Raw genomic sequence first — 57,671 nt, forward strand, 5'->3', positions numbered from 1 at the left:
TTAGGACTCGACATTCCCTCTCCTCCTTCATCATTAAATTCTTATTCTAATTCAACCGTTTAAATTAATCTAGATTTGATGTCTTTTTTTTGCACCTTTTCCACTATTTACACTGTAGAAAAGGTATTAAATGTTTGTGTAGGAAAATAAACTCTCTTGTTGTATATTAAATCACACTTTACACTTTTTTTGTGTACTTTTTTTGAACAAATTGCAATGTTTTATTCAAAAGAAGTGATGAATGCCTTAGTTTAAAAGGATTTCAACATTTCTACCTGATGGTTTCTGTATCCAACCAAGTTCGAGCCATCTACTAGATCTTCACTTAATATATTTATTAACGTATATAGATTATTATCCTCAAGAAATTATCCTTCGCTTTTCATTTCATTTATATTTCTACCAAATTCGTTGGAATGAATCAATTATTTTGCCTAAATATTCAGGCATTTTTTGAGTATTGAATAATAGGAGCATATTGTGTAGTATCGATTAGGGGCCAATACTGCTTTCTGTCTTTTTATGAAAAAATCAGTTATGATAGATTCGAATTACCCACTTTAAGACCCATCATCATTATACTTGTCTAGGAATTATATGACAACTTATCCAACTTTTAAACAAGCAGGTGAACTTTATTGAAACGCTCTTTGAAATGGCTGGCTGTCTTAACTACAATTGGTATGCTTTTTGTTCTCCTCGGCGGGGCGCTTGTCACAAAAACTGAATCTGGGATGGGCTGCGGACGTTCATGGCCACTTTGCAATGGGGAACTTGTTCCAACAGATATCACTCCAGAGTTAGTCATTGAACTTGCCCATCGTCTAGTATCAGGTGCGCTAGGAATTATGGTTCTCATTCTCGCAATTTGGTCTTGGAAAGCGATTGGTCATATTCGCGAAACAAAATTTTTAGCGTTCTTATCTTTCTTTTTTATCTTACTCCAAGGTCTTATCGGTGCGGCTGCTGTAATATGGGGTCAAAATGACTTTGTCTTAGCAATTCATTTCGGAATTTCACTTATATCCTTTGCAGCAGTGTTTCTATTGACCTTACTGATTTTTGAGGTAGATAAAAAATTCAATGCAGAGAAGGTCATTATCGACAAGCGTATGACCACTCACATCATTGGAATTACCGTTTATAGCTTTATTGTTGTTTATACAGGAGCACTTGTTAGACACACCAACGCGAGCCTTGTTTGTCCAGACTGGCCACTATGTGTAAACTCTACCCCGGGTTTACCTGAAAATTTATATCAATGGGTACAGATGGGACATCGGGCAGCAGCAGGTTTAATCTTTATTTGGATTGCCTATGCAACATTTTTAGCAATTCGTAATTATAAACACCAAAGAGTTGTTTATTGGTCGTGGATTATAGCCTTTATTTTAGTATCACTTCAAGTGATTTCTGGGGCATTAGTTATCTTTTCAAGGCTTAATCTTTATATTGCACTTGGACATGCTTTCTTTATTTCCTGCCTGTTTGGCGTCCTCAGTTACCTAATCTTACTGGTGTCTAGGAATAAAAAAAATTCACAATCTCTCTCAAAGCCAAATGCATTTGAGCAAGAAGAACGTAAGACTGTTCCCCCTGCTCAATAAAGATGGTTCCGCGAAAAGCGTGTATTTTGACGACGATAGTCACCCTATTAGTAGATTAAAGAAAAAGAAGCGACAGATTCATCTGCCGCTTCTTTTTTACCTTATTGTACTCACCAGGGCTATTTCGCTCCAATCCCCCTAGTATCACTTTTGGCCCCAGTGTTTTTTTATCAGGATTTTACCCTATAAACAGTATTCCTTGGCTCTCGCGAAGGAACAGGGGTAGGTTTAGGTTCTTTTGTCTTTTTATATTTCTCTTCATAATGAACAAACATAGAAACGTTAACTAATATCCCTACAGCAATCGCCATTTGAAGAAGGGATGAACCCCCATAGCTTACAAATGGAAGGGGAACTCCGGTTAACGGGATAACTCCGGTGGCTCCGCCGAGGTTTACAAAAGACTGGATTCCAATCATGCTCGAAATACCTATTGCTAGTAAACTTCCAAATGGATCTTTACATCTGAGCCCAATATAAATCCCTCTTAAAACAAGATAACCAAGGCACAAGAGGACAAAGCCCACTCCAAAGATACCTAGTTCTTCAGAGATGATTGCAATGATAAAATCTGTGTGAGCCTCGGGTAGATAGCCAAGCTTTTGAACACTTTGGCCTAGCCCTAGACCATTTACCCCACCAGAACCAATGGCATAATATGAATTTGCTAGCTGATAGCCAGACTTTAACTCGTCGGCAAACGGATCACTATAAGAGGTTAGTCGGTTCAGCCTTGTTTCAGAAAAGATTTCATCCTTCATTATGAGGGATGCCGGAGCTATAAGGCACATAATAATCATAACAAGTTTAATGATATTTTTGAGATTCATTCCGGAAGATACAATAATTGATCCTGCAATCAGAAAAATAATACCAGCTGTTCCAAAATCAGGCTGTATGGCTACGAGAAGGAAAACAATTGCTAGATAAAACAGGGGCGGCGCTACTCCTCTGTCGAACTCATTGATATAAGACTGTTTTTTTGAATAAACAGCGGATAGATAAATAATGACACTGAGCTTGGCAAATTCAGCAGGTTGGATACTTCTAGCGCCAAGTTCAATCCAACTTAGTGCATTATTCGCTACCTTACCGACAATAAAAAGTACCGCTAATCCTACAAGTGAAATAACGACCATTGGCAAAAGAAATTTTGTACTTTTCATTGCCTTATATGGTATGAGTGCTGCAATTATGAAAAAGACTAAAGCAATAAGTAGATTAAATTTCTGTTTTTCATAAAAAAAATCACTTGGCACTTCATATCGTGTCACTAGGCTTGCACTGTATACCATCACTAGTCCAAACAAAGACAAGAGGGTAACAACAATGATCAAAGAATAATCATATGACTTAAATATTTTTTTTAACATCGTCTCTTCCCCATCTTCTATGTTGTATTATGTATTCTAATTAAAACCATGAAAGTCCTGCATTTAGGGGAGGAAAGTTTAAAAAAACTCAAACAATTCTCTAGAACTGTTTGAGTTTTTGTAATCTTATTTTCTAGTCGAAGCTTCATGAAGTGCGGACAGTTCTCTTTCTAATTCACCAAGTAAGGATTTCCCTTCCGCTTCTTCTATCAAGCCAAGTCGAACTGCAAAATCTATTTCCCTTGATAAGCCAAACATTTGCGTGTCCAAAACTTCTTCATAGAGAGGGCATTGGGGCATAGTAAGGTTATCCATTTGCACTTTTATTAGCTTTAATATTTTATCAGCGTCAGCCTTTAGTAAGGCCTGGGCTTTCTCTTGATGATTAATAATCATTTCAGACGCCAACATTGATCCCCCCGTTTCCGAGCTTTAACCAATCCTATCTATAAATTTTACTCTTTACTGTGCAAAAATGCAAGAATAATAAGGATTCCGAAAATATGCAAATCTAATTTAAGAAAATGACAATTATAGCAATTAAAGATATACTTGTTTGGAATAACTTTATTGGGGAGGGAACCAATTGGAAACGATTATTCCTATTACAGGCAAAGTCAATTATCAGATAACCCTAGACCCAGGTGTTTGGATATTCGATGATCGAAAAGTAGAGTTGGATACATATTTTCAAAGAACCGAAGAGCAAGATAATGAACTTGAAAAATATACTAAGTCCATCTCCAAACACTGGGACCGGGAAATCATGGAAGGCGCAGTCTTTCCACCTACACTCAAAAGCGAACGAAAATTTGAGAAGCAAAGACTACTTGAAGGTTCATTCGGGATTCCATTTAAATCTTTTCTGCTTAATGCAGAGCCTCATGATAACGCTAAAACACTCCTCATTAAGCATGCGGCTGGTGAGTCGGAAATGCCACTCAGCGAAGCCTTAGAGCTTATCCTAGGGTTTTCTAAAGAAGGGAAGCCATTAAAGGACGATGGGCCTGTCCATGTTTATTATGGTGACGGTTCCAACCAACAGACTCCAATTACAGGAGTTAAACAATTTATAATAAAATAGCGGGCGATAAAAGCCCGCTTATTTCAAGAGGTCTGCTGCAAGTTGTGCCAATGCAGACCTCTCTCCTTTTATTAGTTTAACGTGGCCAGCAATCTGTTGCCCCTTAAATTTCTCGACCACATATGTAAGTCCATTGTTATATGCGTCGAGGTATGGATGATCAATTTGATCAGGGTCGCCCATTAGCACAATCTTACTTCGTTCCCCTACACGTGTTAAGATGGTTTTTACTTCATGTTTTGTTAGGTTCTGAGCCTCGTCAATAATGATAAATTGTTCAGGGATGCTTCTGCCCCTAATATAGGTAAGGGCTTCAACTTCAATTGAACCCATCCCCGCCAAGATGGCATCCAGTTCACCAGGTTTTTTTGTATTAAACAAAAACTCGAGATTATCAAAAATCGGTTGCATCCATGGCCTGAGCTTTTCTTGTTTTTCTCCCGGTAGGAATCCCAGGTCTTTGCCAACAGGAACGATTGGACGGGCAACAAATAACTTTTTATACTCCCCTAAATCTTCGGTTTGAAATAGCCCTGTTGCTAGTGTAAGTAATGTTTTCCCTGTGCCTGCCCTTCCAGTTAAGGTGACTAACGGGATATCGTCTCTTAACAAGAGCTCAAGTGCCATAATCTGCTGAACATTCCTTGCTCTAATCCCCCATATCTGTTTACCCTCATGGTCAAAAACCAATTTCTTCATTTTTGTTTTTTTCTTGTCCACCATCCCAATCGCCGAAGATGAACTACCGAGGCTGTCTTTTAGGATGACGAATTGGTTCGAATATAGCTTGTAACCGGGAATCTCAGATAGTGCCAGCTCCCCATTTACGTAAAATCGGTTTAAAGTTTCCGCATCCACATAAATTTCTTCAAAACCAGTGTAAAGACCATCCATCTCCACCACTCTATCACTGAGGAAATCCTCTGAGGTAAGTCCGATAGCATCCGCCTTAACCCTTACCAATGCATCCTTACTTACAAGGATAACTGGCCGGCCAACCTCTTTTGTTTGTTCCTCTAGTGAAAGATTTTTGGCAACCGCAAGAATTCTGTTATCATTTGTTTTTTCAACAAAGACCTCTTGAAGCTGATGGAACGAGCGGTGATTCAATTCAATTCTTAGTGTACCGCCGTTTTCAAGATGGATTTTTTCATGAAGCTTACCTGTTTCTCTTAGTCCGTCAATAATTCTGGAAACCTGCCTGGCATTCCGACCAATCTCGTCCATATACCGTTTTTTAGAATCGACTTCTTCTAGGACCACAGCCGGAATTACTACTTCGTTATCTTGGAAAGAAAAAATTGCGTATGGATCCTGTAGCAGGACATTCGTATCAAGTACATATATTTTTGTCAAAATCTTGCCTCCCACCTTCTTGTTTTTCTGGCGCCGCTAACATCACCATCAGCAGAGACTTTGGTAAAATATATGTTTTCCTGTATAAAGATAGAATTTATTTTGCACAATACCATGTAAGCAAGTCTTTTTTTCTTCTGTTTCAATTAGTTCTGGTTCTAATTTATCCAATCTTATGGAACAGATTAAGAATTTTTCGGGGGTGTTCTATTCATGAAAAAAGTAGTAAGCTTGTTGTGTTTGGTACTATTCATTTCAGGCTGTGGTGCAGGAAATGATACTTCTCAAGAGGAGCAAGAGCATCGCGTTAATGTGCAAGACTCTACGAATGGACAAATAAACAGAGAAGAAAGTGAAGATAGATCAAGACATCTTGCAAAACTAGCCGAGGGAATTCCCGAAGTAGACAATGCTACTGTCGTAGTAATTGGAGATTTTGCCGTTGTTGGCATTGATGTCAATGAAGATTTAGATCGCTCAGAAGTTGGATCAATCAAGTACTCCGTTTCTGAAAGCATGAAAGATGATCCACATGGCGCAAATGCCATGGTTATCGCTGATCCTGACCTGACCGCACGGCTAAAGGAAGTTGCAGAGGACTTTAGCAATGGTTCCCCTATACAAGGGATTATGAACGAACTTGCCGACATTACCGGTAGAATCATGCCAGAGGTACCAGCTGATAACCTTGAACCTCACCCAAAGAACCCAACAGAGGAACCAGAAGATAAGTTAAATGAGAGCGAAGAGAATAAGTTAGATAAAACCCAGAATCAACAATCAAATTATCATAAAGAAAATTAATCGCAGAACAAAAGAAAGCTTAGTCGCTTGACTAAGCTTTTCTTATGGCGTTCATAACCTGATTATCTAGCCGAGTAGCAGCCGCTGGATCGTAGGTTTTATCGTATACAGGCTCTGTAATGATTTTTGATCCATAAAACATAACATCCCGGACTTCATCAATTTTCAGCTCAACTAGCGCCAGATTCAGTGGAATGTCCGCTATTCTTTCGCTCTGAATATGAGCCTTCCCCTGGATGGAATAGGTTGATTCATTCGCAACAAGTGTAATCGCAACAAAAGGATTCCCGCTAATATTTTTTATAATACGTGAGCGGTTGTCAACAGCAAACAAGATGGTTTGTTCATCCTTGGCTAATAGCCAAGAGATGGCACTGACGTTTGGCCCCCCCGATACGTGATCTACTGTAGCAAGTGTTACAAAACGTTCTTTTTGTAGCTCATCAAACAACTCTTTGATTAAATGTGGTTCGACTTCGTTAGCCATAAAACCAGCCTCCTTAAACTATCATCATCTTACTATGTATACATTTTTGGGGCAAATAGATATACATCCATCTTTGATATAATAAATGATATACTAATTATAACGAAAAGAAAATTTGGGGTGTGAACATGAGAGTTAAATGTGTTATTTGTGACAAAATCGAGTCCATTAATGACGAAACCCTACAGGCAAAACAGCTAAGGAATCGTCCTATCCACACATATATGTGTAACGAATGTCACGGCCGCATTGCTGAAAATACAAAGAAACGCATACAGACTGGACATTTCCGTTTTTACAAAGCACCAATTGAGAATGAAGAATGGTAATAAGAAAAGCGCAAGCGCCCTGTTCAGCGGCGTATGGCCTGGAGCACTCCAACTGAGATAAAGGAAACACGAAGAGCGATAGCGATTCAATGTTGACTTATCGTAGGGCGGAGAGCGAAGGACACTAGCCGCTAGGGCGCTGGAGCTGGACAATTTTCTAAGTTTAAACTTTTATACTTTCTTATTCTATTAAGAAAAGCGCAAGCGCCTGGTCAGCCCCGTGAGTCTAGATGGGCCGACCAGAAGGATGTTCTTTAACCATCTTGACGGATTGTACGAAAAGCGGAGGCGACTGCACAGGGACAACAAGCATAAGACGTGCCCTGTAAGAAGGTGGTTTTTACCTTCTGAAAGGGAGTGGCTTATGTCTTCCGAGTCCCTAGGAGGCGCAGCTAGACAGGCTTATGACCCGAGGGTCTAGGCGCTGGAGCTGGATGCAGAAAACCAACACATTATCCACAACCGGTAACTTTTAATTTCCTAAACAATAACAAAAGCCGCCCAATGGGCGGCTTTTGTTATTTCTCGGGATAGTTTACGTATTTCTCTGGCTCTTCAGTTATTTGGTCGAGCATAACTTCAATCAAATCACGAGGAAACCTATAAGTCTTTGGCTCACCGTTTCGCTCAATATTTATAAAGTACATGATTTCATCCTTTGTTACAACTGGATGACTAATTCCATGCTCCTCTAACAATAAACGCTCAAACATTTCTTTTGTATCATTAGCAGCCGTATCTTCTGGTCTTGCGTCCACTACAACTTTAATGGTAAGCCAATTATATAGTTTATCTTGCAATGACATCATCTGTCTTCACCTCAGCTAAACATCCATTTCTTGGTTTTTATGAGAACGTAGGCGCAGCTTGTAAATGATTAAAATTAATGCCGCTACAACTAGACCCTCGGCTATCGGAAGAAAAATACCAAGAAAGCTTAAAAATGTACAACCTAAACCAAGAAACAAATAGATAAGGATAGACTTACCTAATGGAAGCTTCTTCGCAAAACCCAATTTGTAGACAATAACACTTAATAGCAGAATGGTTAAATACAGCATCCACATACCCAAATTGGGATTTTCATCTACCTTGAAGAGTGCAGCAAAAAAGGTCAAGCGCTGACTAATATCCATCCTATTTCCCCCTATTTATTTTAAAGCTCGGCTAACTTCTTTTTCTTTGTAACCCGCTCACGTTCACTCTTTTCAAGAATCTTTTTACGTAGGCGGATAGATTCAGGAGTTACTTCACAATACTCATCATCGTTTAGATATTCAAGCGATTCTTCCAAAGTCATGATTCTTGGTTTTTTAATGACGTTGGTTTGGTCTTTATTTGCGGAACGGATATTCGTGGCATGTTTTACTTTGGTGATATTGACAGTGATGTCATTTTCACGCGTATGTTCACCAACAATCATACCCTCATAGATTTCCGTTCCTGGTTCAACAAAAATGGTGCCTCGGTCTTCTACTCCCATAATACCATAAGTAGTCGCTTTTCCGGACTCCATAGAGACAAGAACCCCTTGTCTTCTTCCGCCAACCTGACCCGTTGCCATTGGCTGATAGCTATCAAACGTATGGTTGATAATACCGAATCCACGAGTAAGTGTGAGGAATTCAGTCGTATATCCAATCAAACCACGAGCTGGAACGTTGAAAATTAAGCGAACTTGACCCGTTCCACTATTGATCATATCAAGCATTTCACCTTTTCTTGCACCAATCGATTCCATAACAGATCCCGTATTTTCCTCAGGCACATCAATTTGAACACGCTCAACCGGTTCACAGCGGACACCGTCAATCACCTTAACGATAACTTCTGGCTTTGACACTTGAAGCTCATAGCCTTCACGACGCATGTTCTCAATTAGAATAGAAAGGTGCAACTCTCCACGCCCTGAAACAATCCATGCATCAGGTGAATCTGTATTATCAACACGAAGACTTACATCCGTTTGTAACTGTGCACGAAGTCTCTCTTCGATTTTTCTTGAAGTTAAATATTTTCCTTCTCTCCCAGCAAATGGACTATTATTGACAAGGAACGTCATTTGAAGGGTTGGTTCATCAATACGTAAAACAGGAAGTGGGTCTTGATGCTCGACCGGACAGACTGTTTCCCCAACATTAATGGCTTCCATACCAGAAACAGCAATCAAGTCTCCAGCCTTTGCTTCCTGGATTTCTTCACGCTTTAAACCAAAGAAACCAAACATCTTCGTTACCCTGAACTGTTTAACGGAACCGTCAAGTTTCATCAAGGCAACTTGCTGGCCTACTTTCATCGTTCCACGGAACACACGTCCAATCCCGATACGACCAACATAATCATTATAATCGAGTAGGGCAACTTGGAATTGTAACGGCTCTTCACGATTATCTATCGGAGCAGGAATATGTTCAATAATGGATTCATAAAGGACTTCCATGTTTTCATCCTGTTTTTCAGGCGTTAAGCTTGCAGTCCCATTAATGGCAGATGCATAAACAACAGGGAAATCAAGTTGATCTTCATCGGCACCAAGTTCAATAAACAAATCAAGTACTTCATCAACGACTTCTTCCGGACGAGCAAAATCACGGTCGATTTTATTTACGACAACAATTGGTGTGATGTGTTGTTCTAAAGCCTTTTTCAATACAAAACGAGTCTGCGGCATACATCCTTCATAAGCATCTACCACAAGTAGAACACCATCAACCATTTTCATGATCCGTTCTACTTCGCCACCAAAGTCAGCGTGTCCAGGAGTATCTAGAATGTTGATTCGATTGTCTTTATATTTTATCCCTGTATTTTTAGCAAGAATGGTAATTCCACGCTCTCTTTCAAGATCGTTTGAGTCCATTGCTCTTTCCTCGACGTTTTCATTTACGCGAAAAGTTCCTGCTTGTCTTAGTAATTCATCAACTAGTGTTGTTTTTCCGTGGTCAACGTGGGCAATAATTGCTATATTTCTTATATCTTCTCTTAATTTCAAAAAAGTCAACCGCCTTTATCTTAAATATGTTATCATTTTTTTACAACTGAGTTATTATACCACAACTATAATAGAAACCGAATGTTTTCTGTAAATTATTGAAAGGGGAGGTAAATAATCAATGACACAAATTAAATGGCCATTATTATTTTTAGCATTTGCCGCTGCAGCATGTATGATGGGAGTCGGGGTTGCGATTGGAGAAGAAAGTACCATAGGAGCCGTAATTTCACTTATTGTTTTAGTGTTCATCATGGGCTTCGGTTTTAAATTAAAAAAGAAATATCGGGAAAATGGTGAACTGTAAAAGGCCGACTAGATACGGCCTTTTCTTTTTCTTTACCATTTACCATCTTTCAAATAATTCTTTAGAATTTCTCCATGTAAACCAGGTTTAGCAACAAACACGGAACTCTGGTTTAGCAGGTCAAGTCTCTCACCTCTTAAGTTCGTTGCAACTCCACCTAACTCCTCTATCATAATGATCCCTGCCGCAAAATCCCATGGAGCTAGCCTAGGAGTAATATAAGCATCAATCCTTCCTGATGCTAAATAAACCATTTCTAAAGCAGCGGAACCATAAGATCTTGTACCACGGGCCTGTTTGACGAGCGGACTTAGTAATTCGGGAGGTAGCCTCCTATTTTCTGTCACCCAAGTAGCATTTAAACCAATAATTGATTCTGATACAGTCCTTGTTTCAAGTTTCGGTAGTTCCTCCCCATTAAGAAAAACACCTTCACCTTTGAAAGCATGATAAAGCTCATCATGAACGACATCGTAGATTAAGCCAATTTTCCCAATTCCATCCTCATAAATCCCAATCGAAATAGCAAAATTCCGTCGTTGATGGATAAAGTTCATCGTTCCATCGATTGGATCAATGATCCAAACAACCCCATTCAACCTTGTAACATCATCGCCATAGCCTTCTTCTCCAAGAATCTTATGCTCAGGATAGGTCCCTTTTATTTTTTCAATAAAGTATTGTTCTGTTTCCTGGTCAATATTGGTAACTAAATCATTCGGATCGGATTTTGACTGGATATTTAACCTGTTAGGAAAGGATGAACGAATCCGTTCCCCAGCTTCTTTAATCCACTGCTTCGCATATGTATCAATTTCATTCATACTCGCCGTCATCCTCTACTTCCCCCTAGTAAAATACTCTTCTATTGCTTCGTACCTCTATATAGAATAGATTAAGCTTATAGGAAAATTTTCTCAGCTTCAAGCATTTTCCTTAAATAGGCCCAAGGATAAACTCTAGGAAAAAATAATAACGAACTCCTAACGCTTATATAGGAGTCCGTTCTCAGTTTACCCTAATTGTTGTATTATGATTACCAATTTGATTCTCATCGACCTTCATACTAAAGCGCTACGTTGGTTAACTTACAAGGCTTTTAATGCTAATAATTCCTGTCTAATTTTTTTTAACTTCTCTTTACACTCGGTGATCTTTAGTTTGTCTGATTCACTCATTGCATCAAATAGAGTCGCAAGCTCATAATCCAACTCTAACCTCAATACTGCTTTTCTTTGTTTTTCACCTGTTTCTCTCCCCATAAAATTCATAAGTTGTTTCAAATTTATACACTCCTTGGTTATTTTCAAAATATTTTTATTTTTAATATTCTATGAAAAATTGTGGACGATGCAACAAATATGTGCTAACACCTAGAAACAACGCCTTTCGCTTCATTATTCCTTGCAATTTTGCTACAATATTTTACAAAGGTCTAGGAGGTACTATGATGACATTTACGGGTTTTACAGATGAAGATTTTGACGTTTTTAAAATAGATGGTTTGGACGAGCGTATGGATGCCTTAAAACAGCATATTCGACCTAAGCTCGAAGAACTTGGAAAACACTTTACGCCTGAGCTTTCCGCATTAACGGGCGATGAGATGTTTTCACATGTAGCTAAGCATGCTCGTAGAACCAAAAATCCCCCTAAAGATACATGGGTAGCTTTTGCCGCAAACCCACGCGGGTACAAGATGATGCCTCATTTTCAAATTGGTCTTTGGGAGACTCATCTATTCATTTGGTTTGCGCTAATTTATGAAGCACCTAATAAGGAAGAGTTTGGTAAAAAACTAGCGAATCATGCAGATAAGATTTTTAATGAAACACCTGAAGATTTTGTGTGGTCATTGGACCATACAAAACCGGAGGTGATAGAGCAAAACGGCCTATCAACAGAAGAACTAATTGCCATGTTTACTCGTTTGCAGACAGTGAAAAAGGCTGAAATTCTATGTGGTTATCAAATTCCCCGACAGGATGCGGTTCAATTAAGTTCAGAAGAGTTAATCAAGAAAATTGGCTCTGTATTTAAAACCCTAATACCCTTATATAAACTGTAATAAACATCTCGAGTTTAGAACAAAAGCGCAAGCGCCTTGATCAGCCCCGTGAGTCTAGACGAGCCGTCAATAAGGTTGTTTTTTAACTTTCTTGACGGCTTGTACGAAAAGCGTAGGCGGCCGCACAGGGACGACAAGCATAAGACGCGCCCTGTAAGAAGTGCTTTTTACCTTCTTATATCTTCGTGTCTCTAGGAGCCGCAGCTAGTCAGACTTATGACCCGAGGGGCTAGGCGCTGGAGCTGGATACAGAGAACGAACACAGTTATCCACCCCCTTAAACTTTTATTAATTCCTTAACAATAAAAAAAACGGCCATATGGCCGTTTTTTTATTTCATTTTAATCTTCTCTCCGTCACCGGCATCCTTTGCCGCTTTAACCGTCCGGTAGGAGGAGTAACCACTTTCTTCTTCGAATTCCTTGAATAGTTGCTTTTCCTCTGATTTACTCGGAACAATCTCTTTAAAACGACGATAGGCGGCCATTAATCCTTCACGGCTTACCCCTTTTTCATAGGCAAGTTCTACATTTTCAAAAAATCTGATGACATCAACAATCTCATCTGTTTTCCAAGTATAATCGATTGGATATTGGTATTCCATGAACAACACCTGCTTATATTTACTATTATTTTTTGATTGTACACATATAAGGCTAGCAGGTGCAAATCAATTGGCGTTTATTTTTTCCAGCGAGTCCTAATCTCTTCAGCATCGGTGATGATTGTTGACATCAAATCGCTGACGGTTGGAACATCATGAATAAGCCCCATTACTTGCCCAGCCCATGCAAATCCTTGATTCTCCTTTCCTTCATAAATATAACTTTTATTGGCTTCACCACTAATAAAATCTTTAAGAGACTCATACGTTCCATATTTGTCTTCTAAATCAATAATACGCTTTGTCCATTCGTTGTTGATTGCCCTAGCTGGCGCACCAATGGATCGCTTTATTACCACAGTATCATTTTCTGTCCCTTTAACAAGACGTTGCTTATATAAGTCGTTCGCGTGGATACATTCTTGAGTGGCAATAAACCTTGTCCCCATCTCTATGCCTTCCGCTCCTAGGCTAAGAGCGGCCATCAGCCCTCTTCCGTCTCCGATTCCACCGGAAGCAATAACAGGAATGCCTACAGCGTCCACAACACTAGGAATCAAAACCATTGTTCCTGTGTCATTTTTGCCTAAGTGACCTCCCCCCTCTTGACCAACAACCATGACAGCATCCGCACCGAGCTCCTCAGCCTTTTGCGCCTGCCTTTTAGCAGCTACCAATACCAGCTTTTTCACATCTACACCCTCTAGCTGTGAGAAAATAGGTGCAGGATTCCCTCCAGTCATGGTGATGACTGGGACCTCTTCTTCAATTGCAACATCTAGAAACTCAGAAAATGATCGACCGTGTTGCCCTATCGCAAAGTTAACCCCATATGGCTTGTCGGTCATCGTCTTCAGTCTTTGAATTTCTGCTCTCAACGCTTCTGGGCTTTCTAGTGACATTGCGGTTATTTGCCCTAGACCTCCTGCATTGGACACGACAGCAGCCAAATCAGAATAAGCAAGATATGCAAGCCCTCCCTGGATAATCGGGTATTGAATGCCAAGCATTTTCGTAACCTTTGTTTCCCAATTCAAATCTCCCATCTCCCTTCCAGATAAATATTCGGTTTTTATATGAACTTTCCTTTTAATGAATAAAAACAAGGGCATAAATAAGAAGACAATTTCTTATTTAAACATTAATTGCTATGCAAAGGAAATGAATAATGCTATAATTCATTTGTTTTGTAAAAAATACATTAATTAACTTGATATAAAGAGGTGTACCGGCTATTGTTATCGCAAAATGATACCCCACTATTCAGTGGTCTAATTAAACATGCAAAAAAGAATCCGATTCAATTCCATATCCCTGGACATAAAAAAGGCACTGGGATGGATCCTGAATTCAGAGAATTTATTGGTGATAATGCACTCTCAATTGATTTAATCAATATTGGCCCACTTGATGACCTTCATTCCCCTAAAGGAATGATTAAAGAGGCCCAAGATTTGGCGGCAAAAGCCTTCGGAGCTGACCATACTTTCTTCTCCGTACAAGGAACAAGCGGGGCCATTATGACCATGATCATGACGGTTTGTGGACCTGGAGATAAAATAATCGTCCCAAGAAACGTTCATAAATCGGTTATGTCAGCAATTGTGTTTTCTGGAGCAATCCCTATTTTCATTCATCCAGAAATTGATTCAGATTTGGGAATTTCACACGGAATTACAACGGATTCGGTTGAAAAGGCTCTAGAACAGCATCCCGACGCAAAAGGGGTACTCGTCATTAACCCAACTTACTTTGGAGTAGCTGCAGATTTAAAGAAAATCGTCGAAGTTGCCCACTCCTATGACATTCCAGTCTTAGTTGATGAAGCGCATGGTGTTCATATTCACTTTCACGAGGAGCTACCGTTATCAGCGATGCAAGCCGGAGCAGATATGGCCGCTACAAGTGTCCATAAACTGGGGGGATCGATGACTCAGAGTTCCGTCCTAAATGTGAGGGATGGATTAGTATCCTATAAGCGTGTACAGTCTATTATTTCAATGCTAACGACCACATCGACATCTTACCTACTGCTTGCGTCACTTGATGTAGCTAGGAGACGATTAGTAACCGAGGGTAGAGAGTTGATTGACCGCACCATTAAGCTTGCAAATTCGGTTAGAGGACAAATAAATGAGATAGAACATCTCTACTGTGTTGGAGAAGAGATACTAGGACGGAAAGCAACCTTTGACTATGATCCAACCAAGCTAATCATCTCAATAAGAGACCTTGGAATAACCGGGTATGAAGCAGAACAGTGGCTTCGTGAAAGGTATAACATTGAAGTCGAACTTTCTGATTTGTATAATTTGCTCTGTCTAATTACCCCCGGCGATACCCAAGCAGAAGGGGACCTATTAGTAAAAGCATTGAACGAGCTTTCTAGTGAGTTTCATGAACGAGCAGAGAAAGTCCACGTTCAAGTTATGCTCCCTGATATCCCTCTACTCGCATTAACACCAAGGGATGCCTTTTATTCTGAAACGGAAGTGATTGCGTTGGCCGAATCCGAAGGTAGAATCATCGCAGAGTTTGTCATGGTTTATCCCCCAGGGATCCCGATTTTTATTCCTGGTGAAATCATTACTTCAGAAAATCTTCGATACATCAAGATGAACATTGAGGCCGGACTTCCTGTTCAAGGACCTGAGGATGATAAAATGAATTCGATACGGGTGATAAAAGAACATAAAGCAATAAGATAGAACATAAAAAGAAGGGTATGCGATTTAACGCATACCCTTATTATTTATGTTTAATTTTTTTGCTTTCGCTCTTTTTGGTGACAGCTACAGTTGTTTGAGTAAAGAACCGAGACTTTTTCATCTTCGAAATGTTCGATTGTAGAGTTGCAAGTTTGACATACGATTGTTCCCATCAGTACAAACCCCTTTTCCCTCAAATTTAGTTTTGTTGTAAGCGCTTCAAGTATCTAAGACCATAATAATATAACACTATTAAAATTTCAAGCCTAATTTGTATAACACATTAAACTTTTTTTTACTGATTATGTTTATGAGTGAGCATATATATAGAAAATGATACTCATAAAAAATCTGATTCAGGAATTCGGGACTCAATGATAATACTTATAGAGGATGCTTTAGTGTGGGCATTGATGGACGTGCTCAGTGACCATACTTGTGGAGGAAGCTTCAGTTTGGGCATTGATGGAGGCTCTCAGTGACCATACTTGTGGAGAAAGCTTCAGTTTGGGCATCGATGGAGGTGCTCAGTGACCCTACTTGTGGAGGAAGCTTCAGTTTGGGCATTGATGGAGGCTCTCATTGTACCCTGAAAATTTCCTGGTAAACAATAAAAAATGAGTGACCCTTTCATATAAAAGGGACACTCGCTTGAAATTTACATTTTTAATGTTTGTGAGCTAAATCGGAACCCGGTAACCTCATGGCCCTGGTCTTTTGTAATTCATTAATCATATTGTGGTTGGAATGGAATAATTGGTAGCTCTGATTTAAAAAACTCGACCAAATCAGCTGCTTGTTTGGTTTCGTTGATGTGGAAGGCTGTCTGAAGATATTCAATGTTATCAAGATCGGCTGGGTCAAGGAGGGCAGATCTGCCTGTTTGCATACAGACGATAAGTGGTTTTCCAAAAAACATATTCGTGTATACAATCCCGAAATCATAGCGAGTTTCCTCTGTTGTAAAACCAATAAATCTTACTTGTACTTTTTCGTGTTCGTCATAAAGCTTTTCGAACAGCCCCATAAACCATCTCCTCCTTTGTTTGAATCTTATGAAAATTATAACTTATAAAAGCGGAGTATTCAAGGTAGCCAAAGCCAAATTTTGTTACAATATGTTGTCGCTCCTAATGTCAGATGCTATCATAAAAAAGAAAGAATAGGAATCTAGGGGGATGGATTATGTCTGAAACTGCTTATGTTAAACTAGTCCCGTCATCGGAGCAACAAACAATCACGACTGACGAGGTCAAATCATTGTTTTCCTACTATAAAGAAATCACCTCAAAAACGGGAACCCAACTCGATTGGGATTATGAATATTCCGCATTTCCATATGAAATAAAGGAAGCGGATGAGGGAATTTGGTTTTATTTAAAATCCAGCCACGATCGATACAATGCTATTTTGCTCGGCATTGATCAAGAAGTAGTCATTGATGAAGATGGAACCGAAAGAAAACAAATGTACATACAGATTACGCTACCAGATACGGCTACTCATGGTGACAAGGGGAAAGCAAATGAGTTTTGTAAATTCCTTGCTAAGAAACTAAAAGGAGAACTCCATCTTTTTAATGGACGGATCATGTACTTTTATCCGCGAAAATAACCTCACATTCTAAAAGTAATATCATTTTTTAAAAGGTTTTTATAGTAATGGCCCTTGATTCGAGGGCCTTTTTTGATTTTTAAAACCTTCTTGCAGAAATTCTTACTAGCTAGCTCCTCCTAAAGTTTTCCTTGCCTTCTAAATGGCTTTGTCCCACCACCCTATTAGTAATCATGCCCTATTACATCTCAGAAAACAGACAGTGTTACATGGAAGGATAAATACAAACTTAGACTAACCAACGTTGCCAATAGTGTCTTTTTTTTGGATTTGATAATTATGTTTCCAGTATTGAAGCCGATATATAGAAAGATTAAGAACATTATCACATTATAGGTTGGATGATCATGTTTCGATAACCATTCAGTGAAGGTATAAGCACTCCAAATAATCCATTGAAGTAAAATAACTGAATATATTCTCAAGCACCTTGCACCACCATTCCTAAACATATCCAATAATAGACTTGTATTAAGTATATGTGGCGAAATTCTCGTTATTTTTCATTTTTGTAACATTTAAATGACAGACGGAATTTTCGGAAAACCATATGATAGAATGGCTGTATTGAAGATGAATTTACGTGAATACGAACCTCAGTTTATCATGCAAACATAGCAACAAAGAATCCTTTATAAAGCGAGGCAAGAAGATGAAAGGAATGTCTATAATTCTTACAGCTACCTTCCTATTATTTACTTCTTCCTGTAGCAATACATACAGTAACGAGGATCTAGGGCTCAATTATGACGAAAAACAAATCCTCTTTTTTTCTAATGAAGCAGACTATCATTTCGAAGCCCCTTATTATGAGGCCATTATTGAGTTAAAGAAAAAGTACCCAGATGAAATTAACAATATGATGGTTTTATCAGGTGGAAAAGCTAGTAAGTATTATAAAACGTTCGAAATCGACCAATCTCCGGCCCTTCTGGTATATTACCAAGACAAGGTTATTGTAAATATCCATGGCAAGGTTTCAAAGGACGAGATTATCCAACCGATCACAAAGATACTCTCTAACTAATCTCTCTAAAAAACTTCTTTAATCATAAAAAACCTTCTCAAAGAATGAGAAGGTTTTTTTAATTACTTTATTTAATAATATGAATAGGATTACCTAACGCTACCTCTGCGGCTTCCATCGTAATTTCACCAAGTGTTGGATGCGCATGAATGGTCATCGCTAGATCTTCAGCCGTCATACCAGTTTCAATTGCTAAACCAAGCTCAGCAATCATATCGGAAGCCCCTGCTCCAGCAATTTGAGCCCCAATGATAAGACCGTCTTCCTTCCTTGTAATAAGCTTCATGAAGCCATCAGACTCATTTAAGGAAAGTGCACGACCATTAGCCGCAAACGGGAACTTAGCTGCAACGATATCAAGACCCTCTTCTTTTGCACTAGCTTCTGTGTGACCAACTGAAGCCAATTCTGGATCAGAGAATACAACTGCAGGGATTCCAAGGTAGTCGATTTCAGATGCATGACCAGCAATCGCTTCAGCAGCAATTTTCCCCTCATAAGAGGCTTTATGTGCAAGCGGAGGACCTGGTACGACATCCCCAATTGCATAGATATTGCTGATATTTGTTCTACATTGCTTATCAACGTTAATGATGCCACGTTCAGAAAGTTCAACTCCAACCTGCTCAAGTCCCATTTCTTCCGTGTTAGGCTTACGACCAATCATCACAAAAACATAATCTGCATCAATGCTTTGCGCTTCGCCTTTAACCTCGTAGTTGACAGTTACGCCATCTTCTCTTTCTTCTACGCCCTTAGCCAGTGCTTTTGTAATGACTTCTGCACCTTTTTTCTTTAGCTTACGCTTTACAAGGGAGGACATTTGCTTTTCAAATCCATTAAGAATCTCATCTGCACCTTCTAGGATGGTTACCTTTGTACCAAAGCTTGCATATGCGCCACCAAGCTCTGTACCGATATAGCCTCCACCGATAACTACGATGCTTTTTGGAAGTTCTGTTAGGTTTAAAGCTCCAGTAGAATCAAGAATACGCTTAGAGTATTTAAAAGCAGGGATTTCAATTGGTGTCGATCCAGTTGCAATAATTGCATTCTTAAAGGTATAAGTCTGAGCTGAGTTTTCGTCCATTACACGCAATGTGTTCCCATCGACGAAAAATGCTTCACCCTTTACAATGTCAACTTTATTTCCCTTTAACAAGCCTTCTACTCCACCTGTTAGCTTATTAACAACACTCTCTTTAAACTTCTGTACTTTTGAGAAATCTAGAGTAACGTTCTCAGCAATAACACCCATCTCTTCAGAGTGCTTGGCATTTTCAAAGCGGTGACCAGCTGAAATAAGTGCTTTTGAAGGAATACAACCAACATTTAGGCAGACTCCCCCAACTGTCCCTCTTTCAACAATCGTTACTTTTTGACCTAATTGGGCAGCGCGAATTGCTGCCACATAACCACCAGGTCCTGCCCCAATTACTATAGTATCTGTTTCAATCGGAAAATCTCCAACTACCATCTTTTTACGCCTCCATTAACAATAGTTCTGGATCGTTCAATAAGCGCTTAATATGATTCATTGCATTCTGAGCTGTTGCACCGTCAATCATACGGTGGTCGAAGCTTAGTGATAATGCTAATACAGGGGCAGCTACAATTTCCCCATCTTTAACAATTGGCTTTTCAGCAATACGGCCGATACCAAGGATTGCTACTTCTGGATGATTAATGACTGGTGTAAACCATTGGCCTCCAGCAGATCCAATGTTACTGATTGTGCATGAAGCACCTTTCATTTCATCAGGAGCTAATTTACCATCACGTGCTTTTACTGCCAACTCGTTGATTTCATTCGAAATTGTAAATACAGATTTTCTATCCGCATCTTTTACAACAGGTACTAATAGACCCTTATCTGTATCAGCCGCAATTCCAATATTATAGTAATGCTTATGAACAATTTCGCTTGTTGCATCATCTAGTGATGTGTTAAGCGCCGGGTATTCACGTAATGCACTTGTTAAAGCTTTTACCACGTAAGGTAGGAATGTAAGCTTGATTCCTTTTTGTGCAGCTACTTCCTTGAACTTTTTGCGGTGAGCAACAAGTTTTGTAACATCGATTTCATCCATCAAGGTTACATGTGGTGCCGTATGTTTTGAGTTTACCATAGCTTTGGCAATTGCCTTACGGATGCCGCTCATTTTTTCACGAGTTTCTGGATATTGTCCTTGTGGAATCGCAGGTGCTGCTGGTGTTGCAGGTGCCTTTTCTTCTACAGCAGGAGCTTCTGTTTGCTGATCTGTAGGTGTTTGAGCAGTTTGGGCTCCACCATTTAGGAATTGATCCACATCTTCTCTAAGAACACGACCATTTTTACCAGAACCAGCAACAAGGCGGATATCTACACCTTTATCACGAGCATATTTGCGGACAGAAGGCATTGCAATGACACGACGATTTGGGTCAACCTCTGCCTGTTGCGCAACTTGACCTGATCCGGTAGTTGCTTCTGCTGTTGGTACTTTTGGCTGTTCCGCCTCTACCTTAGACTCTGCCTTTGGTGCAGGTGCCTTTTCTTCTTGCTTTGGTGCTTCATCATGTTCGTCGCCCTTGAATTGTAGGTTTTCATAACCAGGTGCATCAAATGTTACAAGAACCTGTCCAACAGTTGCGACAGTTCCCTCTTCTACTAATAGTTCTTGTACAGTACCTTCAACTGGAGAAGGAATTTCAACCACTGCTTTATCATTTTGTATTTCGCAAAGCACATCATCTTCTTGAACTTTATCGCCAGGTTTAACAAACCATTTTACGATTTCACCTTCATGAATACCTTCACCGATGTCAGGCATTTTAAATTGAAATGACACTAAGATTCAGCCTCCTATGCAGAATGTCTGCTACTTTATTATCAAGACACGGGAAAAGAACAAGTCTTTTCCCCTTTTGTTTTAGTATGTTAAAACCTTTTTAGCGGTTTCGATTACATCCTTATAGTTTGGAAGCCATACTGTTTCTGCTTGTGGGAATGGGAATACAGTGTCAGGTGCTGCCACACGCAGTACTGGTGCTTCCAGGCTTAAAATTGCGCGGTCATTGATTTCTGCTACAACGTTAGCAGCAACGCCCGCTTGTTTTTGCGCCTCTTGAACAACAATTGCACGGCCAGTTTTTTCAACAGATGGAATGATTGTTTCCAAATCCAATGGACTTACTGTTCGTAAATCAATAACTTCTACAGAATAACCTTCTTTTTCCAGCTCTTCTGCTGCTTTTAATGATTCATGAACCATTGCGCCGTAAGTAACAATTGTTAAATCTGTACCTTCACGCTTCACGTCTGCTTTGCCTAGAGGAATCGTATACTCTCCTTCAGGCACTTCTTGACGGAATGAACGATATAGTTTCATATGCTCAAGGAAAACGACTGTATCATTATCACGAATAGACGAAATGAGAAGCCCTTTCGCATCGTAAGGAGTTGACGGAATTACAACCTTAACTCCAGGTGTTTGCGCCATAAGTCCTTCTAAACTATCCGCATGCATATCTGGAGTATGTACTCCTCCTCCAAATGGAGAACGAATCGTCACAGGAGAAGTATATCTGCCACCAGAACGGTAGCGCATACGTGCTAATTGACCGGCAATCGAATCAAATACTTCAAATACAAATCCAAAAAATTGAATTTCTGGTACTGGACGGAATCCTTGTAAAGCAAGACCGACTGCTAGACCACCGATTCCAGACTCCGCAAGTGGCGTATCAAATACGCGGTCTTCGCCGAATTCTTTTTGAAGGCCTTCAGTTGCACGGAACACGCCACCATTTACGCCCACATCCTCACCGAAGACTAGTACGTTCGGGTCTTTACCCATTTCTGTGCGCAGTGCATCAGTAATTGCTTGAATCATTGTCATTTGCGCCATGGCTTACTTCGACTCCTTTGCTTTGTACATTTCATATTGTTCTTTAAGATTCTGAGGCATATCCTCATACATAATAGACATTAAATCGGTAACCTTTTGCTTAGGCGCCGCATCAGCTTTTTTAATTGCTTCTTTAATATCTTCTTTCGCCTTTTCAATTACTTCACTTTCTTGTTCCTCATTCCATAGCCCTTTGTTTTCAAGAAACTTGCGGAAACGAACAAGAGGATCTTTTTTCTCCCACTCATTATCAAGGTCTGCCGTACGATATCGAGTCGGATCATCCCCAGCCATAGTGTGCGGACCATAACGGTAAGTTAAGGTTTCAATAAGTGTAGGACCTTCACCGTTGACAGCACGCTCACGGGCATCAAGTGTTGCTGCATAAACAGCTAATGGGTCCATACCGTCTACTACAATTCCAGGGATTCCAGCTGAAACTGCTTTTTGAGCCAATGTTTTAGCTGCTGTTTGTTTTTCAACTGGAGTTGAAATAGCAAATTGATTGTTTTGGATAAAGAAAATTGCTGGAGCTTTATATGCACCTGCAAAGTTAATTCCTTCATAGAAATCACCTTGAGAAGTTCCACCATCACCTGTGTAAGTAACTGCAACTGATTTCGTCCCACGCTTTTTCATACCAAGCGCCACGCCTGCAGTTTGAACATACTGAGCACCAATGATGATTTGAGGATGAAGCACATTCACACCTTCTGGAATGTTCATTCCTTCAAAATGACCTCTTGACCATAAAAAGGCTTGAGATAAAGGTAATCCATGCCAAATGATTTGTGGAACATCACGATAGCCTGGTAGAATAAAATCTTCTTTCTCTAAAGCAAATTGAGAAGCTAATTGTGAAGCCTCTTGACCTGCAGTTGGCGCATAGAAACCAAGGCGCCCTTGACGGTTTAAGGAGATAGAGCGCTGGTCAAGTATTCTTGTATAAACCATTCTCTTCATCAATTCTTGTAGCTGTTCATCAGAGAGATTCGGCATTGCTGCCTCGTTGACCACTTCTCCTTCTTCATTAAGAATTTGCAGTGTTTCAAACTGTTCTTCAATTTTCCCTAGCTTCGATACAGAATCAGCAGGAGTCGTCTTTGTTTTTGATGCCATCTATCGTCACCTCTTCCTTTCTTATACACAAATTAATTATTATCCATAATAGAGTACCCAAAAGCAGGTGAAACTTCCCTTTTCTTGAGTTGAAAATACTTTTCAATCGCGTTTATCTAGAGAATGGCTGTTAAAGTAACTAGAATGATGAAGGATATCTCCTCATTGCATACAGCATTATGTAGTTTTCCCATTGCTTGAGGTTCGAAAACATATCATTTCTCAAAAAGATATTCCGAATCTGTACTAACAGTTTACTTCACCTAACTAATACAATCAACTCTTACAAACAACAGTTTACACTAGAGCAAAAGAATCCGTCAAATACTATGTTTAACATTCTATTGAGTTTTGCACCCTAAAGTTTAAATCGCACCAAAATAAACTGTACTATAAAAATAAATAAACTGTACCATAACATCTGGTTAGAAAATAAATAATCAACCCAATATTGTTTTAGCAATAAAATAAAAAAGCGGGTTATCCGTATTGGATATCACCCGCTTTTAATTTAACCTTAAGTTAATGACATGCTTATTTTGCAATGTTCGTTTCGACCTTTAAACCTGCAGCTTGGTAAAATTGATACTTCTTTTCATTATATTCGTCCGTCAATTGATTGAAATGATCATTTGCACTTAAAACCTCTTCATATGCAGCATTTACCTTTTCAATTTGTTCTCCTAATTGATCAACTGTTACTTCTTCGTTTTTAAACATATTATATAATTCAATGTCATAACCAAGACCAGCCACGTAACTTTCGTATAATTTCCCATGCGTGCTATAGCGTTCTTGCATAAGATCATGAAGCCCTTTTGCCTGATCTTTTAATTGTGGGTCATCAATTTTTGCATAAATTTCAGGTACTTGTTTAAATTCCGCCTGCGACTCCTCGATACTTTGACGCTCTATATCAAGAAGTTCATTTCTTTTCTTCGATATCGAAATGGCCTCGTCCGCTAGTTGAACAACTTTGTCATATTCTTGCAGATTCATTTCAATGATTTGACCATACAATTCCTTTTCTTGTTTTTCAAGTTCCACTAGCGGCTTTTGCTGTTCTTCAAATGTTTTTTCAATTTCCACGACTGTTTCTAGTTTTTCAAACATTTCTTCAGCTGGACTTTGCCGATTCAGGCAACCTGAGAAAAGTAAAGTTCCACCTACAATTAAGAAGATTAGAATAACATTGCGTAATTTTAACAAAGTACTACCTCCTCCAATGCATCATGCGAATATCTCCATTTTACAATTAGATTCCATCTTGCTCTACAGTAAATATAAATATCAAAAAAAGGGAGATATAGGCCAATATCTATACACTTTGTTTATTTAATCATAGGTTATAGTAAACACCCTTTAAAAGAAAGGGAATTTAAAGGAGGTTTCAATATGTTTGGTTGTGGATATGGTTACCCAGCTGCACCTACTACAGGATATGGTTATGGTGGAGGATTTGCGCTAATCGTAGTGCTATTCATCCTTCTAATCATTGTCGGAGCTGCTTACTGGCACTAAGAAACAGGAGGAAGATGCAAAGCATCTTCCTTTCTTTTCTCCTTCATTATTAATCAGAATGTTGTTCATATTAACTTTTCCGCACACATTTGATAAACTATGATTAACCGGTATTAAAACCAAATTACATATCATAGAGGTGACCTAAAGATGTTAACCATGGATAACATCGTTCGGGATGGACACCCTTCCCTACGAAGAGTAGCTGATGAGGTTTCCATTCCTGCTTCGGAAGAAGATAAATTGGTGCTAAACCAAATGTTCGAATTTGTCTTAAACAGCCAAAACCCTGAAATTGCTGAAAAATATGGACTTCGCCCAGGAATTGGTCTGGCTGCACCACAAATTAATATTTCAAAAAGAATGATTGCCATTCATGTTCATGATGAAAAAGGAGAGCTTATTAGCTACGCCCTCTTTAATCCTAAGATTGTTAGCCATTCCGTTGAACGCTCCTACCTTTCTTCCGGAGAAGGCTGTTTGTCAGTAGATGAAGCAATTCCAGGGTTTGTTCCTAGGTATGCACGCATTACTGTTAAAGGCATTAACATTGATGGGGACGAGGTAAAGATCCGACTAAAGGGTCTACCTGCAATAGTGTTCCAACATGAGATCGATCATCTGAATGGAATCATGTTTTATGATCATATCAACAAGAATGACCCATTTGCTGAAATAGAAAATGCAGTTGCAATTAATCGTTAATTCACATACCAAGGCCAGCCTACGACGCAAGAATAGGCTGGCCTAATTAAATAGTACTAACAATCGTTAAGATTATATTTTTACGACTCTCTACTCCTGTATTTTTCCAATCTTATCCATGAGGAAATAGAAGATTATTACATATAATAATAAAAAAGGTGTCCAAATCTTCCTGCCCGCTTTCACTTTGGACAAGGATAGGATAAAATAAAGGTAAGGAGTTGATCCACAATGTTAAAGAAGCTAAGACGTAGGCTTTTAAGACAGTGGAAAGATATGCTACGAAAAAAAACAATCGCTTAATAAATTTGGGCCCTTCAAAACTTGCGAAGGGCTCCTTGCTTATTGTACATTGGTAAAAGCGAAATGAACGGTAATTAGTATTCCCCTTAAAAACGTATGAAAAAATGCTAATTTTTTATATAATAGAAAAAGTCATGTTGAATAAGGAGAGAGAGTTATATGATTTTTAAAGTTTATTACCAGGAAAAAATTACGGAAACGCCTGTTAGAGAAAACACGAAGACGTTATATGTTGAGGCTGATTCCGAAAGAGATGTTAGAAAAAAACTTTCTGATCGCCCCTATAATATTGAATTTGTACAGGCAGTAGAGGGGCAGCACCTTGAGTACGAGCGCCAGAAAGAATATTTTGAAGTATTGGAGATTGAGTAATTTATGAAATTTGTTAAAAATGACCAAACAGCCGTTTTTGCCCTTGGCGGACTGGGCGAAATCGGCAAGAACACCTATGGCGTCCAATTCCAGGACGAAATAATCCTTATTGATGCAGGGATTAAATTTCCAGAGGATGAATTGCTAGGAATTGATTATGTTATTCCCGACTATTCATATCTTGTAAAAAATGAAGATAAGATTAAGGGGTTATTTATTACACATGGTCACGAGGACCATATTGGCGGAATCCCTTATCTTCTTAAGCAAATCAATATTCCAATATACGGCGGAAAGCTCGCTCTTGGTCTTTTACGGAATAAACTTGAGGAACACGGCTTACTTAGACAGACAAAACTGATTGAAATCAAGGAAGATGACATTATCAAATTCAGAAAAACATCTGTTACTTTCTTCCGAACTACTCACAGTATTCCTGATTCCTATGGAATTGTTGTTAAAACACCTCCTGGACAAATTGTTCATACTGGGGATTTTAAGTTTGACTTTACTCCGGTTGGAGAGCCAGCAAACTTAACAAAAATGGCTGAAATAGGTAAAGATGGAGTCCTATGTCTTCTTTCCGATAGTACAAACGCGGAAGTCCCTGATTTCACAATGTCAGAAAGACGCGTTGGTGAAAGTATTGATGATATCTTCCGTAAAGTTGACGGACGTGTGATTTTTGCTACCTTTGCTTCGAATATACACCGACTACAACAAGTGACAGAAGCAGCTGTTGCTAACGGTAGAAAGGTAGCAGTGTTCGGCCGAAGTATGGAAGCGGCCATTTCCATCGGATTAGATTTAGGCTATATTCGTGCTCCTAAGGATACATTCATTGAGACACAGCAAATTAATCGCCTTCCAGCTAATCAGGTAACCATCCTATGTACTGGTAGCCAAGGAGAACCAATGGCCGCCTTGTCAAGAATTGCAAACGGTACTCACCGACAGATTCAAATTATCCCTGGAGATACAGTGGTATTCTCTTCTTCGCCTATCCCAGGTAATACTCTTAGCGTAAACAGAACAATCAATATGCTTTCTCGTGCAGGGGCAGAAGTGATTCACGGAAAATTAAGCGATATTCATACCTCTGGACATGGTGGACAGGAAGAGCAGAAACTTATGCTTCGCCTTATTAAGCCAAAATTCTTTATGCCAATTCATGGTGAATTCAGGATGCAAAAAGTTCACGCCAAACTTGCTGTTGACTGTGGCGTGCCTAATGAACATTGCTTCATTATGGACAATGGTGAAGTCTTAGCTCTTAGTGAAAATGAAGCGCAAGTTGCAGGAAAGATTCCATCTGGTTCGGTTTACATTGATGGAAGTGGAATCGGCGACATTGGGAACATCGTCCTTCGAGACCGCAGAATCCTTTCAGAAGAGGGCCTTGTCGTTGTAGTTGTCAGCATTAATATGAAGGATTTCAAAATCTCTGCTGGACCTGACTTGATTTCTCGAGGCTTTGTATATATGAGAGAATCTGGAGATTTAATCAACGATGCTCAAAGCCTTATCTCTAAGCATCTAAACAAGGTTATGGAACGGAGAACAACGCAGTGGTCAGAGATAAAAAATGAAATCACTGATACACTTGCACCTTTCCTATATGAAAAGACTAAACGCCGTCCGATGATTTTGCCAATCATCATGGAAGTGTAATAAGAAAAGCGCAAGCGCCCTGTTCAGCGGCGTATGGCCTGGAGCGCTCCAACTGAGATAAGATTTTTCTTAGGGCTTTAGCCCTTAGAAAAATCAATCGGGTTCTTACGGGCAGTTGAGAAGCTACTGCCCGTTAGAACGCGGCAAAGGAAACACGAAGAGCGTTAGCGATTCGATGTTGACTTATCGTAGGGCGGAGAGCGAAGGACACTAGCCGCTAGGGCGCTGGAGCTGGACATTTATATAGGTCAAAACTTTTATACTTTTTTATCTTTGCACAAAGAGCCTACTGTCAATAAATGACAGTAGGCTCTTTTTATAGATTGCTTCTTAGAACTTAAGCCTAATTACGCAAGACAAGTTTTTATAATGCTTTCCTTTCAAAGCGGCTAATATCTGAATCAGCGCCTATGATGATAAGGATATCACCTGAATGAATAATCTCATTTGCTTGTGGTGAAACCAGAATATCATTCCCTCTTTTTATCGCTACGATATTAATTCCATATTTAGCCCGAATATTTAAATCAATGATTGAATGTCCACTAAGTTTATTACTCGCAACAATCTCAGCTATACTATGTTCATCGGATAATTCTAAGTAATCTAGCACATTATTTGAAACGATATTATGAGCAATACGTCTGCCCATATCCCGTTCTGGATGAACAATAATATCAGCACCTATTTTACGTAATACTTTTTCATGGTAATCATTTTGAGCCTTTACGGTAATTTTACTAACTCCAAGTTCCTTAAGGATAAGTGTGGTTAGAATGCTCGCCTGGATATCATCCCCGATAGCAACAATGACATGATCAAAATTACGGATTCCGATTTCTTTAAGTACTTTTTCTTCCGTTGTATCCGCACATACTGCGTGCGAAGCAATTGCTGCATATTTATTTATACGTTCTTCCTTATGATCAATGGCTAACACTTGCATTCCCAACTCCGCAAGTTCCCGGCAAATACTTCCGCCAAATCGCCCAAGACCAATAACGGCAAATTCTTTTTTCATTGTAAGTGCTCCCCCTAAAATCAATCCTTCTCAAACATTGTAGCATAATTATTACATCAATTATTGATTGAATTTTACTCCTTATATTTTCGTTTCCTTTTCTTTAAAAACCATAGGAATGTTCCAAACACCATACCGATGATTAGCAGGATAGGTAAATTTCCCGCAATGACAACAATCAAGCCTGAAAAGAAGGAAAGAAGGAAATTAAGATTGGCTACAAGCTGTTTTTTTACCTTTTGCCATGTGTTTAGATTTTCATTATCAATGCCAGGAACAAGAATATCCGTTTCTTCCATTGAAACCGTTACCGTTGAGAAGGAAGTTTGATTTTCTAAGTACTTCATTCTCCCTGTAAGTTGCTCGATCTCAACTTGGACTTTAGCTAACTCAGATGAGATCTTCAAGAGATCCTCTGTTTTCTCAGCATCCTCCATAAAACTAAGCAATCTTGCTTCAACCGCTTTTTTTGATCGATGCCTAGACTCTAGGTCAACATACTCCTCCGTCACATCCTGCCCACTGACATGTCTATTTGTCACATCAGCTGCTACATTCTCCGCATCATGCAAGAAAGTCGAGAACTGTTTTTGAGGAATTCTAAAGGTCATCATTCCACTTAGTTGTTCGTTTTCATATCTATTTGTACTCGATTCAACAAGATAGCCTCCATATTCTATCGCTCTCTTTTCTAGCTCTTTTTGTGCATTTGAAAAATTTTTTACCCTTAGGTGTAACTCAGCATTGTAAATAACCATGCGCTCGGTTGAATTGGTCATCGTTTCTCCGGCCTGGTCTTGAGGTTGTTCCCCCACGTCCTGTTGCTCTGTACCATTCTCTAATTGGCTATCTGTTAAGCTCAACGACCTATCTTCGCTAACTTTCTCCTCAGTTCCCCCGATTTCTTCTGATTGGCTATACTCAGCGTCCTGCTGTCCGCTACAACCATATAGAAATAAACCTACAATAATTATAGATAAACAGAGCCATCTCCTAGTTCTCATCATACCCCTCCACTCTCTTTATTCTATTTGACGAGAACGAATGTAAATGGTTACGAGTTCCTGTAATTCCACTTCCTAGGCTTTCTTATAACACGCTAACTCAGAAGTCCTGATGAGACAATTCAGCATCGTTTTCTAATAAAAGGAGAAATTCCTCTTATTTAGAAAAAAGCACTGAAAATAGTTAAAATAGAAGGAAATACTACCGCTATTGACTCAAAAAAACGAGAATATCGGTTATTTTGCATTGCTTAACGGGAAATTCTCCCCTTAACCCCCCTGGACCAAGTTCTATCTGCAGTTTAACGGGAAAATTTCCGCTAATTAAAATTTTTCTTGCAAGAAAAATTGTATATCAAATTTTATTTTCTCTATATTGATCCAACCAAATGGCTTTACACCAATAAAAAAATGAGTGTCATTCTCAAATGTGAATTGACACTCATTTTGACTTACATGTATATTCTGCTATTTATATCCTCTGGTAATCAAATAGTTAACTGTCGTTTGTTCCTTTGAATTCAATATATCTACTAAGTAGCGAAATTGCTGTTTCAATCGCCCCTTCATCTGGTGTAAGCTTTGAATGGTGTAAACCATATTCTGAGCCTACCCCTAGCCAAAACATCAAACCAGGAATCTCCTTTAACATGTACCCAAAATCCTCACCAGTCATGGCTTCTTTGCACTCAACCACTTGAACTTTATCAAGTTGCTCAGCAAACTCCATAAACTCCCTTGTAAGGGTAGCATCATTAAAGACCTGATGATACATCGCACCGAAATCGACTGTGACTTCACACTCGTAGCCAACCTCTATTCCTTTCACAAGTGCTAGTAGACGCTTCTTAACCTTTGCCATCGACTCAGGCGACAGAGTACGAATGGTCCCTTCAATTCTCGCCTTTTCAGCAATAATATTTTGGACGGTACCTCCAGTCATCTTGCCGACTGTCACTACTGCACTGTCTAACGGATCGACATTCCTAGAAACAATGGATTGTAGCTGAGTCACAAGATTACAAGCAGCAATAATCATGTCGTTTGTATTATGGGGGTAAGCAGCGTGACCACCCTTCCCCTTCAAGTCGATAAATAACTCTGAAGTATTGGCGAATAATAATCCTTCTTTTGTCGCAATCGTACCCACAGGATATTCAGGCGCGACGTGCAAAGCCAACACCATGTCAGGCTTCCACTCTTGCATAATGTCGGTCTTTAACATCGGTTCCGCTCCACCAGGTCCCTCCTCAGCAGGCTGAAACATAAAAAGAAGGTCATCCGATATCGGATTTTCCGTAAAATATGTAATCAATCCTAAAGCAATACTCATGTGAAAATCATGCCCGCATGCATGCATATTTCCTACATGCTCTGACTGAAATTTATACCCCGTTTCCTCGGTGATTGGCAGCCCGTCAATATCCGCTCGGTATCCAATCACTTTTCGAGGTGACTGCCCGTTTATTTTCACAAATATACCAGTTTTCCAGGTCTTAATCTCTAGATTGGCTTGAGGGAGAGTACTTAGGTAATCTAATAAATATTTCTGGGTTTTAAATTCTTGAAATCCAAGCTCAGGGATTCTATGGAGATCACGTCTTACTTTTATAAATCTTTCCACTAATTTGCCTCCCTTAATAAAATTAGATAAAACGAAAGCGTGGATTACATCCACGCTTTCCACCATTTTCAATAATTATAATTGACGAAGCTCTTGTTTAATTTCTGTTTTAGACTTTGTTTTTTCATCAATTTGTTTAATTACACGCGCAGGAGTTCCAGCAACAACCGTATTAGGAGGTACGTCATCAACTACGATAGCTCCTGCAGCCACGACTGCTCCTTTACCTACTGTAACACCCTCTAATACTACAGCGTTCGCTCCAATAACAACATCGTCTTCAACAACAACTGGTTTTGCAGAAGGAGGCTCAATGACTCCTGCTAACACGGTACCAGCACCAATATGACAGTTCTTACCTACAGTAGCTCGTCCACCTAAAACAACATTCATATCAATCATTGTACCTTCGCCAATGACAGATCCAATATTGATCGATGCTCCCATCATAATAACTGCATTATCACCAATTTCAACCTGGTCACGAATAATGGCACCTGGCTCAATTCTTGCTTTAATGTTTTTCATATCCAATAAAGGAATAGCTGAATTTCTTCGGTCATTTTCAACGACGTAATCTTCAATTTTCGCTTGATTTTCTTCAATGACAGGGGAGATTTCAGACCATTCACCGAAAACAACACCCGTATTACCTGTAATGAATGATTTTGAGCTAGGGCCAAAATCAATTCCTTCTAACTCACCTTTAACATATACTTTTACCGGGGTAGCCTTTTTGCTATTTTGAATAAAAGAAATAATTTCATTTGCATCCATCATTTTCATTGGATTCCCTCCATCATAATATGTATTCACACTAAAAATTACTTTACCAAACAAAAGAATGTAAGACAAGAAATAGGCTGATTTTTATGGAAGTTCTTTTATATGTTCCTTTACAATCTCAATAAATGCTTGAACTTGATTAAGCTGAAATGCTGACTCATACCCAATCAGCCATGTATCGCGCTTAAGTTGAACCCCATTCGGATTAAGAAGGGGGATTTTAAATATGTTCTCCTCGGCACCGTTTAGGGTGATTTCAGGTAGAATCGCATACCCAATTCCATTAAAGGTCATTTGTTTGCATGTTTCGATTTGGTCGACAATAATCGTTCGCTTCGGTGCCGTCTGAAAGTTACGCATCCACCATTCCTGAATCTCCTGGTAATAGTTTGAATCACTTTTGAATTGAATGAACGGTCGATCCGTTTCTAATACCTGTTCTGGCTTCGTAATCTCGGTATCTACAAGATTTAGCCTATCTTCAAACAAGTGCATCTTGACCCCCTTCCAGTCAGGAGTGCCGCGAACGATACCGATATGTGCCTGATCTTCATACAAAGCCTTGGATATTTCACTGCTCCAGCCGGTAACCAGAGAAATTTTCGCTTGGGGGTGTTTTTTGACAAATTTTTTCAAAACCTGCGGGAGCCAGTTTTGCCCAACAATGGAAGCAACAGCAATCTTAAGTGTACCGTATACTTCAGAGTCTAATGAAGTAATTGCCTCTCTTACCTTTTCCTCCTTGGCCATCATTTCATTCGCAAACTGGATAACCATTTCTCCAGCAGGCGTTAAGGAGAGACCTTTTTGAGAACGGATAAATAATTTAGTTCCCCATTCTTTTTCAATCGACTGAAGCCTTTGAGACAAAGCTGGTTGCGAGACAAATAAACGTTCTGCCGCTTTTCTCATGTTCATCTCCTGAGCCAGAATCGAAAGTAAATGGACCTCGGAAAGTGTAGACAATCATCCCTCCCCCTTTCATTCTTACAGTTTTAGGACGATATGGTTTCCTCTTTTTCCACCTCTTTTTTAGGTAGAAAGACGACGAGAATCATGCTTAAAATGGCAAATCCTAGCACAACAAGATACACAGTGTGCAAAGCCCCAGTTAGGGTTTCCTGAAGTAGCCCTTTCATCGATTCTGACAGCTGATTACGCTCCGTCTCACCAAGTAAGTGATTGATTGATTCAAGCGAAACGTCCGATTGAGCAAATTCGCTTTGTCCTGTTAAATCGGCTTTAATACTACTATTTAGGACACCACCAAGCAAAGCAGCTCCGAGTGTATTCCCAAAATTCCTCATAAACATATTACTCGCTGTTGCAGCTCCCCGTTGCTCCCATGAGACGGTACTCTGAATGGATACAATAAAGGCTGTACTCGTTAAGCCCATTCCAATCCCAATGACAAATGAACCCAATGCAGCCCAAAGTGGTCCAGCTTCAGGAGACAAGTTGGCAAATAGCAGGCTCCCGAGGATTAATGCTCCGCCACCTAATAAGGAGGTCGCCCGAAAGCCGATGGAAAGCAATAAGCGGCCAGACAATGTTGATGCAATCGGCCAACCGATGGACATTGCTGTTAATGTAAATCCAGCAACAATAGGCGATTGTTCCATCACAGCTTGAACAAAAGCCGGTAAGAAACTAGAAATCCCAATCAAAATAACGCCTGTTGTGAGCGAAGTTAGATTTGCTATTAGAATGGACCTTTCCTTCCAAATTGAAAAGGGCATCATCGGTTCTTCCACTCGCTTCTCATTCAGAACAAAGAGGATAAATGCAACTACACTCACAAAACCAAGAGAAATACCCAAGGAAGAATCCCAAGCAATATTTACCCCCCCTTCGACTAGAAGAACCATTATAGTACTAATCGCAACAGTTAAAAGCACCGCTCCTGAATAATCAATTTTGTGTTTTTTCTTTTCAACCTTTTCATGCAGGTAAAACCAAATTCCGGCAATCGCAAGGAAGCCCAAGGGAATATTAAGCCAAAACACATAACGCCAGCTGACAAATTCAACAAGTAGACCACCAATGGCTGGACCTGAAACAGCTGATATCCCCCAAACACTTGATAAGTAGCCCTGAATTTTCGCTCTCTCTTCTTTCGTATAGATGTCCCCAATGATGGTTGTCGCAATCGGTGTAACCGCTCCTGCGCCAAAACCTTGAATAAGACGAAAGACAATCAACATTTCCATTGAGGTTGCTAGCCCACAAAGAATAGAGCCAATCAAAAAAATCGAAATGCCAAATATAAGAATTGGTTTTCTACCGAAAAGATCAGCAAGCTTGCCATAGATAAGAACGGTTACAGCGTTCATTAATAAATAAGCTGAAAATACCCAACTATACTTTGAAAAACCACCCAAATCGCCAACAATTTCAGGCATGGCAGTCGATACAATTGTTGCTTCAATCGCCCCCATGAAAGTAGCAAGCATGACGGATGCAAGGACAAGCGTTTTTTTTGTTCTTTTGCCATTATCTTGCGACGATAGAAGTTCTCTGTCTCTTCCCAATCTCTCTCCTCCCCCCAAAGTAAAACGGAAGCCCCCGTATACCCGGGGGCTAACATATCAATCTATTGAGCACTTTCCAACCTTTTGAGTACCGCTCTTCTCGTTAGAATACCTTCAAAATATCCCTTATCATCTTCTACACATAAGAAAGGATGGTCAACAAGATACTTTAAGGACGCTTGTAGCGTTGATTCAATCCTAATTCTTGGTATATCCTTGTTCATAACCTCTTCAACCCGTTTATCTTCTAAAGTTTCAAACTCTATTCGTTCAAGTCCCATTATTGAATCCATAATAATTGGAGTACTGATTAGACCGTGTAGACGGTACTGAGGATCTAAAACGGGGATGGCCGTATAGCCACTCCTTGTCAAAACAAGCAACGCGTGCTCAAGGCTATTCCCCATCTGTACATGGGCAACTCTTTCAGAAGGAATCATAAGATCTTTTATGTACACTTTTAATAATCCTCCGCTTCGCAAACTAAACATGGTTCATCCCTAGAACTCCCTAGTTTATTTCTATATCGTTTTCATTTTAACATAATTTTGCCTATATTGCTTTTGAATCCGCTTCTTTTATTCTATAGCTTGTGTTAACCCGGCGCTTGGTTCTGCTGCCATCAATCTGCTTAAAATCAATATTATATTCCTCTGGCATAGCCATTCCAAAAAAAAGAGGCCTATTAAGCGGCCCCTACGTATCATTGAATTAAGTCAAAGATTTCAATTGTAATCATGTCGATATTATCAAATTGATATTTCTTTGGTTTTTCTTTTTCATTGTACACTTCAAGTTCATAAGTTTCTGTTTTCGGATGATATGTAACCTGACATTTACGTTCACCATTCACCTCAAAAAAGCGTTGTGCTGGTTCGCCATTTGCTGCTTGCTCTTGTAAATTTTTCAACCTTGTAATTATGCCTTGTAGCTGTGACATCAATACCCTCTCCTTTCAGCCAAAACAATCATTTATAACTAGGATTAACTTTAGACATGATTCTATCCACATGAAATAAATTCTGAATATTCCAGTTCTATTCCTTTACATGCCAATATTAACAGAATAAAATAATGACAGGCATTTGTACAAGGAAAAGGTGCGAAAGGAGTGAAATTTGTTGAAAAAACCAATTCAATTGGCAGAAAAAGTCTATCTCATTGATGGATATGATTTAGGAATGGCGGAGAGGACAGGAGCTTATGTTCTCAAGGAACAACAAATAACTCTTGTTGAGACTTCATCTAGTCCATCGGTTCCACATATCCTTCAAGGACTTAAGGAACTAGATATATCACCAGAGGAAATAGAATTCGTCATTGTCACACATATTCACCTTGATCATTCCGGAGGTGCAGGATTGCTTCTAGAACATTGCCCAAACGCAAAGGTCATTGTTCACCCGAAGGGAGCTCGACATCTCTCGAACCCCGCAAAACTGATTGCTAGTGCTAAGGCTGTTTATGGTGAAAAATTTGACACGTTATTTAATCCGATATTACCAATTGCTGAAGACCGTCTCATCATTAAACAAGACCAAGAGACACTCGAAGTTGGGAATGATACCACCTTGACCTTTTATGACACTCCAGGCCATTCTAACCATCATTTTAGTATTTACCATCCAAATGTTAATGGGATTTTTGCGGGGGACACTGTAGGTATCTATTACCCTCAACTAAAGAGGAAAGGAATCGATTTTTATATTCCATCCACCTCACCGAATCAATTTGACCCTGACAAAATGTTAAAATCCCTGAGTATGTATAAGCATTTAAAGGTCCAACGTCTCTTTTTTGGCCACTATGGGATGTCAGAAAATCCCCAAGAGGCTTATAAACAGGTAGAAGCTTGGCTTCCTATTTTCATAAATGAAGCCAAAGAGGCATTCGATGAAGCGAATGATTTTGAATCTCGAACCAAATCGGTTACAAAACGTCTTTTTAAAAAGCTAAAAGAGGATTTACAAAACAAAGGACTTAAGGATGATGATCCTATTTTTGATGTTCTAAGCTTAGATTTAGAGGTCAGTGGGATGGGCTTGATTGACTATCTGAACAAGCAAAAATCATAAAACGGAGGTACCCAACTTATGTCAGAGCTTATCATATATACACAAAATGATTGCCCTCCATGTAAGATTGTTAAAATGTTTCTTAATGAACATAACGTTGATTTCCAAGAAAAAAACATCAGCACAGATGAAAAGGCTAGACAAGAGCTAACGAAAACCTATGGTGCCTATTCCACTCCTACTGTCGTGATTGGAAAAGAAGTAATTATTGGTTTTAATCTCGAAAAACTAAGCAGAACGTTGAATATAGAATAGCGAATTTAAACAACAAGAAGGCCCATTTTGGTAGGCCTTCTTGTGTCTATATTTCCTTTTATGTAAACTGCTTACCGCTCATGGTGTTTTTTCCAATGCCCTGGTAGCATAACAACAATGTTCTCTAACAAAGCTTATCATTAACATGCATTTTATAAGGAATCCGCAAAATTGGCTTTTTCTAACACTTCCCTTGGAAGGTTATCATTTTGGATTGCTTGAATCTTCCATCCTGTATTTTCACTTTTTAATTCTAGAGCTACGTAATGATCATCATAGGTGACTGGACCTTCCGTTGATGCAGGAAAAAACTCTACAACAAAGACAGAGTCATTTAACTGAACGACCTTGGTTTGATTAGAATAAGTATAAAAAGGAATATAGTAGCGAGCAAAGTCAGATCCAAGGGTGAAAAACTTCCCATTTTCTTCAACTACATTTTCTTTTATGAACATGTCAATGTAGTCGTCACTAAAATATGGAAATAATACTTCCTTTACTCCCTCCAGACTCCGCTCCACTTCGCTTAACGAAACCTGAGCTGAAAAGGCGTCCTCTAAGAAAGCAAAGATTTCCTCTTGATTTAACAGTGTCGTCTCCCTATCTTTATCTCTTTCTGAGTTTGCTTGAAGCGGCAATACGATGATAAAAACCACGATGCAAAGGATGAGAAGATTTATTCGCCTGTCCATGACCGTCCCCCATTCAGAAGCTGATTAACTCTAATTTTAACAACTGGACAGTATGTCTAGAACAAAAATCGTTCGCAAAATACCCCTATGTTTTGACAGCAACTGACCTTTTTTATCGAACAATCAAAAACAATACGATATGATACGCAAAGAAAAACCCCTTTTAAAAAGGGGACTAACCTCGAGGACTAAAATAGACCTTCCCTATCAAATAAATATGAGGATGATAGGTCAATAAACAAAAAATGCTGTGAGTTAATCGGCAAACAGAATGTTCGGATGGCTACTCCTGTTTCGATATCATTATATCTATCTGATAAAATCCCTTTTTTCTCGTTTCTCATCTTAATAATATTCTCGAGAAAATAAGGTCTCCAGCTCCAATTCTTCCCTTCATATTCAGGTTGAATAAGCCAACTATCATCCAATTTAAAAAGGTTAGGAGATTTTTGAAAGCCATCCTCATCGCAAATATACATTCTAAAGGCAATCTCATCTAGCTCTCTTGAAAGAACTTCCAATAGTTGTGTATAGTGTAAAACTTTTCGATTTCGGTTCAGCATATCCTGTACCCGGGAATCAAATTCTTCACGTAATGAAAACAAATTTTCGAGTTTTTTCTTTTCAGATAATATAAATTCATGGCATTCTTGTTTTAGTCGTTCTTTCATTATCCCACGGTCTAGAAAGTCAACTTGGGGCTTACTCAGATAAAAGCCCTGATAAAACCTCCCCCCGTTCTTCCATGCAAATTGTAGCTGAAAAGCTGTTTCAATATTTTCGAATAGAAGGGCAGCTCCGATTTTACGCGCAAGCATGGAGAGCGAGAATAAAATATTTTGATAGGTAGGCCCTGCCGCTGTCGATCTTAATACCTGGAGGTCAACCTTCAGGATATCAGGCTCTAACTGACTGATTCGGTCCAAATGGCTACTATCATTGCCCATCTTATCAATAGCTATTTTCATCCCAAAAGTCCGATAATACCTTAATAAATGATCCAAATCCTTTGATTTCCCATCAGAGTTTCGTTCAGATACTTCAAGAACAATTCGATTGGGGTTCAACCCTTGTCTACTAAACTTGGTGATAAGTTGTAGGAGCTTCTCCTCCTCATCATGAATCAAAAGTTCTGCATCACGGTTAATAAAAAATAGAATGTCCTTTTCTAAATGCTTTGCCTTGTTAAATGCTTTTTCTAATATAATCAAATCAACTTCTAAACGATATTCTTCTGGTATTTCTTTATCTTGAAAAAAAGGACCTAAACTTATTGTCTCCTCTTTTGTTTGAAATCTTCCTAGTATTTCATAAGCAATGATTCGGTGCTCATCAGCACTAAATATAGGCTGAAAGAACGGAATTACATGATCCAAATCGCTAAGAATGTCTAATGCATCCATAGAACCCTCTCCCTGATTGTTCTCTTAACATGAGAAAACTGAAACGATGCTACGTCTCTATTAAATCATTTTACCATTTTTTCCATCCCCTAACCAAGTACCTTACTCGGAAAACGACTTAAGAATTGCTTCTATTTTCAAGAAATATCTGATATATTATAAGGACATTTTAAATAGGTTGGGAAACTTATATGCCTAAAAATTTGACAAGACGGTCTTTTTTCAAACAACTCTTTGGAGGATTATTTGCGTTAGGTGGGTTTAGTACAGTTGGCTATTACTATGCCCATGAGATAGAACCACATCGGCTAGAGATTACAAATCATTCTCTCATTAGCCCCTCTCTTCCTCGAGTATTTAACGGCTTAAAAATTGTTCAATTCAGTGACACTCACATAGGATTTCAATACACCCTTGAACAATTCCAAAATTTAATGGTAACAATCAATGAGTTAGAGCCAGATATTATAGTTTTCACAGGTGATTTAATGGATAACCCTACTGAGTTTAAGGAGACAACCAAAATTGTCCAATCACTGAAGACTTTAAATTCAAAGCTTGGCAAATTCGCCGTATACGGAAATCACGACCACGGAGGATACGGTTCGGATATTTATCGAAAGATCATACAGGATTCGGGTTTTACTCTGCTTGTTAATGATTCAAACTCTATTCAGCTAATCGATGGAAGTTCCATTCACATTGCAGGTGTCGACGATTCCATGCTCGGCCAACCTGATATCGGAAAAGCACTAATGGGTATACAAGGTGAAAATTCCTATACCATCCTACTTTCTCATGCACCTGATTTAGCCGACATTGCCGCATCATATAATATCCAATTACAGTTAAGCGGACATAGTCACGGAGGTCAAATTCAGATACCTGTCTATGGTCCTCTCGTCATGCCCCCTTACGCTGAAAAATATCCAGAAGGATTTTACCATCTTGGCGAAAATAATCGATTGACTCTTTACGTCAATCGCGGTCTAGGGACGACAAGACTACCATTTCGATTTTTATCACAGCCAGAATTGACTTTGTTTACACTTTACCAAAAAGGGTAAATGGGTAACGTGAGGCTATAGGCCTTATAACATTATATAAACCCTTATTCTAAATGTTCTTAAAACAAAAGTAAGGAAATCAGCTGCTTTCTGTTTTTTTCTACTATCATTAGGGGTATAATATTCTTATCATGAAAGAGAAAGGAGCTCTAAAATTGAACAGCGAAGGCCATAGGTATACCCCGATAAAACCGAGTATAGAAAACCTCTCCCAAGCAATCTACATTGTGAACCGTCATGCCAAGACTGCCCCTAACCCTAAGTTTTTATATCATCTTAAGCATGAAGCATTAATGAAACTATTAAAAGAAGGCAAGGCGAATAAAGTAGGTCTACATTTCTCACAAAATCCTAGGTTGAGTCAGCAACAGTCTGATGTACTTGTTTCTTGCGGTAAGTATTCTTTTCATATCCCACCGACAAAAACAGACTTTGAAGCCCTCCCACACCTAGGAAAGTTGGACAATTCTGTCCGGAACCCTAAATCTACCCTTTCTCTGACGCAAGCGAAAAAGCTTTTACTTACCTACACAGGTCTTAAAGAAGACTCCAAACAACCGCTAGCTAAGAAAAAGCAATATCAAAAACCTGTTTTTAAAAAGTTAGGAGAAAGTTACTTTTAATATATTGAAAACAAAAAAACACTCATTACAATAGCCGGGCGATTCTTTCACCCGGCTTTTTCATTTTTACCATTCAATGTCTTCATGGTAAAATAAGATAACTTATTGAAGGAGATACAACCGTGGAACATTTAATCAATCACAGAGTGAAGAATATAGAAATTTCGGGTATTCGCAAATTTTTCAATCTCGTTGCAGACGTCGAAGGAATGATTTCTTTAACGATTGGTCAGCCAGATTTCCCTACTCCTAATCATGTAAAGGAAGCCGGGAAGCAGGCAATTGACCACAACCAAACGACCTATACTCATAACGCAGGGTTAATAGAGTTAAGAGAAGCTGCTGCAAACTTTTACAGGGAAAAGTATGGGTTAAATTATTCTCCGCAATCAGAAGTGATTATTACTACTGGTGCTAGTCAGGCAATTGATATTGTTTTCAGGACCATCCTTGAAGAGGACACTGAAGTCATCCTTCCTGGGCCAGTATATCCTGGCTATGAACCAATTATCAAACTATGTGGTGCAAAGCCTGTCTATGTCGATATTAGAGAAAATGATTTCCGATTTACTGCAACGATGATTGCCGAGCAGATTACAGAGAAAACCAGATGTATCGTGCTCCCTTACCCATCGAACCCAACAGGAGTTAGCCTAACAGAACAAGAGTTGTCAGACATCGCTAAATTGGTAGAAGGAAAAGATATCTTTATTTTAGCGGATGAAATATATAGTGAACTTGCTTACGACAAGCCGCATGTTTCAGTAGCAAGTTTCCTTCGTGACCAGACAATCGTAATCAATGGCTTATCAAAGTCCCATTCAATGACAGGGTGGAGAGTTGGTATGGTGTTTGCTCCGGAGTACCTCTCAAAGCATATGCTAAAGGTACACCAGTATAATGTGACCTGCGCGTCCTCTGTTTCTCAAGTAGCAGCAATCGCCGCCCTAACTGCCGGAATAAATGATGCAGTAGAAATGAAAACTGAGTATGTAAAAAGAAGGGATTATGTCTATTCACGTCTAACGAAGATGGGACTTGATGTGGTAAAACCAGATGGAGCATTTTACTTCTTTGTCAAAATCCCTGATGAAGATACATCCTCATTTGATTTTGCCCTCGATCTTGTTAACAAGGTAAAATTGGCTGTCGTGCCTGGTAGCGCGTTCTCAAACCTCGGAGAAGGGTATTTCCGACTTTCTTATGCCTATTCAATGGATATGCTTACAGAAGGGTTAAATCGTTTAGAAGCCTATTTAAACTTAAGATGAGGGATGCACTTTATTGTTTCTTTTTTGTTGCTATATATGGGGTTTAATAAAATAAACGGTAAATCGGCCCTGAATTTGGAAACCTTTTAACATGGTGACATTCAATTCAATATGAAAATTCGCATGCTAATGGTTATATCAATTGGTGTGCTACAAATGATATTTAACTCACAGGCTGGGTGTTGGATGTCTGAGGCAGATAAATGAAGCAGACATTCTTTTTTATTCTTCTTTGAGTAACCTCTGATTGTTTAAATAAGGGGAATTTTTCCCGTTAGCCTGCAGAATAGGGCCCTTTTCAAAGGAAATAAGGGGAGTTTTTCCCGTTATGGCAAAGCAAAATGGTCCATTTTCATGTTTTCGGAGTAAATAGGGGGAATCTTTCCCTCTATCCACTCTTTTTTTCGTACTATTTCCTCAATAAGAGGAATTTCTCCCTTTATTTTAGTAGCTTTTTTCCTGATGATTCTTGAAGACTTTGAAATCACTTAATCGGTGTTTATCACGGTATAAAAAATGCTTGGAGCATGTAATTCGTCTCCAAGCATTTTTCTTTGCTGATTTACTTGCCAAACTGTTTAATTCTAGTACGAATTACAATAGTAAGCAATGTTAATTGGTATTTTGTATTTCAGAACAGAACCCTTTAGTTATATGCGGAAACGATTTTTTTAGCTTATTGATTCCAATACTTATAAAGTGCCTGAGTACCGCGATCGCTTAACCCTTCATCCGCTAATTGCTTATATAAAGATTTCGCTAGCGATAAACCAGGTAGTTCTAAGCCCATTCTTTCTGCTTCTTCGAGAGCAATGCTCATATCTTTTATAAAATGTTTAATCATAAAACCAGGTTCAAAGTCACCATTAATGACTCTTGGGGCTAGATTTGATAGTGACCAGCTCCCTGCTGCACCCGTCGTAATCGTCTCCAACACCTTTTCTGGGTCTAAACCAGCCTTCTCAGCATAAACAACAGCTTCAGTCACACCAATCATATTTGAAGCTATTGCGATTTGATTGCACATTTTTGTATGCTGTCCTGCTCCAGCCTTTCCCTGCAGAATAATATTCGTTCCCATTATTTTTAAAATTGGTTCTATTTGATTAAAGATTTCCTCGTCTCCACCAACCATGATGGCTAATCTTGCTTCCTTCGCACCGATGTCACCACCAGAAACAGGCGCATCAAAAGCGAACATCCCTTTCTTACGAGCTTCCTGATGAATTCTTTCTGCAAGACTTGGTGTCGACGTCGTCATATCAATTAAATATGTATTTTCTCGACCGTTCGTTACAAGGCCCTCTTCCCCAAGATAAACTTCTTCTACATCTGATGGGTAGCCAACAATGGTAATAATTACGTTCGCTTTCTCTGCAATCTCCTTTGTAGTTGCAGCCCATACAGCTCCCTTGTCCAGCAATTCTTTTGCTTTTTCCTTTGTTCTTGTATAGACGTATACTGGATAGCCAGCATTAAGTAAATGGCCTGCCATACTTTTCCCCATAACTCCTGTACCAATAAAACCAATACTCGTATTTTCTGTCGTTAGCACAAAAAAACCTCCCCAAGAATTTTTCTATTAAATAGATTTTACCATTCCCCCGTCAACGAGAAAGGAGCTTCCTGTCATATACGAATTAGCTTCAGAAGCTAAAAATACAACTACTTTGGCGAATTCCTCTGGTTGTCCATACCTTGTTAGCGGGATTGCCTTTTTTGAATTCGACTCTACCTCTTCTCTAGATAGACCAAGCTTGTCGGCATTAAATTGATCTAGATGTTTAACCCTGTCTGTAGCAATTTTCCCTGGGGCAACCGTATTAATTAGGATATTAAAGCGTGCAAATTCTTGTGATAAGGTTTTCGTAAGCCCTACAATTCCTGTCCTAAAGGTATTTGATAAAATCAACCCGGGAATTGGTTCTTTGATTGAAGAAGAGGCGATATTAATGATTTTTCCACCGTGTTCCTTTAAATAAGGAAGAGCCTCGCGTATCAATCGAATATAAGATAATAAATTTAGTTCAAACGAATGTTGCCAATCCTCATCAGATATTTCTTCAAATGAACCTGCTGGAGGACCACCTGCATTATTGACTAAGATATCAATTGTTCCAAACTTCTGGACAGCTAGATCCATTAAGCTTTTAATATCATCTGGTTTTGTGATATCCGTCTGGTGATATTCAACTGAACCATATTCACGTAATTCATTGGCAACCTTTTGAAGTTTCGCCTCATCCCTGCCTGAAATAACGACCTTAGCGCCTTCCTTTAACAGTTCTTCTGCAACTGCACGGCCTAATCCCTGACTTGATGCAACCACTACTGCCGTCTTCCCTCTTAAATGTAAGTCCATTTACCATACCTCCTATTCCCTTTTATTGTTATTATAGAAGGTTTAGAGCTGGAATTCATTTGTTTTAAAGAATTTCTTATTAATGTCCACCATCCAAAGGATCTCAAAAACCAAAAAAAGACCGGCTGTCATATGACAACCGGCCAAGTCTGGGGGAAAATGAGAATGATTAGCTTAACTTTAGTTTTACCAAAGTGCTTACTTATTTATACCCGCAAACATAAAATTAAAACAAAATAATTATTACAATTATATTACAAAGAAATAGCAGCGTTTACAGCTTCGACAACTTCCTCTGTTGTCCCCATTTCAATAACCTTTGAGGCCAATGTTTCCATATCTGATTTAGATAGATCTTTAATTATGGATCTAGCTTTCAGAATAGAAGTTGCACTCATCGAAAACTCATCCAATCCCAACCCAATAAGAATTGGAATCGCCGTCTCATCTCCAGCCATTTCTCCACACATACCTGCCCATTTTCCTTCCTTATGAGCCGCATCAATCACCATTTTAACCAGGCGAAGAATTGATGGGTTATAAGGCTGGTACAGATATGAAACTTGTTGGTTCATTCGGTCAGCAGCCATTGTATATTGAATAAGGTCATTGGTTCCAATACTAAAGAAATCTACCTCTTTAGCAAATTGGTCGGCAATAACGGCTGTCGATGGAATCTCAACCATAATACCTAACTCAATTTTTTCAGCGAGCTGAACTCCTTCTGTCTGAAGCTTTTGCTTCTCTTCCTCAAGAATTGCCTTCGCTTGCCTGAATTCATCCAAAGTGGCAATCATAGGGAACATGATTTTTAAATTCCCATATACACTTGCTCGGAGAAGCGCACGTAGCTGGGTGCGGAAAATCTCCTGTTCCTCCAGACAAAGACGGATTGCTCTATAACCTAGAAATGGATTCATTTCTTTAGGCAGGTTTAAATAAGGAAGTTCCTTATCTCCACCGATATCAAGAGTTCTAACAACGACCGGCTTTCCGCCCATACCTTCTAGAACCGCTTTATAGGCAGTGAATTGTTCTTCTTCAGTTGGAAGTTGATCACGGTCCATATAAAGGAATTCTGTTCGATATAACCCAACTGCTTCGCCACCGTTTTCTACTACACCTTTGAGATCCTTAGGAGTCCCAATATTTGCAGCTAGTTCAACATGATGTCCATCGGCGGTCACTGTTTTTTCATTCACAAGTTTGGCCCATTCTTCTTTTTGTTTTGCATAGGCCTCTTGTTGTTGCTTATATTCCTCTAGCATCTCAGGAGTTGGGTTAATATGAACTTCCCCTTTTATTCCATCAACAACAACAAGATCTCCATTAGTAATTTCTTTTGTAGCTGTCTTCGTTCCTACTACAGCAGGAATCTCCATTGAACGAGCCATAATCGCTGAATGAGAGGTTCTACCACCAATATCAGTTGTAAACCCTTTTACAAACTCACGATTAAGCTGAGCCGTATCAGAAGGGGTCAAATCTTCCGCAACAATAATGACTTCTTCTGTAACCATACTTGGGTTTGGAATCTGAATCCCAAGCAAATGGGCCAATACACGTTTAGTCACATCGCGGATATCCGCTGCACGTTCTTTCATGTATTCATTATCCATGGACTCAAACATAGAAACAAACATGTCCGCTGTTTCCTTCAGGGCATGCTCTGCGTTTACTTTTTCGGTTTTTATTTTATCTTCAATAGGCGAAATGAGTTCAGGATCACTTAATACTAGTAAATGAGCTTCGAAAATGGCTGCTTTATCAGCACCTAATTCTTTATCAGCTCGAATCCGAATCTGATCTAGTTCACCTTTTGCTGTATAGAGGGCAGCTTGAAATCGTGCAATTTCATCCTCAGCTGAATCAACCTTTTTTTGCTCAAACGAAAAGTCCGGTTCAACCAGGCGATATGCCTTCGCTATAGCAATACCATTCGAAGCAGCTATACCATGCAGAAAACTCATTATTCAGCTAGCCCTTCTCTTTTAAGAGTCTCTTCAATAGTGTTTAAAGCATCCGCTTCATCGCTACCTTCAGCAATGATTGTAATGTCAGCGCCTTGTCCAATTCCAAGGGACATAACACCCATGATTGACTTTAAATTGACCTTTTTTTCTTTGTATTGTAGGTGAACTTCAGAATCGAATTTACTTGCAGCTTGTACCAATAAGGTTGCTGGGCGTGCATGAATCCCTGTTTCTGCAATGACTTTAAAGCTTTTTTCCATACGAAATCAAACTCCTTTAAAATAAATATATATAGGTGAAATACATGATGCGTATAACCCCAAAGTCAACCTCAGGCTATCTTCTAGTAGTTTACCCAATTAGACGATTGATTCACACCAAATATTTTTCCAATCGTTTCCTAAATGAAATATGTAGGCATCAATCATTTCTGTCAAACGATCAATTATCACCATCAACAGAATAGCACGGTTAATGACAGTAAACAACAAAAAAAGCTTGATTTATAGACGTTTATTCGACATTTCACAATGAAGCGTTTTCATTATAAAACATTCAATATCTTTCAAAAATAATCATTAATTGCAAATCCATTTAACTTCTTGCTTCCTTCAAATATTCGTAAATGACTTCGCCTCCACGCTGAGCAATTCCGCGGAAATATTTAAAATCTGGTCTTTCCATTAATACTTGCCGAAACAACAAAAATTCTTCTTTTGATACATGGAACTCCGAGAGCTCGCCGTCCTTAAGTTGGTTCAGAACTTGATTTATCTCTTCCTTATTCATTTTGGATTCACTCCCGAATCTAAGATTAAATCTCATCATACATACAAGTGTTCCTATTGTCCATAAAATATTCATAATTATAAAAGCGTTTTCAAAAAAGGATTGAATATTTGGCAATTATTAGATATGGTAATAATAATTATTTTAACCGCAATACAAAAAAAGGAAAAAAAGCAGTATTTTCGTTCCGACATAGACAAGTAAAGGGGAGCTGCTTTAATTGCGGAAAACCGAGAGATAGGGGAGAGTTCTTTGAAAAAAGCACAAGTGGGAAATGTTGTTGAATTCAGGGAAGGCCTACAGGGAATTGTAGAGAAAGTAAATGAAAACTCTGTAATTGTTGATTTGACCTATATGGATAATTACCGAGATCTTGAATTAGACCAAAGAACAGTCATTAACCATAAAAATTATACAATCGTAAGAGAAACCACCTTTCAATAAATGTTCCGGACAAGAAGCTCAAAACGAGCTTCTTGCTTTTTAAGCCCTTACCAACGGTAGATAAAATAGCTTTACCCCGCCCCTTCCCAATTTCGTTATATTAAGAGGTCTACCCGAATTTTCTCCTTATTAAAAGAAACCTCCTTTTCTTTTAACAAAACGAAACATTTTTTGATACAATAATGTTTGTTTGTAGAAAGGAGCTTACTTCATGAAAAAAGTGATTTCCGACCGTCGTCTCGTTTTCGGTTATATACTTGTCCACCTTTTACTATATTTTAGCTTCAACCAAGAAAAGGTGTTTTGGTATATCTTCACAGCCTCAATGCTTATCCTGATTAGTTATACAATTTTAAATGAGACCAAGGTCGATGGACCGAATAAAAACTATTTTGTTATTGGTATTCTTTCTGGTATCGCTTTGTACGGTGTCTTTTGGTTAGGAGACGCTCTCATTACTCTTCTCAACCTGCCCCTAAGCGGTCAAATATCAAAATTATATAATTTATTTTCTCCTGAAAATGCATGGCATTATCTGGTTTTAATTTTAATTATCGCACCGGGAGAAGAAATTTTCTGGCGGGGTTTTATTCAAAAAAGAATCTTGAGAAGTACTGATGCAAGGACAAGCATCCTTCTATCAACTTTGCTATATGCCTCCGTTCAAATACATTCAGGTGAGTTCATTCTTATATTAGCTGCATTGACTGGCGGGGTTGTCTGGGGTGCCCTTTACGCTTGGAAGAGGAATATACGTCTCGTTGTCTTATCACATATTGTATTCGATTTATTGTTATTTGTTTTTCTCCCTTTAAGATGATACAAAAAGAGCTCGGCTTAAGCCGAGCTTTTTTACGTGTTGCTATTTAGGCTTTGCCTCTTTATTGGGCTTAAAGGGCTTCATCCATAACAGTACAATAAAAATTAGACTGATATTACCAAATAAAGGATAAAGGTAAGCGAGCAAAGTGCTGTACTCGAATTGACTAACTAAGTAACAAAAGATAAATATTCCTATTACAATGACAAGACTAGGCAGAGGGAGATATTTTTTTATTTGCCTTTCTAAACCAAAAATATTTCCAATCACCGATGTGAAGATTTCCCCATAAATAATTAGGATAAATATCCAATATAGACCTGAAGCAAGGTTTTTCATAATGGTTGCCATCGGAATTTCATAGGTCTCTAAGCCTGGAAGCATGATTAATGTGAAGTGCCCCATTAGGAGAATTAAAGTTAGCGCAATACCACCAAGAATTCCTCCCCACTTTACTGTTTTGTCATCCTTTACTTCCCCAGCAACTGGCACAAGGACGGCCTGTGCTAGCGATAGATTAAACGCTGTATATGTAAAGGGAGCTACAACAGATTTCCATCCATCTTCCGAAGCAGGGACAAATAAAGCTTGTTCAAGAAATCCAGGAAGTTTTATCGTTAAAAACAGCAAGATAAAACTAAAGATAATCATCATTGGGACGACAAAAGAGTTTACCGCAAATAACCCCTTAATGCCTAGAACCATGACTAAAATGGATAGTACAATTGTAAACATAATCCCTAGATTCTTTGGGACTCCAAGCTGCTCTTGAAATACAGCGCCTGCACCTGAAAGCATGACAGCACAAACGCCAAGTAGCATAAAAAGCATAACGATATTTATGACTCTCCCAATTGCCTTTCCAAATAAGTACTCGTTAAATTGTTCGTATGAAGTTGCACCAATATATGCAGAAATTCTCATTAATTTCGAACCCATAAATATAAGTAGATATCCACTCATTAAGATCCCGATTAAACCAATGAAGCCGAAGCGAGAAAAGAATTCAACAATCTCTCTTCCTGTTGCAAAACCGGCTCCAACCACCGTCCCTACATATACGGCTGCAATCTGAAACGCGGCTCCCCAGTTTGTCCTCACGCAACTCCCTCCTTGTTTCCAATATATGAAGCTAGAGACAAACCATGACAAGCTTTTTAAATTAGGCTCGGTGTTAAAGCTTATTGCGAGTAAACTCAACAGCAATATGTAACAGAACGATAATGAGGTAGAATAGGAAAAATTTCTCTTAAGCAAAAGTCTTGAAAGTCAAAAAAGGTCAGATTATAATAAAAACAAAATTAGTCAAATATAGTCAAAGTCAAATTAACCTAATATCCCTAAGGAGGAATGTTAAATGCTTTGTCAACAATGTCAGGTAAATCAAGCGACAATCCAATTAAAAATCAACCTAAATGGTAGTCACAAGCATTTCATGCTCTGCGAGGACTGCTATAAAAAAGAACGTCAAAAACTTGGAACCCATTCGGGTCCAATTATGTCTAATTTCTCTAGTTTCCACAGCCATAACCTATCTGATTTATTTAAGTCACTCTCTGAACAATCTGATAAGCAAATGAACGCTTCCGCATCCCAACAAACAAGACCAGGCCAAGGCGGCAATGGCTTTATCGACCAATTTGGGCGCAACCTTACTCAAGCGGCTAAAACTGGTTTGATTGATCCAGTAATTGGGCGCGATGAAGAAATTCACCGTGTGATTGAAATCTTAAACCGCAGGAATAAAAACAATCCAGTTTTAATTGGTGAACCAGGTGTTGGAAAAACAGCGATTGCAGAAGGGCTTGCCTTAAAAATTTCTGAAGGCCAAGTTTCGAACAAGTTAAAAAACAAGGAGGTCTATCTTCTTGACGTTGCCTCCCTCGTGGCTAACACGGGAATCCGAGGTCAGTTTGAAGAGCGAATCAAGCAATTAATTTCGGAATTGCAGCAGCGTAAGAATGTTATTTTGTTCATAGATGAAATTCACTTACTAGTCGGTGCAGGGTCTGCTGAAGGTTCAATGGATGCAGGGAATATCCTAAAACCTGCATTGGCACGTGGTGAGCTTCAATTAGTAGGTGCAACTACATTAAAGGAGTATCGCCAAATTGAAAAAGACCCTGCATTAGAAAGACGGCTTCAACCGGTGCATGTTCATGAACCCTCTCTAGATAAAACCGTCGAAATCTTAAAGGGGATACAATCTAAGTATGAAAATTATCATGAAGTGACTTTTACCGAAGAAGCAATCAATGCTTGCGTCCAGCTTTCCCATCGTTATATCCAAGATCGATTCTTACCAGACAAGGCCATTGATTTGATGGATGAAGCTGGTTCTAAGTTAAACCTAGAAACTGGCTATACGGGAAAAGAGAACATCGAGAGCAGACTAGCAGCTATCTCTAAAGAAAAAGAAGCTGCATTGGCAAAGGAAGATTATGAATTGGCGGCACAGCTACGTGATGAGGAGGATACACTAGAAAGGTCTTTAAATTCTGAGTCTGAAGCAAATCGTCCATCTGTGACGGTTGATCAAATTCAAGCGCTTATTGAGAAGAAAACAGGTATTCCTGTAGGAAAACTGAGCTCAGATGAACAAGGTAAAATGAAACACCTTACAGAGAACCTTGCAAAAAAAGTGATTGGCCAGGAGGAAGCTGTTAAAAAGGTTTCAAAAGCGATTCGACGTAGTCGTGCTGGCTTAAAGTCCAAACATCGTCCAATTGGTTCCTTCTTATTTGTGGGCCCAACAGGTGTGGGTAAAACAGAGTTAACTAGAACGCTAGCAGAAGAACTTTTTGGTTCTAAGAATGCTATGATACGACTCGATATGAGTGAGTATATGGAGAAACATAGTGTGTCAAAAATTATCGGTTCCCCTCCAGGTTATGTTGGCCATGATGAAGCTGGACAATTAACGGAAAAAGTACGTCGCAATCCTTACAGCATTATTTTGCTAGATGAAATTGAAAAGGCACACCCTGATGTTCAGCACATGTTCCTGCAAATCCTTGAAGACGGTCGGTTGACTGATAGCCAGGGTCGAACTGTAAGCTTTAAAGACTCAGTGATTATAATGACTAGTAATGCTGGCGTCGGTCATAAGACGATTAAAGTTGGGTTCGGCCAAAGCGATGCTGTCAACGAAGCAAGTATTCTTGAATCACTTGGCAACTTCTTTAAACCTGAATTCCTTAACCGTTTTGATAGTATCATTGAATTCAAGCCACTTGAGAAAGAGGATTTACTTCAAATCGTCAATATCATGCTTGTTGAACTCTCAGATTTACTTGCGGAACAAGAGATCCGTCTTGAGGTATCCGATGATGTAAAAGAGAAGCTCACTGAACTCGGTTACCACCCTGCGTTTGGTGCTCGTCCACTTCGTCGGGTCATTCAGGAGCAAATAGAAGATAAACTTGCCGATTATATTCTTGAGGAACCTGAAGCACTAGAGTTACTCGCGGTTTTGAAAAATGACGAAATTGTTATTACGAAAAAATGATATTTTTCTAATAATTGAGTAACCATATGAAGGTTTAAATAACCGGAGTTTTTCCGGTTAGCTGCATGATAGAGCTCGATTCGGGGGATATAATCGGAGTTTTTCCGGTTAAGCAAAGGAAAATGGTCTATTTTCATGCTTTTCAACTAAATAGGCGGAATTTCTCCGTCTATTTAGGCTTTTATTCGTGCTATTTCCTCATTAAGAGGAATTTCTCCGCTTATTTTACTAGCTTATTTCCTGGCGATTCTTAAAGATTTGAAAAATCGCTGAACCGGTGCTTATATTATAATAAAAAATGCTTGGAGCATATGTCTCCAAGCATTTTTCTTTTCTGATTTACTTGCGAAATTGCATTTTAATTATAGTGCGAATTACTATACGAAGCTATGTTCTTTCGTATTTTGTGCTTCAAAACAGAACCCGTTAGTCATAGTCTCGGCGTTCTTATTCCTACAATTTTTTGTCATCAACTGAATTTAACCAAGCTTCAATCTCACCAACCACTGATTGGACACACCCATCTTCAAATGGAGAAATTAGGTTTGCCTCTTTAACCAATTCAGTGAACGGCTTGCTACCGCCAAGCTTGCACAGCCGAATATAATCCTCCCAAGCATCTTTCCTATCTTCCCTTGACCGTTTCCAGAATTGGAATGCACATATTTGCGCCAATGTATAGTCGATATAGTAGAACGGAGAATTATAGATATGGCCCTGACGTTGCCAGAAACCACCCGCTTCGAGATAACTATTCCCATCATAATCTTTATGTGGCAAATACTTTTTCTCGATTTCACGCCATTGTTGTTTCCGCTCTATAGGAGTAGCTTCTGGATGTTCGTATACCCAATGCTGGAATTCATCCACAGAGACGCCATATGGCAGGAAGAGAAGCGCATCACTTAAATGAGCAAACTTGTACTTATCACTTTCTTCTTTAAAGAATAACTCCATCCATGGCCAAGTAAAAAACTCCATGCTCATCGAGTGGATTTCACATGCTTCGTAGGTAGGCCAATAGTACTCAGGAATATCAAAATGACGACTAGAATAAACCTGGAACGCATGGCCAGCTTCATGAGTGAGGACATCAATATCACCGGAAGTACCATTAAAATTAGAAAATATAAACGGTGATTTATAGTCCTCAATAAAGGTACAATAACCCCCGCCGGCTTTCCCTGTTTTCGCCTCTAAATCCATTAAATGATTGTCCACCATATAAGAGAAAAATTCTCCCGTCTCAGGTGAAAGCTCGTTATACATTTGCCTACCATTCTCAATAATCCACTCTGGGTTTCCCTGCGGAACTGGATTGCCAGTTTGAAAATTGAACGGTTCGTCATAATAAGTTAAACGGTCGACTCCAATTCGTTCCTGCTGTCTTTTCTTAAGTTTTGATGCAATCGGAACAATGTAATCCTCCACTTGCTTTCGAAAGTTTGCAACCATTTCAGCGTCATAATCTGTTCTAAACATACGGTAATAAGCCAGTTCAACAAAATTACTATATCCTAGCTTATGGGCAATTTCTGTTCGCACTTTTACCAATTGATCATATATTGAATCAAATTCGGCTTCATACTCTGCAAAAAAGGCAAATCTAGCTTCCGATGCTCTTTTACGCATATCCCTGTCCTTCGACTCAGTAAATGGCTCCATTTGCGCAAGCGTACGCTCTTCTCCTTCGAAATGGATTTTTGCTGATGCGACAAGCTTTGTATAGTCCGTTGAGAGCTTATTCTCTTTTTGTAATAATGGGACAATGTCTGGTTTAAAGGTTTTCAATTGTGCTTCGGCAAGAGCAAATAGCTGTTTCCCCCATCTATCCTCGAGCTCGTTGCGGTAGGGGGATTTTAGTAAGGCTTCATAGTATTTGGTCACTAAACCTTCTACATTGGGTGCAAGCTCATCCAGGTAGTCTTGTTCTTCTTTATAGAATTCATCGTTCGTATTAATGGAGTGGCGGATGTAACATATATTAAACATCGTATCCACACCATTTCGAAGGCGATTGATTTCCCTCATTGCTTCATTTTGTTCTTCTGCTGAATCTGAGGTTTTAAATCCTTCAAGTGCTTTCTCAAAATCAGCGGTTAGTTGATTAAAATCCGGACGGTTGTATGTATACTCTTCAAATTTCATGCGATATCCCCCAAGTTTGATCTAAAATTAACCCCTTCTAAGAAAAAAACGGCTTAAAAAGCCGCCTTTAATATTTCCCAACAGATAAACCAAGTTTTTTTAGTAAGTCAATCGCCGTTTGTTTTTCTTCGGGTTGAAGGACTTCCATTAGGTTATCAATACGCTGACTGTGCTCAGGGAATATTTCCTCAATTAAGGCCCTTCCCTCGTCAGTAATTTGTGCATAGGTAACTCTCCGGTCTTTTGGGCAACCAATTCTTTTTAAGAATCCTTTTTGTTCTAGTTTATCGACCACGTAAGTAATACTACCGCTCGCTAGGAGTATTTTCCCACCAATTTGCTGTAGTGGCTGGTCTCCCTTATGATAAAGCAATTCCAATACAGCAAATTCAGTCGGATTAAGACCTTTTTGCTGAATGACTTTATTGACTTCTTCGTTTAATGCACGGTAGGCCCGAGACAGTACAATAAATAACTTTAACGATTGATTTACTTGTTCACCTGACATAATTTTTCATCCCTTTAAACCTTTTGATACTTAGATTATAAACGAAAAAACCAGTTTTAACAGCATTTCTCTAAACTAGCTTAAACTAAAGGCTATGTTAATGAACAGAATGAATTACTTATTTTCCCTTCTCCAACTGCTCCAACATTTGATAAGATAACCTATGAACACTAAAATCATGTTTATAAAGTAGGCGATTGTATTGAACCAAAGTGCCGCGGTTATCCAGGGTGCTCCAAAAAGAGAAGAGACCACAACTTATAAGATTTTATTTATTATTGGATTATGTCATTTATTAAATGACTCGATCCAGGCTGTTATTCCAGCTATGTTTCCTGTCCTTGAGAAATCGATGGGACTATCGTTCACACAGCTAGGACTTATAGCGTTTTCCTTGAATATTGTTTCATCAATCATGCAACCTGTGATAGGGATGATGGCAGATAGGAAACCAATGCCATTTGCCCTTCCCATCGGCCTTACCTTTACATTATTTGGGATTCTCGGTCTTGGATTTGCCCCAAGTTTTGAATGGATTATTGTGTCAGTCCTTTTAGTTGGGCTCGGGTCTGCTATTTTCCATCCGGAGGGGTCAAGAGTTGCTTATATGGCGGCCGGTCCACGTAGAGGTCTTGCTCAGTCCATCTATCAGGTTGGAGGGAATACAGGCTCAGCACTTGCACCACTAATTACAGCGCTAATACTCGTACCGTTAGGTCAAAGAGGAGCATCTTTATTTACGATTGCTGCGGCCATTGCTGTCGGACTGCTCAGCTATATTGCTATCTGGTATTCTAGAAGAATCATCTGGACAAAAGGACCTTCTAAAGCAAAGAAAAGTAAAGTACCGGTAAATAATGCCGTCTCCAAAGCAGTAAAGATATCACTACTACTAATCCTTTTCTTAATCTTTGCAAGATCATGGTATACGTCTGGAATTACAAATTATTACGCTTTTTATGCCATTGATCAGTATGCCCTTACGATAAGAGAATCTCAAATGTTTTTATTCGCTTTTCTCGTCGCTGGTGCACTAGGTACTTTTTCCGGTGGGCCACTCGCCGACCGCTTTGGTAAAAAAAATATTATTTTCTTTTCAATGCTTGGTGCCGCGCCAATTTCTGCTGTTACTCCCTTTGTACCAGCTGCGGCAGCCTTCATCTTGCTCGCTATCTCAGGATTTATATTAATGTTGAGCTTTTCGGTAACCGTTGTATATGCCCAAGAACTTATTCCTGGAAAAATCGGAACGATGGCTGGACTGACTGTAGGATTTGCATTCGGCATGGGGGCTTTAGGCTCAATTGGTCTCGGATACCTTGCAGATGTGATTGGATTGCCCCTGACGATTATACTTACCGGCTTCCTGCCTTTCCTTGGGGTGTTAGCGCTGTTTCTGCCTTCTGATAAAAAACTAGCATCCTGGTACAACTAATTTTTTCGGATAGCAAAAAGGAGAGATGACAGCATCTCTCCTTTTTTTATATAAGTTATATTTTATTAATTCTTTCAAGTAACTCCTGCTTTTCTTCTTCTTTTAACATTCTTTCCGCCATCGGGAACAGGACATTTTCTTCTTTAGAAAAGTGGTCTACTAATGTATAATTGGCTTCTTTAACAAGGGCTGCATCTTGTTTCATCTTCTCATCCGTGTAGGAGTCGAATCCATTTTTAGTATTCTCTAAAAATGTTCCGATTAGGGATTTCGCGCGATCGTGTTCATACTCCATCACAGCAATTGGGCCAGACTCTCTTCCAATATAAGCAGCCATCATTTCAAAGAGTACACCTTCTTCTCGCTCTGAGTGAGGTTCAAGCTCAGCGAAAAATTCAATCACTGCTGGGCGTAGCTTCTCAAAGTGTTCCTTCGCATTGTCACCATTTTCTACTTTCAAACAAATTTTTAGTAATTCGTCTAATCTATCTAATAATGGCGGATGTTCATTTTTTAATTGTTGGAGTGCTTCACTTAATTGTACTGGTGTATTTCCTAACATTGAACTCATGCAACCTTCCATTTCCACATTCTCCTTTACCCTTTAGAATAAGTAAAGTATAGAATTTTAGCCGCCAATAGGTAGTGAGCTTCATCACATAACGACACTGATCGAACACAATTCACAAAAGTTTTATAAAATCACCAAAAAGCACCAATGCTAGTTTGCATTGGTGCCTTCTTTCAAGCTAGACGGAAGACAATTCCGTGGCCGCCTTTTGGATATTCCCATTTGATATTTTGCTCTGGACAGGCAATTCTACAACTACCGCACTCATGACAGCCCTCATAACCCACCTGCATCCTGGTACCTTCCCATTTATAAACCTCACCCGGACAAAAAACAGTACATAGCTTATCATCACACTTTGTGTTACAAACATCATGATTAATAATGGTCAGATGCGATTTGGTATCGCACTTAAAACGAACGAGATACTGTTTTTCTTCAATCGTTTTCGTAGACATTATTTCACCGCCTTCCAAGCTCGATAAAGATCTTGCAGCACCTTGATTCTACCCTTTTCTTTCGTAATACTTTGCATAATTTGCTTTTGCTTTTCCCGCTTTGGTGTGCCATCGACGGTGAAAAACTTGCTGGCGGCTTGATTCATCATCGGTACATAATCATTAAAGTATTGTGGATGTTTTTCGAATGTATGCGCTGCGTCCTTATATTTCTCTAAATCTTTTATAATGAAACTATCATAAAGTGCTTCCCGATAACGATTTAAGCTAGATTCACTATAGTCTCCATCATTCTTTGCCTGAATAATTGCTTCTGCTGCCATTTTTCCAGATGACATTGCCATATTCGACCCTTCTCTGTG

General features: G+C 39.1%; 61 protein-coding genes and 1 pseudogene (2 of these 62 cut by a window edge). 22 read left to right on the top strand and 40 right to left on the bottom strand.

What is annotated here, in order from left to right:
* On the bottom strand, positions 1–14 hold the 5' end (the start) of the coding sequence (gene cyoE, locus BMX30_RS15450) for a heme o synthase (protein ID WP_090747608.1). The gene continues 925 nt to the left of window position 1, outside the view; the window shows 14 of its 939 coding nt (coding positions 1–14); its start codon is at positions 12–14; its stop codon lies off the left edge, out of view.
* A 624-nt stretch (positions 15–638) separates the two neighbouring features.
* Between cyoE and BMX30_RS15455 the strand changes: the two genes are divergently transcribed.
* On the top strand, positions 639–1,607 hold the full coding sequence (locus BMX30_RS15455) for a COX15/CtaA family protein (RefSeq protein WP_090747611.1): 969 nt from the start codon (positions 639–641) through the stop codon (positions 1,605–1,607).
* 170 nt (positions 1,608–1,777) lie between these two features.
* Here BMX30_RS15455 and BMX30_RS15460 read toward each other — a convergent pair whose 3' ends face one another.
* Both BMX30_RS15460 and BMX30_RS15465 read right to left on the bottom strand, forming a co-directional pair.
* Positions 1,778–2,980 (bottom strand): FtsW/RodA/SpoVE family cell cycle protein, encoded by a 1,203-nt coding sequence (locus BMX30_RS15460; RefSeq protein ID WP_090747615.1) that lies wholly within the window; start codon positions 2,978–2,980, stop codon positions 1,778–1,780.
* A gap of 126 nt (positions 2,981–3,106) precedes the next feature.
* Positions 3,107–3,388, bottom strand: a complete 282-nt coding sequence (locus tag BMX30_RS15465) for an Fpa/YlaN family protein (RefSeq protein WP_090747618.1) — start codon at positions 3,386–3,388, stop codon at positions 3,107–3,109.
* Between the two features lie 178 nt (positions 3,389–3,566).
* Between BMX30_RS15465 and BMX30_RS15470 the strand changes: the two genes are divergently transcribed.
* Positions 3,567–4,064 carry a hypothetical protein gene (locus BMX30_RS15470; protein ID WP_090747621.1) on the top strand — a complete coding sequence of 166 codons (498 nt, stop codon included), beginning with the start codon at positions 3,567–3,569 and terminating at the stop codon, positions 4,062–4,064.
* 18 nt (positions 4,065–4,082) lie between these two features.
* Here the strand turns inward: BMX30_RS15470 and BMX30_RS15475 are convergent, their stop codons facing one another.
* Complete coding sequence (locus BMX30_RS15475; RefSeq protein ID WP_090747624.1) at positions 4,083–5,420, bottom strand: PhoH family protein; 1,338 nt, start codon at positions 5,418–5,420, stop codon at positions 4,083–4,085.
* A 213-nt stretch (positions 5,421–5,633) separates the two neighbouring features.
* Between BMX30_RS15475 and BMX30_RS15480 the strand changes: the two genes are divergently transcribed.
* Positions 5,634–6,224 carry a YhcN/YlaJ family sporulation lipoprotein gene (locus tag BMX30_RS15480; protein WP_090747627.1) on the top strand — a complete coding sequence of 197 codons (591 nt, stop codon included), beginning with the start codon at positions 5,634–5,636 and terminating at the stop codon, positions 6,222–6,224.
* A gap of 31 nt (positions 6,225–6,255) precedes the next feature.
* On the opposite strand, the gene BMX30_RS15485 is transcribed toward BMX30_RS15480, so the two are convergent.
* A complete protein-coding gene (locus BMX30_RS15485) occupies positions 6,256–6,711 on the bottom strand; it encodes a pyridoxamine 5'-phosphate oxidase family protein (protein ID WP_090747630.1) in 456 nt (151 codons plus the stop codon).
* Positions 6,712–6,839: 128 nt separating this feature from the next.
* Between BMX30_RS15485 and BMX30_RS15490 the strand changes: the two genes are divergently transcribed.
* Entirely contained in the window at positions 6,840–7,040 is a 201-nt protein-coding gene (locus BMX30_RS15490; RefSeq protein WP_090747633.1) for a YlaI family protein, read from the top strand.
* 518 nt (positions 7,041–7,558) lie between these two features.
* Here the strand turns inward: BMX30_RS15490 and BMX30_RS15495 are convergent.
* Genes BMX30_RS15495 through typA form a run of 3 tightly spaced genes read right to left on the bottom strand, consistent with a single transcriptional unit; the run spans position 7,559 to position 10,032 of the window.
* Positions 7,559–7,849 carry a hypothetical protein gene (locus BMX30_RS15495; protein ID WP_090747636.1) on the bottom strand — a complete coding sequence of 97 codons (291 nt, stop codon included), beginning with the start codon at positions 7,847–7,849 and terminating at the stop codon, positions 7,559–7,561.
* A 15-nt stretch (positions 7,850–7,864) separates the two neighbouring features.
* On the bottom strand, positions 7,865–8,176 hold the full coding sequence (locus BMX30_RS15500; protein WP_090747639.1) for a YlaH-like family protein: 312 nt from the start codon (positions 8,174–8,176) through the stop codon (positions 7,865–7,867).
* Positions 8,177–8,196: 20 nt separating this feature from the next.
* Positions 8,197–10,032, bottom strand: a complete 1,836-nt coding sequence (typA, locus tag BMX30_RS15505) for a translational GTPase TypA (protein ID WP_090747642.1) — start codon at positions 10,030–10,032, stop codon at positions 8,197–8,199.
* Positions 10,033–10,153: 121 nt separating this feature from the next.
* On the opposite strand from typA, the gene BMX30_RS15510 reads away from it, so the two are divergent.
* Entirely contained in the window at positions 10,154–10,339 is a 186-nt protein-coding gene (locus BMX30_RS15510) for a YlaF family protein (protein ID WP_090747645.1), read from the top strand.
* Between the two features lie 32 nt (positions 10,340–10,371).
* Here BMX30_RS15510 and BMX30_RS15515 read toward each other — a convergent pair whose 3' ends face one another.
* Both BMX30_RS15515 and BMX30_RS15520 read right to left on the bottom strand, forming a co-directional pair.
* A complete protein-coding gene (locus BMX30_RS15515; RefSeq protein WP_090747648.1) occupies positions 10,372–11,175 on the bottom strand; it encodes an inositol monophosphatase family protein in 804 nt (267 codons plus the stop codon).
* Between the two features lie 252 nt (positions 11,176–11,427).
* Positions 11,428–11,622, bottom strand: a complete 195-nt coding sequence (locus BMX30_RS15520; RefSeq protein ID WP_090747651.1) for a hypothetical protein — start codon at positions 11,620–11,622, stop codon at positions 11,428–11,430.
* A 167-nt stretch (positions 11,623–11,789) separates the two neighbouring features.
* Between BMX30_RS15520 and BMX30_RS15525 the strand changes: the two genes are divergently transcribed.
* Complete coding sequence (locus tag BMX30_RS15525; protein WP_090747654.1) at positions 11,790–12,407, top strand: YktB family protein; 618 nt, start codon at positions 11,790–11,792, stop codon at positions 12,405–12,407.
* A 331-nt stretch (positions 12,408–12,738) separates the two neighbouring features.
* Here the strand turns inward: BMX30_RS15525 and BMX30_RS15530 are convergent, their stop codons facing one another.
* The gene (locus tag BMX30_RS15530) at positions 12,739–13,011 is read right to left on the bottom strand and encodes a UPF0223 family protein (RefSeq protein ID WP_090747657.1); all 273 of its coding nucleotides are present in this window, start codon (positions 13,009–13,011) and stop codon (positions 12,739–12,741) included.
* Positions 13,012–13,088: 77 nt separating this feature from the next.
* On the bottom strand, positions 13,089–14,048 hold the full coding sequence (locus tag BMX30_RS15535; protein ID WP_090747899.1) for an NAD(P)H-dependent flavin oxidoreductase: 960 nt from the start codon (positions 14,046–14,048) through the stop codon (positions 13,089–13,091).
* 198 nt (positions 14,049–14,246) lie between these two features.
* On the opposite strand from BMX30_RS15535, the gene BMX30_RS15540 reads away from it, so the two are divergent.
* Positions 14,247–15,719, top strand: a complete 1,473-nt coding sequence (locus tag BMX30_RS15540; RefSeq protein WP_090747660.1) for an aminotransferase class I/II-fold pyridoxal phosphate-dependent enzyme — start codon at positions 14,247–14,249, stop codon at positions 15,717–15,719.
* A 50-nt stretch (positions 15,720–15,769) separates the two neighbouring features.
* Here the strand turns inward: BMX30_RS15540 and BMX30_RS15545 are convergent, their stop codons facing one another.
* Positions 15,770–15,892, bottom strand: coding sequence for a GapA-binding peptide SR1P (locus BMX30_RS15545; RefSeq protein ID WP_090747664.1), 123 nt, complete (start codon positions 15,890–15,892; stop codon positions 15,770–15,772).
* A gap of 554 nt (positions 15,893–16,446) precedes the next feature.
* Positions 16,447–16,746: a DUF3055 domain-containing protein gene (locus BMX30_RS15550; RefSeq protein ID WP_090747667.1), complete on the bottom strand. Its 300-nt coding sequence runs from the start codon at positions 16,744–16,746 to the stop codon at positions 16,447–16,449.
* A gap of 158 nt (positions 16,747–16,904) precedes the next feature.
* Between BMX30_RS15550 and BMX30_RS15555 the strand changes: the two genes are divergently transcribed.
* Both BMX30_RS15555 and BMX30_RS15565 read left to right on the top strand, forming a co-directional pair.
* Positions 16,905–17,333 (top strand): DUF1885 family protein, encoded by a 429-nt coding sequence (locus BMX30_RS15555; protein WP_170843905.1) that lies wholly within the window; start codon positions 16,905–16,907, stop codon positions 17,331–17,333.
* 661 nt (positions 17,334–17,994) lie between these two features.
* The gene (locus BMX30_RS15565) at positions 17,995–18,360 is read left to right on the top strand and encodes a small peptidoglycan-associated lipoprotein (RefSeq protein ID WP_244532624.1); all 366 of its coding nucleotides are present in this window, start codon (positions 17,995–17,997) and stop codon (positions 18,358–18,360) included.
* Between the two features lie 67 nt (positions 18,361–18,427).
* Here BMX30_RS15565 and lpdA read toward each other — a convergent pair whose 3' ends face one another.
* The 5 genes from lpdA to BMX30_RS15590 form a co-directional block, all read right to left on the bottom strand.
* Positions 18,428–19,837 carry a dihydrolipoyl dehydrogenase gene (gene lpdA, locus BMX30_RS15570; RefSeq protein ID WP_090747675.1) on the bottom strand — a complete coding sequence of 470 codons (1,410 nt, stop codon included), beginning with the start codon at positions 19,835–19,837 and terminating at the stop codon, positions 18,428–18,430.
* Positions 19,838–19,841: 4 nt separating this feature from the next.
* On the bottom strand, positions 19,842–21,191 hold the full coding sequence (locus BMX30_RS15575; protein WP_090747678.1) for a dihydrolipoamide acetyltransferase family protein: 1,350 nt from the start codon (positions 21,189–21,191) through the stop codon (positions 19,842–19,844).
* An 81-nt stretch (positions 21,192–21,272) separates the two neighbouring features.
* Positions 21,273–22,250 carry an alpha-ketoacid dehydrogenase subunit beta gene (locus BMX30_RS15580; protein WP_090747681.1) on the bottom strand — a complete coding sequence of 326 codons (978 nt, stop codon included), beginning with the start codon at positions 22,248–22,250 and terminating at the stop codon, positions 21,273–21,275.
* A 3-nt stretch (positions 22,251–22,253) separates the two neighbouring features.
* Positions 22,254–23,369: a pyruvate dehydrogenase (acetyl-transferring) E1 component subunit alpha gene (gene pdhA / locus BMX30_RS15585; RefSeq protein ID WP_090747684.1), complete on the bottom strand. Its 1,116-nt coding sequence runs from the start codon at positions 23,367–23,369 to the stop codon at positions 22,254–22,256.
* 534 nt (positions 23,370–23,903) lie between these two features.
* Positions 23,904–24,578, bottom strand: a complete 675-nt coding sequence (locus BMX30_RS15590) for a YkyA family protein (RefSeq protein WP_170843906.1) — start codon at positions 24,576–24,578, stop codon at positions 23,904–23,906.
* A 234-nt stretch (positions 24,579–24,812) separates the two neighbouring features.
* Between BMX30_RS15590 and BMX30_RS23970 the strand changes: the two are divergent.
* From BMX30_RS23970 to rnjA, 4 genes and pseudogenes are all read left to right on the top strand, one after another.
* Positions 24,813–24,890: pseudogene (locus BMX30_RS23970) on the top strand (YjcZ family sporulation protein); the annotation flags it as partial.
* Positions 24,891–25,040: 150 nt separating this feature from the next.
* Complete coding sequence (def, locus tag BMX30_RS15600) at positions 25,041–25,595, top strand: peptide deformylase (RefSeq protein ID WP_090747692.1); 555 nt, start codon at positions 25,041–25,043, stop codon at positions 25,593–25,595.
* A gap of 462 nt (positions 25,596–26,057) precedes the next feature.
* Positions 26,058–26,270, top strand: coding sequence for a DNA-dependent RNA polymerase subunit epsilon (locus BMX30_RS15605; RefSeq protein WP_090747695.1), 213 nt, complete (start codon positions 26,058–26,060; stop codon positions 26,268–26,270).
* Between the two features lie 3 nt (positions 26,271–26,273).
* Positions 26,274–27,941, top strand: a complete 1,668-nt coding sequence (rnjA, locus tag BMX30_RS15610; protein WP_090747698.1) for a ribonuclease J1 — start codon at positions 26,274–26,276, stop codon at positions 27,939–27,941.
* A gap of 364 nt (positions 27,942–28,305) precedes the next feature.
* Here the strand turns inward: rnjA and BMX30_RS15615 are convergent, their stop codons facing one another.
* From BMX30_RS15615 to BMX30_RS15650, 8 genes are all read right to left on the bottom strand, one after another.
* Positions 28,306–28,962: a potassium channel family protein gene (locus BMX30_RS15615; RefSeq protein ID WP_090747701.1), complete on the bottom strand. Its 657-nt coding sequence runs from the start codon at positions 28,960–28,962 to the stop codon at positions 28,306–28,308.
* A gap of 74 nt (positions 28,963–29,036) precedes the next feature.
* Positions 29,037–29,966, bottom strand: a complete 930-nt coding sequence (locus BMX30_RS15620) for a DUF4349 domain-containing protein (protein ID WP_090747704.1) — start codon at positions 29,964–29,966, stop codon at positions 29,037–29,039.
* Between the two features lie 496 nt (positions 29,967–30,462).
* Complete coding sequence (locus BMX30_RS15625; RefSeq protein ID WP_244532625.1) at positions 30,463–31,590, bottom strand: N-acetyldiaminopimelate deacetylase; 1,128 nt, start codon at positions 31,588–31,590, stop codon at positions 30,463–30,465.
* A 75-nt stretch (positions 31,591–31,665) separates the two neighbouring features.
* Positions 31,666–32,376 carry a 2,3,4,5-tetrahydropyridine-2,6-dicarboxylate N-acetyltransferase gene (dapD, locus tag BMX30_RS15630; RefSeq protein ID WP_090747710.1) on the bottom strand — a complete coding sequence of 237 codons (711 nt, stop codon included), beginning with the start codon at positions 32,374–32,376 and terminating at the stop codon, positions 31,666–31,668.
* Between the two features lie 84 nt (positions 32,377–32,460).
* Positions 32,461–33,342 (bottom strand): transcriptional regulator CcpC, encoded by an 882-nt coding sequence (locus BMX30_RS15635; RefSeq protein ID WP_090747713.1) that lies wholly within the window; start codon positions 33,340–33,342, stop codon positions 32,461–32,463.
* 29 nt (positions 33,343–33,371) lie between these two features.
* The gene (locus tag BMX30_RS15640) at positions 33,372–34,907 is read right to left on the bottom strand and encodes an MDR family MFS transporter (protein WP_280139979.1); all 1,536 of its coding nucleotides are present in this window, start codon (positions 34,905–34,907) and stop codon (positions 33,372–33,374) included.
* A gap of 62 nt (positions 34,908–34,969) precedes the next feature.
* Complete coding sequence (cbpB, locus tag BMX30_RS15645) at positions 34,970–35,398, bottom strand: cyclic-di-AMP-binding protein CbpB (protein WP_090747716.1); 429 nt, start codon at positions 35,396–35,398, stop codon at positions 34,970–34,972.
* A 212-nt stretch (positions 35,399–35,610) separates the two neighbouring features.
* Positions 35,611–35,847, bottom strand: coding sequence for a YkuJ family protein (locus BMX30_RS15650; RefSeq protein ID WP_090747719.1), 237 nt, complete (start codon positions 35,845–35,847; stop codon positions 35,611–35,613).
* A gap of 181 nt (positions 35,848–36,028) precedes the next feature.
* Here BMX30_RS15650 and BMX30_RS15655 point away from each other — a divergent pair, with 181 nt between their 5' ends.
* Positions 36,029–36,982: an MBL fold metallo-hydrolase gene (locus BMX30_RS15655; RefSeq protein WP_090747722.1), complete on the top strand. Its 954-nt coding sequence runs from the start codon at positions 36,029–36,031 to the stop codon at positions 36,980–36,982.
* 18 nt (positions 36,983–37,000) lie between these two features.
* On the top strand, positions 37,001–37,237 hold the full coding sequence (locus BMX30_RS15660; protein WP_090747725.1) for a glutaredoxin family protein: 237 nt from the start codon (positions 37,001–37,003) through the stop codon (positions 37,235–37,237).
* A gap of 152 nt (positions 37,238–37,389) precedes the next feature.
* Here the strand turns inward: BMX30_RS15660 and BMX30_RS15665 are convergent, their stop codons facing one another.
* Positions 37,390–37,929, bottom strand: a complete 540-nt coding sequence (locus tag BMX30_RS15665; protein ID WP_090747728.1) for a DUF3993 domain-containing protein — start codon at positions 37,927–37,929, stop codon at positions 37,390–37,392.
* Between the two features lie 188 nt (positions 37,930–38,117).
* The gene (locus BMX30_RS15670) at positions 38,118–39,332 is read right to left on the bottom strand and encodes an EAL domain-containing protein (RefSeq protein ID WP_090747731.1); all 1,215 of its coding nucleotides are present in this window, start codon (positions 39,330–39,332) and stop codon (positions 38,118–38,120) included.
* A 191-nt stretch (positions 39,333–39,523) separates the two neighbouring features.
* Between BMX30_RS15670 and BMX30_RS15675 the strand changes: the two genes are divergently transcribed.
* From BMX30_RS15675 to BMX30_RS15685, 3 genes are all read left to right on the top strand, one after another.
* Complete coding sequence (locus BMX30_RS15675; protein WP_090747734.1) at positions 39,524–40,399, top strand: metallophosphoesterase; 876 nt, start codon at positions 39,524–39,526, stop codon at positions 40,397–40,399.
* Between the two features lie 131 nt (positions 40,400–40,530).
* Positions 40,531–41,022 (top strand): YkyB family protein, encoded by a 492-nt coding sequence (locus BMX30_RS15680; protein ID WP_090747737.1) that lies wholly within the window; start codon positions 40,531–40,533, stop codon positions 41,020–41,022.
* A gap of 122 nt (positions 41,023–41,144) precedes the next feature.
* On the top strand, positions 41,145–42,293 hold the full coding sequence (locus BMX30_RS15685) for an aminotransferase A (RefSeq protein ID WP_090747739.1): 1,149 nt from the start codon (positions 41,145–41,147) through the stop codon (positions 42,291–42,293).
* 676 nt (positions 42,294–42,969) lie between these two features.
* On the opposite strand, the gene BMX30_RS15690 is transcribed toward BMX30_RS15685, so the two are convergent.
* From BMX30_RS15690 to BMX30_RS15710, 5 genes are all read right to left on the bottom strand, one after another.
* On the bottom strand, positions 42,970–43,848 hold the full coding sequence (locus BMX30_RS15690; protein ID WP_090747742.1) for an NAD(P)-dependent oxidoreductase: 879 nt from the start codon (positions 43,846–43,848) through the stop codon (positions 42,970–42,972).
* Positions 43,849–43,875: 27 nt separating this feature from the next.
* Positions 43,876–44,655 (bottom strand): SDR family oxidoreductase, encoded by a 780-nt coding sequence (locus tag BMX30_RS15695; protein ID WP_090747744.1) that lies wholly within the window; start codon positions 44,653–44,655, stop codon positions 43,876–43,878.
* Positions 44,656–44,909: 254 nt separating this feature from the next.
* Positions 44,910–46,625, bottom strand: coding sequence for a phosphoenolpyruvate--protein phosphotransferase (ptsP, locus tag BMX30_RS15700; protein ID WP_090747747.1), 1,716 nt, complete (start codon positions 46,623–46,625; stop codon positions 44,910–44,912).
* Positions 46,625–46,888, bottom strand: coding sequence for a phosphocarrier protein HPr (locus BMX30_RS15705; protein ID WP_090747750.1), 264 nt, complete (start codon positions 46,886–46,888; stop codon positions 46,625–46,627). Before BMX30_RS15705 ends, ptsP begins: the two co-directional genes overlap by 1 nt.
* A gap of 334 nt (positions 46,889–47,222) precedes the next feature.
* On the bottom strand, positions 47,223–47,417 hold the full coding sequence (locus BMX30_RS15710) for a hypothetical protein (RefSeq protein ID WP_090747753.1): 195 nt from the start codon (positions 47,415–47,417) through the stop codon (positions 47,223–47,225).
* A 252-nt stretch (positions 47,418–47,669) separates the two neighbouring features.
* Between BMX30_RS15710 and BMX30_RS15715 the strand changes: the two genes are divergently transcribed.
* Complete coding sequence (locus tag BMX30_RS15715; protein WP_090747756.1) at positions 47,670–47,861, top strand: YkvS family protein; 192 nt, start codon at positions 47,670–47,672, stop codon at positions 47,859–47,861.
* Between the two features lie 211 nt (positions 47,862–48,072).
* Positions 48,073–48,681 carry a CPBP family intramembrane glutamic endopeptidase gene (locus BMX30_RS15720; protein WP_090747759.1) on the top strand — a complete coding sequence of 203 codons (609 nt, stop codon included), beginning with the start codon at positions 48,073–48,075 and terminating at the stop codon, positions 48,679–48,681.
* Between the two features lie 42 nt (positions 48,682–48,723).
* Here BMX30_RS15720 and BMX30_RS15725 read toward each other — a convergent pair whose 3' ends face one another.
* Positions 48,724–49,782, bottom strand: a complete 1,059-nt coding sequence (locus tag BMX30_RS15725; protein ID WP_090747762.1) for a YkvI family membrane protein — start codon at positions 49,780–49,782, stop codon at positions 48,724–48,726.
* A gap of 256 nt (positions 49,783–50,038) precedes the next feature.
* On the opposite strand from BMX30_RS15725, the gene BMX30_RS15730 reads away from it, so the two are divergent.
* Positions 50,039–52,189 (top strand): ATP-dependent Clp protease ATP-binding subunit, encoded by a 2,151-nt coding sequence (locus BMX30_RS15730; RefSeq protein WP_090747765.1) that lies wholly within the window; start codon positions 50,039–50,041, stop codon positions 52,187–52,189.
* A 453-nt stretch (positions 52,190–52,642) separates the two neighbouring features.
* Here the strand turns inward: BMX30_RS15730 and BMX30_RS15735 are convergent, their stop codons facing one another.
* Both BMX30_RS15735 and BMX30_RS15740 read right to left on the bottom strand, forming a co-directional pair.
* Positions 52,643–54,337 carry a M3 family oligoendopeptidase gene (locus tag BMX30_RS15735; RefSeq protein WP_090747768.1) on the bottom strand — a complete coding sequence of 565 codons (1,695 nt, stop codon included), beginning with the start codon at positions 54,335–54,337 and terminating at the stop codon, positions 52,643–52,645.
* A 67-nt stretch (positions 54,338–54,404) separates the two neighbouring features.
* The gene (locus tag BMX30_RS15740) at positions 54,405–54,845 is read right to left on the bottom strand and encodes a MarR family winged helix-turn-helix transcriptional regulator (protein WP_090747771.1); all 441 of its coding nucleotides are present in this window, start codon (positions 54,843–54,845) and stop codon (positions 54,405–54,407) included.
* Between the two features lie 202 nt (positions 54,846–55,047).
* Between BMX30_RS15740 and BMX30_RS15745 the strand changes: the two genes are divergently transcribed.
* Positions 55,048–56,280, top strand: a complete 1,233-nt coding sequence (locus tag BMX30_RS15745; RefSeq protein WP_090747775.1) for an MFS transporter — start codon at positions 55,048–55,050, stop codon at positions 56,278–56,280.
* 55 nt (positions 56,281–56,335) lie between these two features.
* On the opposite strand, the gene BMX30_RS15750 is transcribed toward BMX30_RS15745, so the two are convergent.
* The 3 genes from BMX30_RS15750 to BMX30_RS15760 all read right to left on the bottom strand — a co-directional run.
* Positions 56,336–56,863 (bottom strand): hemerythrin domain-containing protein, encoded by a 528-nt coding sequence (locus BMX30_RS15750; RefSeq protein ID WP_244532626.1) that lies wholly within the window; start codon positions 56,861–56,863, stop codon positions 56,336–56,338.
* 161 nt (positions 56,864–57,024) lie between these two features.
* A complete protein-coding gene (locus BMX30_RS15755) occupies positions 57,025–57,309 on the bottom strand; it encodes a ferredoxin family protein (RefSeq protein ID WP_090747778.1) in 285 nt (94 codons plus the stop codon).
* A protein-coding gene (locus BMX30_RS15760; RefSeq protein WP_090747781.1) for an FAD-dependent oxidoreductase crosses the window boundary here: on the bottom strand, positions 57,309–57,671 show its final stretch. It continues 933 nt past the right edge of the window; 363 of the gene's 1,296 nt are visible here — the last part of the coding sequence; its start codon lies beyond the right edge, outside the window; it ends in the stop codon at positions 57,309–57,311. The genes BMX30_RS15755 and BMX30_RS15760 overlap by 1 nt, the downstream gene beginning before the upstream one ends.

Source organism: Mesobacillus persicus (assembly GCF_900109925.1).
Lineage (GTDB): Bacteria > Bacillota > Bacilli > Bacillales > Cytobacillaceae > Mesobacillus_B > Mesobacillus_B persicus.

What these genes read in the sequence shown, in the direction of transcription:
- BMX30_RS15460 (WP_090747615.1), bottom strand. Translation starts at nt 2,980, where the DNA reads ATGTTAAAAAAAATATTTAAGTCATATGATTATTCTTTGATCATTGTT.
- BMX30_RS15480 (WP_090747627.1), top strand. Translation starts at nt 5,634, where the DNA reads ATGAAAAAAGTAGTAAGCTTGTTGTGTTTGGTACTATTCATTTCAGGC.
- BMX30_RS15485 (WP_090747630.1), bottom strand. Translation starts at nt 6,711, where the DNA reads ATGGCTAACGAAGTCGAACCACATTTAATCAAAGAGTTGTTTGATGAG.
- BMX30_RS15490 (WP_090747633.1), top strand. Translation starts at nt 6,840, where the DNA reads ATGAGAGTTAAATGTGTTATTTGTGACAAAATCGAGTCCATTAATGAC.
- BMX30_RS15495 (WP_090747636.1), bottom strand. Translation starts at nt 7,849, where the DNA reads ATGATGTCATTGCAAGATAAACTATATAATTGGCTTACCATTAAAGTT.
- BMX30_RS15500 (WP_090747639.1), bottom strand. Translation starts at nt 8,176, where the DNA reads ATGGATATTAGTCAGCGCTTGACCTTTTTTGCTGCACTCTTCAAGGTA.
- BMX30_RS15510 (WP_090747645.1), top strand. Translation starts at nt 10,154, where the DNA reads ATGACACAAATTAAATGGCCATTATTATTTTTAGCATTTGCCGCTGCA.
- BMX30_RS15515 (WP_090747648.1), bottom strand. Translation starts at nt 11,175, where the DNA reads ATGACGGCGAGTATGAATGAAATTGATACATATGCGAAGCAGTGGATT.
- BMX30_RS15525 (WP_090747654.1), top strand. Translation starts at nt 11,790, where the DNA reads ATGACATTTACGGGTTTTACAGATGAAGATTTTGACGTTTTTAAAATA.
- BMX30_RS15530 (WP_090747657.1), bottom strand. Translation starts at nt 13,011, where the DNA reads ATGGAATACCAATATCCAATCGATTATACTTGGAAAACAGATGAGATT.
- BMX30_RS15545 (WP_090747664.1), bottom strand. Translation starts at nt 15,892, where the DNA reads ATGGGAACAATCGTATGTCAAACTTGCAACTCTACAATCGAACATTTC.
- BMX30_RS15550 (WP_090747667.1), bottom strand. Translation starts at nt 16,746, where the DNA reads ATGGGGCTGTTCGAAAAGCTTTATGACGAACACGAAAAAGTACAAGTA.
- BMX30_RS15555 (WP_170843905.1), top strand. Translation starts at nt 16,905, where the DNA reads ATGTCTGAAACTGCTTATGTTAAACTAGTCCCGTCATCGGAGCAACAA.
- BMX30_RS15565 (WP_244532624.1), top strand. Translation starts at nt 17,995, where the DNA reads ATGTCTATAATTCTTACAGCTACCTTCCTATTATTTACTTCTTCCTGT.
- lpdA (WP_090747675.1), bottom strand. Translation starts at nt 19,837, where the DNA reads ATGGTAGTTGGAGATTTTCCGATTGAAACAGATACTATAGTAATTGGG.
- BMX30_RS15580 (WP_090747681.1), bottom strand. Translation starts at nt 22,250, where the DNA reads ATGGCGCAAATGACAATGATTCAAGCAATTACTGATGCACTGCGCACA.
- pdhA (WP_090747684.1), bottom strand. Translation starts at nt 23,369, where the DNA reads ATGGCATCAAAAACAAAGACGACTCCTGCTGATTCTGTATCGAAGCTA.
- def (WP_090747692.1), top strand. Translation starts at nt 25,041, where the DNA reads ATGTTAACCATGGATAACATCGTTCGGGATGGACACCCTTCCCTACGA.
- BMX30_RS15605 (WP_090747695.1), top strand. Translation starts at nt 26,058, where the DNA reads ATGATTTTTAAAGTTTATTACCAGGAAAAAATTACGGAAACGCCTGTT.
- rnjA (WP_090747698.1), top strand. Translation starts at nt 26,274, where the DNA reads ATGAAATTTGTTAAAAATGACCAAACAGCCGTTTTTGCCCTTGGCGGA.
- BMX30_RS15615 (WP_090747701.1), bottom strand. Translation starts at nt 28,962, where the DNA reads ATGAAAAAAGAATTTGCCGTTATTGGTCTTGGGCGATTTGGCGGAAGT.
- BMX30_RS15620 (WP_090747704.1), bottom strand. Translation starts at nt 29,966, where the DNA reads ATGAGAACTAGGAGATGGCTCTGTTTATCTATAATTATTGTAGGTTTA.
- dapD (WP_090747710.1), bottom strand. Translation starts at nt 32,376, where the DNA reads ATGAAAATGATGGATGCAAATGAAATTATTTCTTTTATTCAAAATAGC.
- cbpB (WP_090747716.1), bottom strand. Translation starts at nt 35,398, where the DNA reads ATGTTTAGTTTGCGAAGCGGAGGATTATTAAAAGTGTACATAAAAGAT.
- BMX30_RS15650 (WP_090747719.1), bottom strand. Translation starts at nt 35,847, where the DNA reads ATGTCACAGCTACAAGGCATAATTACAAGGTTGAAAAATTTACAAGAG.
- BMX30_RS15660 (WP_090747725.1), top strand. Translation starts at nt 37,001, where the DNA reads ATGTCAGAGCTTATCATATATACACAAAATGATTGCCCTCCATGTAAG.
- BMX30_RS15665 (WP_090747728.1), bottom strand. Translation starts at nt 37,929, where the DNA reads ATGGACAGGCGAATAAATCTTCTCATCCTTTGCATCGTGGTTTTTATC.
- BMX30_RS15670 (WP_090747731.1), bottom strand. Translation starts at nt 39,332, where the DNA reads ATGGATGCATTAGACATTCTTAGCGATTTGGATCATGTAATTCCGTTC.
- BMX30_RS15675 (WP_090747734.1), top strand. Translation starts at nt 39,524, where the DNA reads ATGCCTAAAAATTTGACAAGACGGTCTTTTTTCAAACAACTCTTTGGA.
- BMX30_RS15680 (WP_090747737.1), top strand. Translation starts at nt 40,531, where the DNA reads ATGAAAGAGAAAGGAGCTCTAAAATTGAACAGCGAAGGCCATAGGTAT.
- BMX30_RS15695 (WP_090747744.1), bottom strand. Translation starts at nt 44,655, where the DNA reads ATGGACTTACATTTAAGAGGGAAGACGGCAGTAGTGGTTGCATCAAGT.
- ptsP (WP_090747747.1), bottom strand. Translation starts at nt 46,625, where the DNA reads ATGAGTTTTCTGCATGGTATAGCTGCTTCGAATGGTATTGCTATAGCG.
- BMX30_RS15705 (WP_090747750.1), bottom strand. Translation starts at nt 46,888, where the DNA reads ATGGAAAAAAGCTTTAAAGTCATTGCAGAAACAGGGATTCATGCACGC.
- BMX30_RS15710 (WP_090747753.1), bottom strand. Translation starts at nt 47,417, where the DNA reads ATGAATAAGGAAGAGATAAATCAAGTTCTGAACCAACTTAAGGACGGC.
- BMX30_RS15720 (WP_090747759.1), top strand. Translation starts at nt 48,073, where the DNA reads ATGAAAAAAGTGATTTCCGACCGTCGTCTCGTTTTCGGTTATATACTT.
- BMX30_RS15730 (WP_090747765.1), top strand. Translation starts at nt 50,039, where the DNA reads ATGCTTTGTCAACAATGTCAGGTAAATCAAGCGACAATCCAATTAAAA.
- BMX30_RS15735 (WP_090747768.1), bottom strand. Translation starts at nt 54,337, where the DNA reads ATGAAATTTGAAGAGTATACATACAACCGTCCGGATTTTAATCAACTA.
- BMX30_RS15740 (WP_090747771.1), bottom strand. Translation starts at nt 54,845, where the DNA reads ATGTCAGGTGAACAAGTAAATCAATCGTTAAAGTTATTTATTGTACTG.
- BMX30_RS15750 (WP_244532626.1), bottom strand. Translation starts at nt 56,863, where the DNA reads ATGGAAGGTTGCATGAGTTCAATGTTAGGAAATACACCAGTACAATTA.
- BMX30_RS15755 (WP_090747778.1), bottom strand. Translation starts at nt 57,309, where the DNA reads ATGTCTACGAAAACGATTGAAGAAAAACAGTATCTCGTTCGTTTTAAG.